This is a genomic window from Parabacteroides leei, from assembly GCF_023369805.1.
Classification (GTDB): Bacteria; Bacteroidota; Bacteroidia; order Bacteroidales; family Tannerellaceae; genus Parabacteroides; species Parabacteroides leei.
In genome coordinates, this window is sequence record NZ_JAMBQG010000002.1 from 230,687 (window position 1) to 288,357 (window position 57,671).

General features: G+C 43.0%; 42 protein-coding genes, 3 tRNA genes and 1 pseudogene (1 of these 46 cut by a window edge). 30 read left to right on the top strand and 16 right to left on the bottom strand.

Annotation, left to right across the window (positions count from 1 at the left end; translation table 11 throughout):
- Positions 1 to 21: 21 nt before the first annotated feature.
- From M1P97_RS04680 to M1P97_RS04695, 4 genes are all read left to right on the top strand, one after another.
- Positions 22 to 2,988 carry a fimbrial protein gene (locus tag M1P97_RS04680; protein ID WP_262923223.1) on the top strand — a complete coding sequence of 989 codons (2,967 nt, stop codon included), beginning with the start codon at positions 22 to 24 and terminating at the stop codon, positions 2,986 to 2,988.
- A 39-nt stretch (positions 2,989 to 3,027) separates the two neighbouring features.
- Positions 3,028 to 4,863: a DUF4906 domain-containing protein gene (locus tag M1P97_RS04685; protein WP_249388519.1), complete on the top strand. Its 1,836-nt coding sequence runs from the start codon at positions 3,028 to 3,030 to the stop codon at positions 4,861 to 4,863.
- A 103-nt stretch (positions 4,864 to 4,966) separates the two neighbouring features.
- Complete coding sequence (locus M1P97_RS04690) at positions 4,967 to 6,547, top strand: Mfa1 family fimbria major subunit (RefSeq protein WP_249388520.1); 1,581 nt, start codon at positions 4,967 to 4,969, stop codon at positions 6,545 to 6,547.
- A 129-nt stretch (positions 6,548 to 6,676) separates the two neighbouring features.
- Entirely contained in the window at positions 6,677 to 7,645 is a 969-nt protein-coding gene (locus tag M1P97_RS04695; protein WP_249388606.1) for a FimB/Mfa2 family fimbrial subunit, read from the top strand.
- 408 nt (positions 7,646 to 8,053) lie between these two features.
- On the opposite strand, the gene M1P97_RS04700 is transcribed toward M1P97_RS04695, so the two are convergent.
- Positions 8,054 to 8,326, bottom strand: coding sequence for an HU family DNA-binding protein (locus M1P97_RS04700; protein WP_195374148.1), 273 nt, complete (start codon positions 8,324 to 8,326; stop codon positions 8,054 to 8,056).
- A gap of 184 nt (positions 8,327 to 8,510) precedes the next feature.
- Between M1P97_RS04700 and M1P97_RS04705 the strand changes: the two genes are divergently transcribed.
- From M1P97_RS04705 to M1P97_RS04715, 3 genes are read left to right on the top strand one after another with little or no spacing between them, the layout of a single operon-like run.
- Entirely contained in the window at positions 8,511 to 9,221 is a 711-nt protein-coding gene (locus M1P97_RS04705) for a rhomboid family intramembrane serine protease (RefSeq protein ID WP_195374149.1), read from the top strand.
- Positions 9,202 to 10,080, top strand: coding sequence for a rhomboid family intramembrane serine protease (locus M1P97_RS04710; protein WP_249388521.1), 879 nt, complete (start codon positions 9,202 to 9,204; stop codon positions 10,078 to 10,080). The genes M1P97_RS04705 and M1P97_RS04710 overlap by 20 nt, the downstream gene beginning before the upstream one ends.
- A complete protein-coding gene (locus M1P97_RS04715) occupies positions 10,077 to 11,192 on the top strand; it encodes an endonuclease/exonuclease/phosphatase family protein (protein WP_249388522.1) in 1,116 nt (371 codons plus the stop codon). The genes M1P97_RS04710 and M1P97_RS04715 overlap by 4 nt, the downstream gene beginning before the upstream one ends.
- A 55-nt stretch (positions 11,193 to 11,247) precedes the next feature.
- On the opposite strand, the gene M1P97_RS04720 is transcribed toward M1P97_RS04715, so the two are convergent.
- Complete coding sequence (locus M1P97_RS04720; RefSeq protein ID WP_249388523.1) at positions 11,248 to 11,817, bottom strand: DUF4468 domain-containing protein; 570 nt, start codon at positions 11,815 to 11,817, stop codon at positions 11,248 to 11,250.
- Positions 11,805 to 12,824 carry a DUF4468 domain-containing protein gene (locus M1P97_RS04725; RefSeq protein ID WP_195374153.1) on the bottom strand — a complete coding sequence of 340 codons (1,020 nt, stop codon included), beginning with the start codon at positions 12,822 to 12,824 and terminating at the stop codon, positions 11,805 to 11,807. The genes M1P97_RS04720 and M1P97_RS04725 overlap by 13 nt, the downstream gene beginning before the upstream one ends.
- Before the next feature lie 171 nt (positions 12,825 to 12,995).
- On the opposite strand from M1P97_RS04725, the gene secDF reads away from it, so the two are divergent.
- From secDF to M1P97_RS04765, 8 genes are all read left to right on the top strand, one after another.
- The gene (gene secDF / locus M1P97_RS04730; protein WP_249388524.1) at positions 12,996 to 16,025 is read left to right on the top strand and encodes a protein translocase subunit SecDF; all 3,030 of its coding nucleotides are present in this window, start codon (positions 12,996 to 12,998) and stop codon (positions 16,023 to 16,025) included.
- A gap of 179 nt (positions 16,026 to 16,204) precedes the next feature.
- Positions 16,205 to 18,202 (top strand): urocanate hydratase, encoded by a 1,998-nt coding sequence (locus tag M1P97_RS04735; protein ID WP_195374155.1) that lies wholly within the window; start codon positions 16,205 to 16,207, stop codon positions 18,200 to 18,202.
- 4 nt (positions 18,203 to 18,206) lie between these two features.
- Positions 18,207 to 19,112: a glutamate formimidoyltransferase gene (ftcD, locus tag M1P97_RS04740; RefSeq protein WP_195374156.1), complete on the top strand. Its 906-nt coding sequence runs from the start codon at positions 18,207 to 18,209 to the stop codon at positions 19,110 to 19,112.
- A gap of 3 nt (positions 19,113 to 19,115) precedes the next feature.
- On the top strand, positions 19,116 to 20,366 hold the full coding sequence (gene hutI, locus M1P97_RS04745; RefSeq protein ID WP_249388525.1) for an imidazolonepropionase: 1,251 nt from the start codon (positions 19,116 to 19,118) through the stop codon (positions 20,364 to 20,366).
- A gap of 44 nt (positions 20,367 to 20,410) precedes the next feature.
- On the top strand, positions 20,411 to 21,034 hold the full coding sequence (locus tag M1P97_RS04750; protein WP_195374158.1) for a cyclodeaminase/cyclohydrolase family protein: 624 nt from the start codon (positions 20,411 to 20,413) through the stop codon (positions 21,032 to 21,034).
- Between the two features lie 2 nt (positions 21,035 to 21,036).
- Positions 21,037 to 22,527 carry a histidine ammonia-lyase gene (gene hutH, locus M1P97_RS04755; protein ID WP_195374159.1) on the top strand — a complete coding sequence of 497 codons (1,491 nt, stop codon included), beginning with the start codon at positions 21,037 to 21,039 and terminating at the stop codon, positions 22,525 to 22,527.
- Between the two features lie 1,185 nt (positions 22,528 to 23,712).
- Positions 23,713 to 24,264: an RNA polymerase sigma factor gene (locus tag M1P97_RS04760; protein ID WP_195374644.1), complete on the top strand. Its 552-nt coding sequence runs from the start codon at positions 23,713 to 23,715 to the stop codon at positions 24,262 to 24,264.
- Positions 24,261 to 25,562: an outer membrane beta-barrel protein gene (locus tag M1P97_RS04765; RefSeq protein WP_249388526.1), complete on the top strand. Its 1,302-nt coding sequence runs from the start codon at positions 24,261 to 24,263 to the stop codon at positions 25,560 to 25,562. The genes M1P97_RS04760 and M1P97_RS04765 overlap by 4 nt, the downstream gene beginning before the upstream one ends.
- A gap of 101 nt (positions 25,563 to 25,663) precedes the next feature.
- Here M1P97_RS04765 and M1P97_RS04770 read toward each other — a convergent pair whose 3' ends face one another.
- From M1P97_RS04770 to M1P97_RS04800, 7 genes are all read right to left on the bottom strand, one after another.
- Positions 25,664 to 26,773, bottom strand: coding sequence for an Mrp/NBP35 family ATP-binding protein (locus tag M1P97_RS04770; protein ID WP_195374646.1), 1,110 nt, complete (start codon positions 26,771 to 26,773; stop codon positions 25,664 to 25,666).
- Positions 26,774 to 26,798: 25 nt separating this feature from the next.
- Positions 26,799 to 27,557, bottom strand: coding sequence for a tRNA (guanosine(46)-N7)-methyltransferase TrmB (gene trmB / locus M1P97_RS04775; protein WP_075556041.1), 759 nt, complete (start codon positions 27,555 to 27,557; stop codon positions 26,799 to 26,801).
- Positions 27,544 to 28,263: a LytR/AlgR family response regulator transcription factor gene (locus M1P97_RS04780; protein WP_195374647.1), complete on the bottom strand. Its 720-nt coding sequence runs from the start codon at positions 28,261 to 28,263 to the stop codon at positions 27,544 to 27,546. The genes trmB and M1P97_RS04780 overlap by 14 nt, the downstream gene beginning before the upstream one ends.
- Entirely contained in the window at positions 28,260 to 29,324 is a 1,065-nt protein-coding gene (locus tag M1P97_RS04785; RefSeq protein WP_195374648.1) for a sensor histidine kinase, read from the bottom strand. Before M1P97_RS04785 ends, M1P97_RS04780 begins: the two co-directional genes overlap by 4 nt.
- Positions 29,314 to 30,396 carry a sensor histidine kinase gene (locus M1P97_RS04790; protein WP_195374649.1) on the bottom strand — a complete coding sequence of 361 codons (1,083 nt, stop codon included), beginning with the start codon at positions 30,394 to 30,396 and terminating at the stop codon, positions 29,314 to 29,316. The genes M1P97_RS04785 and M1P97_RS04790 overlap by 11 nt, the downstream gene beginning before the upstream one ends.
- Before the next feature lie 63 nt (positions 30,397 to 30,459).
- Positions 30,460 to 32,829, bottom strand: coding sequence for a TonB-dependent receptor (locus M1P97_RS04795; protein ID WP_249388527.1), 2,370 nt, complete (start codon positions 32,827 to 32,829; stop codon positions 30,460 to 30,462).
- Positions 32,830 to 32,859: 30 nt separating this feature from the next.
- Complete coding sequence (locus M1P97_RS04800; RefSeq protein ID WP_195374651.1) at positions 32,860 to 33,060, bottom strand: HU family DNA-binding protein; 201 nt, start codon at positions 33,058 to 33,060, stop codon at positions 32,860 to 32,862.
- A gap of 255 nt (positions 33,061 to 33,315) precedes the next feature.
- On the opposite strand from M1P97_RS04800, the gene M1P97_RS04805 reads away from it, so the two are divergent.
- From M1P97_RS04805 to M1P97_RS04830, 6 genes are all read left to right on the top strand, one after another.
- Positions 33,316 to 33,477 carry a hypothetical protein gene (locus M1P97_RS04805; protein WP_195374652.1) on the top strand — a complete coding sequence of 54 codons (162 nt, stop codon included), beginning with the start codon at positions 33,316 to 33,318 and terminating at the stop codon, positions 33,475 to 33,477.
- 69 nt (positions 33,478 to 33,546) lie between these two features.
- On the top strand, positions 33,547 to 34,179 hold the full coding sequence (locus M1P97_RS04810) for a DUF4136 domain-containing protein (RefSeq protein ID WP_249388528.1): 633 nt from the start codon (positions 33,547 to 33,549) through the stop codon (positions 34,177 to 34,179).
- A gap of 15 nt (positions 34,180 to 34,194) precedes the next feature.
- The gene (locus M1P97_RS04815) at positions 34,195 to 34,827 is read left to right on the top strand and encodes a porin family protein (protein ID WP_249388529.1); all 633 of its coding nucleotides are present in this window, start codon (positions 34,195 to 34,197) and stop codon (positions 34,825 to 34,827) included.
- Positions 34,828 to 34,939: 112 nt separating this feature from the next.
- Positions 34,940 to 35,977, top strand: a complete 1,038-nt coding sequence (locus tag M1P97_RS04820) for a sensor histidine kinase (protein ID WP_195374653.1) — start codon at positions 34,940 to 34,942, stop codon at positions 35,975 to 35,977.
- Positions 35,970 to 36,749, top strand: coding sequence for a LytR/AlgR family response regulator transcription factor (locus tag M1P97_RS04825; RefSeq protein WP_195374654.1), 780 nt, complete (start codon positions 35,970 to 35,972; stop codon positions 36,747 to 36,749). Before M1P97_RS04820 ends, M1P97_RS04825 begins: the two co-directional genes overlap by 8 nt.
- Before the next feature lie 194 nt (positions 36,750 to 36,943).
- The gene (locus tag M1P97_RS04830) at positions 36,944 to 39,586 is read left to right on the top strand and encodes a glycoside hydrolase family 78 protein (RefSeq protein ID WP_249388530.1); all 2,643 of its coding nucleotides are present in this window, start codon (positions 36,944 to 36,946) and stop codon (positions 39,584 to 39,586) included.
- Positions 39,587 to 39,837: 251 nt separating this feature from the next.
- On the opposite strand, the gene M1P97_RS04835 is transcribed toward M1P97_RS04830, so the two are convergent.
- From M1P97_RS04835 to M1P97_RS04845, 3 genes are all read right to left on the bottom strand, one after another.
- Positions 39,838 to 39,911, bottom strand: a tRNA-Asn gene (locus tag M1P97_RS04835).
- 38 nt (positions 39,912 to 39,949) lie between these two features.
- Positions 39,950 to 40,023 (bottom strand) — tRNA-Asn (locus tag M1P97_RS04840).
- Positions 40,024 to 40,056: 33 nt separating this feature from the next.
- A tRNA-Asn gene (locus M1P97_RS04845) sits at positions 40,057 to 40,130 on the bottom strand.
- A 117-nt stretch (positions 40,131 to 40,247) separates the two neighbouring features.
- On the opposite strand from M1P97_RS04845, the gene M1P97_RS04850 reads away from it, so the two are divergent.
- The 9 genes and pseudogenes from M1P97_RS04850 (at position 40,248) to M1P97_RS04890 (ending at position 54,729) form a co-directional block, all read left to right on the top strand.
- Positions 40,248 to 41,225 (top strand): adenosine kinase, encoded by a 978-nt coding sequence (locus M1P97_RS04850; protein ID WP_249388531.1) that lies wholly within the window; start codon positions 40,248 to 40,250, stop codon positions 41,223 to 41,225.
- 47 nt (positions 41,226 to 41,272) lie between these two features.
- Positions 41,273 to 43,030, top strand: coding sequence for a S41 family peptidase (locus M1P97_RS04855; RefSeq protein WP_249388532.1), 1,758 nt, complete (start codon positions 41,273 to 41,275; stop codon positions 43,028 to 43,030).
- Between the two features lie 205 nt (positions 43,031 to 43,235).
- A complete protein-coding gene (locus M1P97_RS04860; protein WP_195374658.1) occupies positions 43,236 to 43,808 on the top strand; it encodes an RNA polymerase sigma-70 factor in 573 nt (190 codons plus the stop codon).
- A 67-nt stretch (positions 43,809 to 43,875) separates the two neighbouring features.
- Positions 43,876 to 44,802, top strand: coding sequence for a FecR family protein (locus tag M1P97_RS04865; RefSeq protein ID WP_195374659.1), 927 nt, complete (start codon positions 43,876 to 43,878; stop codon positions 44,800 to 44,802).
- 103 nt (positions 44,803 to 44,905) lie between these two features.
- Positions 44,906 to 48,292 (top strand): TonB-dependent receptor, encoded by a 3,387-nt coding sequence (locus M1P97_RS04870; protein WP_249388533.1) that lies wholly within the window; start codon positions 44,906 to 44,908, stop codon positions 48,290 to 48,292.
- 12 nt (positions 48,293 to 48,304) lie between these two features.
- A complete protein-coding gene (locus tag M1P97_RS04875) occupies positions 48,305 to 50,152 on the top strand; it encodes a RagB/SusD family nutrient uptake outer membrane protein (RefSeq protein ID WP_249388534.1) in 1,848 nt (615 codons plus the stop codon).
- Positions 50,153 to 50,174: 22 nt separating this feature from the next.
- Positions 50,175 to 50,870 (top strand): DUF3823 domain-containing protein, encoded by a 696-nt coding sequence (locus tag M1P97_RS04880; RefSeq protein ID WP_229058643.1) that lies wholly within the window; start codon positions 50,175 to 50,177, stop codon positions 50,868 to 50,870.
- 61 nt (positions 50,871 to 50,931) lie between these two features.
- Positions 50,932 to 52,065, top strand: a pseudogene (locus M1P97_RS04885) (glycoside hydrolase family 130 protein); the annotation flags it as partial.
- Positions 52,060 to 54,729 carry a glycoside hydrolase family 2 protein gene (locus M1P97_RS04890; RefSeq protein ID WP_249388607.1) on the top strand — a complete coding sequence of 890 codons (2,670 nt, stop codon included), beginning with the start codon at positions 52,060 to 52,062 and terminating at the stop codon, positions 54,727 to 54,729. The pseudogene M1P97_RS04885 and the gene M1P97_RS04890, both read left to right, overlap by 6 nt.
- A 366-nt stretch (positions 54,730 to 55,095) precedes the next feature.
- Here the strand turns inward: M1P97_RS04890 and M1P97_RS04895 are convergent, their stop codons facing one another.
- The 3 genes in view from M1P97_RS04895 to M1P97_RS04905 are tightly spaced (at most 36 nt apart) and all read right to left on the bottom strand, a layout consistent with a single transcriptional unit that may run on beyond the window.
- A complete protein-coding gene (locus M1P97_RS04895) occupies positions 55,096 to 56,220 on the bottom strand; it encodes a metallophosphoesterase (protein ID WP_249388535.1) in 1,125 nt (374 codons plus the stop codon).
- A gap of 12 nt (positions 56,221 to 56,232) precedes the next feature.
- Positions 56,233 to 57,324, bottom strand: coding sequence for a metallophosphoesterase (locus tag M1P97_RS04900; protein WP_249388536.1), 1,092 nt, complete (start codon positions 57,322 to 57,324; stop codon positions 56,233 to 56,235).
- A gap of 36 nt (positions 57,325 to 57,360) precedes the next feature.
- Positions 57,361 to 57,671, bottom strand: partial view of a SagB/ThcOx family dehydrogenase gene (locus M1P97_RS04905; protein WP_249388537.1) — the end only. 322 nt of this gene lie beyond the right edge of the window; 311 of the gene's 633 nt are visible here — the last part of the coding sequence; the start codon falls outside the window, past its right edge — the gene reads right to left on this strand; it ends in the stop codon at positions 57,361 to 57,363.

The following is a 57,671-nucleotide window of genomic DNA, read 5'->3' on the forward strand; positions in this document are numbered from 1 at the left end:
ATTTTGAAGGCATGTTATTTAATGGTTATAGGAAAATATAAAATATATAAAGGTTTAATTTTTATTTTATTGCTAGTGCTTTTTTCATCTTGTACGGATGAAAGTTTTGTTAGAGAAAATAATCAGGGAGCATTTCTGTCAATAAGTGGAATAGAGTCTGAAAGTGCTACGCATCCCGGGAGTTCTGAAGATTATCTTGTGAATACCCTGCGTGTTATGGCATTCAATAAAACGTCAGGTCTTTGTATATCCAATGTGTATTATACAAAAGATCAGTGGACGGATAATCTTGTGCAACATCCGATCGATGAAGGCACTTACACCTTTGTTTTCTTGGCGAATGAAGCAAATGATTCTTATGTATTCAATCAGTTGGATGCCGTTTCTGGATACGAGGATTTGAATAATATAGTTTATCCGGCAAAAGCTTTTTCTTCCGACCAATATATTCCTATGAAACAGGAGATAGAAGATGTTACTGTCTTATCTAAAGGACAAGGTGCAAGATTGAGCGACGGAACTACTGTCTCCCGGTTGGAACTGTCTCTGGACAGGATGGGAGTACGGGTTGACGTCGTATTGGAAGCTGATAGAAATTACAGCGAAACCTTTAGTGGAGTGACATTCAGTAATCTTGCAGATATAGTTCCTCTTACCGCGAACTATAACGGTATGATTACACGGAATACGATACGTGTGTTTACCGTGGATAAAAACAGTGGTCTGTTTGAGGATACGACTCCTTCTGCTTCCGGAACAGTCTGGGCGAAAAAAGTTATCCGGGTTATTTTACCTTCCAGTGTGCCGGAATCAAAATCAGATAAATCGAAAGCGGCAGTATTTACAGTGAATATGGGGGCGAACTATAACCCTTCATGTGAACTGAAGATCGCTTCGGCTCCGGTCGATTATAGTTTGCCGGGGAATACCAAGCTGGATTTGACCGGCATTATCAGGGAGTCGCTTGAAGTGAATATAGAAGCATCCAAATGGAATGAAAATGATGATGCCTGGAATATCCCAGGTCTTAAAGTGTTGAATATATCCCATACCGAGGTAAGTATAACTGATTTCAACGGGGCACGTATTTCCTTTAAATCGAATATGCCGGTCGTGAAAATATTACCCGAGGTATTTACCGGTCTGGGAACGGCTACCGCGGAAACTGAAAAGATATTCAATGACCTGGTATTGAAGAGTGGTGATGTGACGGATGCCGGGGCAACAAAAATATATGCAACTTCCCGTTACTCTTATACTTACGACGAGGTGGCAAAGGTCGGAACCGGTTATATGGATATTTTGTTGGACGAACTGAATGAGGTGACTTCCGGCAGGCTGTTCCGACTTGTTTTATCGGGAGAAGATGAGTTCGGGGGGAAATTGCAAAGAGAGATCAAGGTAAGTGTCAGCCAATACGGCCAACGCTTCCTGTTCAATTCTTACGGAACAGGATATGTCGGTGCTTTTTTTCGGAATGATGAAATGGGGGAACGGATTATTTCCGGACAACAAAGCAGGAAAGACAATGCAAGTGAGTTACCTGCAGAGTTTGGAAATATCAAGCCATGGAGAGCTCGTGTCATAAGTGGTGATTTTATTACGTTGAGTTCAACCCCGAGTTTTGACCCGCAGATAGGTACGGATTCACCGGGAAACCCGGAAAAGTTTAATGTACGTCCAAACGATCTGAAAGGAGAAGACGGAAGATTAGTCGAAGGGAGGGGACGTATCTATTTTCGAATGGCAACGAACGGAAAACATAGTGGTGAAGCTCCCAGGTATGCCAAAGTTGTAGTTGAACGTTATGGAGGAATGTGGGGGGATGAAGGTACAGGCGGCATTTGGTATGCCAGGGATACAATGTATATCCGGCAGGGAGAAGAGGATGATTATGTCATGAGGCCGGGCACAATCGACCCTATAACGACAGGGCCCTTACAGGGAAAAGCGCGTGATTATGCCAGAAAGGTCTCACCTTATAATCTGACTGCAGCAGCTTTCAAGGCGGGGGGGAACAGTGAACATCCTCAGGTTGCTTATAAAAACGGTGCGTTTGTTGAGTATCCCACGCAGGCTGGTGCTTTTTTCCAGTGGGGATTACCTAAGAATGATGATGAAGGATATTTCCGCCTGGCTTATCATCCAACGCAGCCTGCAGGAGGTTCATCTTACTGGAGTGGCCGTATTCAATATTTAAATGAAACTTATGCACTCAGTATTCCTGTTTGGGGAAGCGCAGCAGGGATACCGGAGACACAGTATGATTATGAGTTCAAGAATCTTTTTGAAGTTTGTCCGGAAGGATATCATCGTCCATCGGATGGGTATATCGACAGGATTTCCCGTAATGGATTGTTCCCCAGTTATTTTGACCGGAATAACAATGACCGGACTGTGATCATTACTCCGACTAATCCGATAGAAGTCATTCCTACGGCAGTGGTAGACCACAGTGGAGACATTGCTTATTCCGAATGGAGACAGTCTGTGTTTAAAACACCCCGGGGAGGAGATGCCGGAACTGTGACTAATATAGCAGATATGAATGTGGATAGAACTCCGAATTTCTGGAGTGGGGTAAATACGACTGATTTGTCAGAGGTCACAGAATATATTCCGATTGCTATGGGATTTTATGCAGATGGTTTTTTCGATCGTCGCCCAATAAAACAAGGAACAGGAGGTAGCTATGCTTATGGGGTTTCTATCGATAATGCTAAAGTGGCTTATCGTGGAGTCTTGGTCTATAATAAAAACTATGGTGACGCTTCGGTTTTCTTTCCGATGGCAGGGCGAAGAAATGCTAATTCATTGCAGTATGCAGGAGAGTCAGGTTATTATCATTCTGCCAGTACCGGACCGTCATCGGCTGAGACGCCGCATTCCGTGTGGAGTATGGAGTTCAGTAGATGGCCGCCTCCGTCATTAGTGTATCAGCTACCCACTTTTGCTCAATCCGTTCGTTGTGTCAGGGATAAGGAGTAAATACTAATGTTAGTGTAAGAAGTTTGTAGAGTAAAAAAGATGAGTAAAATTAAAATATATATCAATTTACTGCTTGGTCTGGCCTTTCTGTTTTTTACGATAGGCTGCGAGCATGAAATATTGCTGTCCGAATTGCCGGAAGTAGTGCCGGAGGATAAGGTGAAGATTGAAATTTTTACTCGTGCTAATTCGTATCAGTTACCTGAAACCAGAGCGGTCGGCGATGAAAGTGAAGTCGGTAAAACTCCGTGGGTACTTGTGTTCAAAGGGAATAATGCATCATCAGCCCTTTTTGTGGAGGCCGTACAAGCTTTTGAGTTTGTGGGGAAGAGATATGTGTTGTTGACAAGGCAGGAAGCTGGTTCTAAGTATCATTTATTGATATTGGCCAATCCACAGGAAAATTTTTATTATGGCGATATGCATACGGGATATGAGTTCAATGTGGCAAATTTCATGACAAAACTAACAGTTGGTGGAACTACTTTATCGGAAGCGACTGCGAATTTGTTGAGTGAGCCGTTGACTGTTCCCTCCCTGTCTGTTATTCCGTATAGTGGCGACAGCGAGGTGATACCTATGAGTTATTTGCTGCAAGTTGATAAAATAGATCAGACGACGAAAATCGCGAATGAGGATGGAACTTCATTACAACTTATCCGTGAAGTGGCAAAGGTTGTGATCGTTAATCAGGCATCCTCTTTTAAATTTAAAGGGATTACCGCCGTAGTGAACGTACCGGGGCAAGGGCGGTTGCATAATCTGGATGGATCTGTTATGGACAACAGATCAAATCTGACGGAGTATAGATACGATGATGCTTATTCATCGCTTTTAGTTGCGGCGAATGATGTAACCGGTGGAGAAAGCACGGAAGATAATCCGGTGTATTTGTATGAATCCGATATTCTTAACGACACCTATTTCATTATTCAGGGGACTTATGAGGGGCAGGACTATTATTATAAAGTAGGGATTATAAATGACGGATTACAACCGATGGATCTGTTACGTAATAATGTATACACATTCACTGTTGTTAAAGCGAATGGTCCCGGTTATGATACGGTAGAAGATGCCAAAGTATCCAAAGCCTCTAATACCGGTTTGAGTTATAGTGTCTTGGTGGATGACGGCAATATTTATGACGTTGTAGCCAATAATGATTACTATTTAGGGGTGAGTAACTCCGTCTTTTTTGCTTATTCGGATTTAACGGTTGATTATGATGCATTTAAAGTGATAACCAATAATGGTACGGTTTTTCCCGGTTCCAATAGAATTAGCGACAATAGGGTGGAGGTTGATTACGCGTTTGAACTTGTATCTCCTATCGATGGGAAAATATCTATAGTAAATAGTGGGACAACGGATCCTAATTTTACAACGGTAGTAGTTAAAGTTAAACCTTATTTGCAATATTATGATGATTGTCAGACCGATCCGACAGGAACGATACAAAGAAAAAATGCGAATGTAACACTTCAACTGGGGAATCTGATACAACAGGTTCATATCAATCGAAGAAGTGCGATTTCTGCCGGGGGGGAAACGATAAAATATATGCCTACGATCAATACATATCCAACAATCAGGGAAGTGAACTATTATTGTCTTTCAGGTACGGTTGATGAAACTGCAAGAAGCTGGATAAAATTGCGTCCTTCAAGTGGGGAAGACCGGAATGATACGGATAAGATTACGGTGGATGACGGGAGGATTTTTATCGAGGTATTACCTAATACCGGTATCGAAAGAAGAGGTGTCGTGTATTTGACAACTATGAATAACATAGGTTCTCCTTCCGGAAGAATGACACAGCGTATTAAAATAGATATCACTCAGTTGGCAGGAAATATTGCAGCTGATACCTGATGTCCGGTGTCAGGTGAAAAGATCAAAAGGAAATGCGAAAGCTCTGGAAATTAGAAGGAAAATATGATAAATAAATGAGTAAAAACGATTTAATTGTAGTAAAATGAAAAAGAAGAATTATTTTTTATGTGCACTTGCAACTTTGTTGTTTGCTGCGTGTAGTGAAGACAGTGCCATTACAGATGATGGCATAGTTACAAACCCTAAAGGCGATGCATGGGTTGCCCTAAACATTTCAACTCCGTCGGCAGTTAGATTTCGTGGGTTGAATTCTGATGATAAACAAGATGGTACGGAAGAGGAATCGGGTATCACTACTGTTCGGGCAATTTTCTTCGATGCCGCTGATAATGTGACAGACGATGTGCAGTTGACTGCTGCTGAGGCTGGTAATCCGGGACAACCCAATGGAGGTGTAAGCGATCCTTTTCAGGTGTCTGCAAGTTCGACACGTATTCTAATTGTGGCGAATCCTGGCGCAGATTTCCCTATTCATCCGATTAATAGTGGAACTAATTATAGCATAGTTAATGCTGCACTTTCTGTTACAGATGGAGATGTCAGCACAAACGTTGCTAAAAATGGAAGTTTTATGATGTCGAACGCTAAAGGAAGCCTGGAACCATCCAATTCGGATGGAACCGATGCTACTCTGAAACTGTATAAGACGAAAGAGTTGGCTAGTGGTAGTCCGCTTGCTGTCAATATTGATCGTGTAGTATCTAAGGTTCGCGTATATATTGAAACGATCAGTGATATAGCAACAGTATCTAACCCGTTCTGGGTATTGAACGTTACGAATAAAAAGTTTTTCCCGGCATCCGAAAGAACCTTGACCTGGAATGAAGATAGTAGTAATCCGGATGCACGTGGTACATGTATTACTCCTTTTGATCAATATAAGATCGGTTCATACAGAAAAGATCCGAACTATGACAGTAGTAATCAAAATACAACAGACTATGTAGTTGTAAGCGATGACTCGAAAATCACGAATGCACCGGGAGCCAGCCAGTATTGTCTTGAAAATACCCAGACGGCAGATTATAACGAACAGCAATATACAACACAGGTATTGCTGAAAGCAAATTTTGTACCGAAGAAATATGCACAACCTAATAGTACGGACTCACTAGATGCTGAAGTTGGTGGCGATTGGATCAAAATTAATAGCGGATTTTACACCTTTACCAGTTTAAAGAAATGGATCGAAGCTGAGTTGAGGTATAAATACGATAATGACGGAAATGCAAAACCTTCGGTAACAACTATTCTTACTGATGCCTTGAATGCTTATCTGGATGCTAAGGTAGAGGGGGCAGTGCCTCTTCAAGATACTGGTGTCGATGTAGATGATTTAGTTCTTGCATTCAATGCCAAGATCGATGCTATCAAGGGGAAAGGTGCCGGATCGGTAGGAGCCTTCAATTATTATGCCGGAGGTCTTAATTATTATAAAATCATTATTAAGCATGATGATACGGATAAAGCATCTAACGAATTAGGTGAATTTGGTGTAACCCGTAACTCTGTCTATGATATCAAAGTAACCAAGTTTAAGAATCCCGGATATCCGGAAATTCCGACACCAGGTACAGATCCGGATGAAGAAGACGGTTCATACCTGGCTATCCAGATCAATGTTAATCCTTGGACCTGGTATACTCAGACTGAGGAATTATAATCCCAGACTTATCGGTTCGATCTGTTTGTATGACCCACCGTTAACACCGGTGGGTACTTATCTATAATTTCACCCCGATGAAACTAATTATTCCTCTTCAATAAATATTAATTGGAAAAGAAAGAAAACATGAAGCTAAAGAGCCTTATACGTTACATTGCATTAAGTCTTTTTTTAGTGGGTTCACTGATAATGACCTCTTGTGGTGTGTTTGACGAAGATTTGCCGGAGTGCCGTTTATTCGTTAAATTCAAGTATGACTATAACATGCTTTTTACAGATGCATTCCATACACAGGTAGATAAAGTAGAACTTTATGTATTTGATAAGTATGGAAAGTTTCTGTTCAAACAAGCAGAAGAAGGTTCTGTGTTGGCAACCGGCGATTATCTGATGCCTGTGGTACTACCTGTCGGAGAGTATCGGTTCATGGCATGGGCTGGCGCGCATGACTCGTATGATATTGCTCCATTGCAAACGGGGGTCTCCGATGTTTCAGATTTGAAGTTGCGTTTGAAGCGGGAAGAGTCTCTTATTATAGATGAGGAGCTTGAACCGTTGTGGTATGGAGAGATCACCCAGGTTGATTTTACCGGAACGATCCACCAGACGGAAGTGATCGATCTGATAAAGGATACTAACAAAGTCCGGTTTGTTTTCCAGGGGGCGACTGAAGATGCCTGGGGAGTGAATATGAATGACTATGATTATGAAATTGTAGAATCGAACGGTTATCTGGCGCACGACAATTCTTTGTTGGAGGATGATATACTCAGTTTTCGTCCTTATCATATGGAACAGAAGAACCTGGCGGCAGCCACGATCGAATTGAATACAATGCGTTTTGTTGAAGATCGGGATGTCCGTTTTGTTGTCACAGATAAAACAACCGGGCAGAAAGTGTTCGATATAAACTTGACGGATTTTTTGGCAATGACCAAAATAGAAGGATACAATATGAGTGTTCAGGAGTATCTAGACCGCGAAAGTGAATATAAAATCATCTTTTTCTTTACCGAGAGAGATCCGTGGCTGGCAATGCAGATCAATATCAATGGATGGACGTGGTACTTCCAAACGGAAGGAGGTTTACAGTAAACTTGGCGGATATCGGCCTGGATCTTAGACGCGTTGCTGTAAATGACATGTATTGTACCGGTCGGTTTGAATTGTTTCGGAAAAAGCAAATTTGTTTGGCTTTGTTCTTTTTTAAGTCGTTATTTTTAAGTCTGATGTGTGGTATCAGAACCGGATTTCTCAGGTTAATTGATTGAAAAGCAAGATCTTTGTATAGGATAAATGATACGGGACATATGCCCCGTAATCATGTTTTGTTTGTAATGAAGATACTCACCTGTAAAATCAGGTAAGTTTAATATTAATACTAGTGTGGATTCCAGGGGGCAGTGATGTTCTCTGGAATTATTATTTGTATGAATTTGTAGTCATAATAAAAAGGGCTGTTCCGGCAGAAAAAGCCCTTTTATCAATTTTATTTATAGCTGTTTACTTAACTTGGTCGGCTAATTCTGCACCAGCCTTGAATTTAACCGATTTGCGTGCAGCAATTTCGATTGGTTGTTTTGTCTTCGGGTTGACTCCTTTGCGAGCTGCTTTTTCTGCAACAGAAAAAGATCCAAAACCTAAAAGGGCTACTTTGCCACCTGCCTTTAATTCCTGAGATACTGTTTCAACGAAAGCTTCGACAGCTTTTTTCGCATCAGTTTTGCTTAGACCGGATTTTTCCGATACAGCTGAGATAAATTCTGTTTTGTTCATGATGGTTTGATAATTAATATGTTAAACAATTCTTGCGATAGCCTAAAAGTCGGTTCAAATGTAGTTTTAATTTAATATTCTGCAAAGGAAAAATCTGTTTTTTTTATTGATTTACTATGTTTTAGTACTATTTGGCGGAAAAACAATCAAAATATATTTACCTTTGCCGCAAATTGATATGTATATGATGAATCAAAATGGCTCGGGGTTCTTGAATAGTATACCGCCGGTTACAAAAAACCTTATCATTATTAACCTCCTTTTTTGGGTAGCCAGCCTGGCGTTGCCGAAGATGGGGATCGATCTGGTGCAGATTTTAGGTTTGCACTTTCCGGGTGTAAAGGATTTTTATCCGTTTCAGTTTGTTTCTTACATGTTTATGCATGATACGCGTTCCTTCGGACATGTTTTCTTTAATATGTTCGGGGTATATATGTTCGGACGTGTCCTTGAAAATGTCTGGGGGCCGAAGCGTTTCCTTACTTTTTATTTGGTGACAGGTATTGGAGCCGGTATTGTGCAGGAGTTGGTTTGGGCTTATTCGATCCAGTCTTTTGCCAGTGCCAACGGCCTGACGCTTTTCGAGCTGGTGAAGATGGATCCGTCGCTGAATATGATGATTACGATCGGAGCTTCAGGGTCTGTGTTCGGTATTTTGTTGGCATTTGCCATGCTATTCCCGAATGTGCCGTTATTTCTGATGTTCATACCGATACCTATAAAGGCTAAGTATTTTGTTGTATTTTACGGGTTGGCAGAACTGTTTATGGGTGTTTCCAGTTTTGGGGGAGACACGGTGGCACATTTCGCCCATTTAGGCGGTATGTTGTTCGGTTATTTTATGGTTCGCTACTGGAAAAAGAAAGACGCAGGCAATGGAAAGTATTTTTACTAATCTGAAGAATACGTTCCGGGCAGGGAATATACTGGCAAAGCTTATATATATTAATGTAGGGCTTTTTATCCTGATCCGGTTGACGGGGGTGATCTTTCTTCTTTTCAATATTCCCGGAATCTCTTTTCTGCAATATCTGCAGATGCCTTCATCCCCTGAGCTGTTATTATACCGGCCTTGGACGGTTATCACATATATGTTCACCCATTTCGATTTCCTGCATATTTTATTTAATATGTTGTGGTTATATTGGTTTGGCGGATTATTCTTGAATTTCTTCAGCGAACGGCAATTGGGAGGATTGTATCTGTTGGGGGGTATTGCGGGTGCGGTTCTGTTTATGCTGGCCTATAATATTTTTCCATATTTCCAGACGGTGGCATCTTCCAGTTATCTGATGGGGGCTTCCGCTTCGGTCATGGCTATTGTTTTTGCCGTTTCATTTTACCGGAAAGACCTGGAGATTAATTTATTCCTGATAGGACGTATCAAACTGATTTATTTGCCCCTGTTTACCTTTGTGATTGATTTGTTGGCTATTACTTCCGATAATGCCGGTGGCCATATCGCTCATATTGGAGGAGCTTTGTTCGGGATCTGGTTTGCAATGCGTATTAAGGAAGGAAAGGATCTGACTGCTCCGATGAATCGTTTGTTGGACTGGGTAGTGAATCTGGGGAAGAGAAAGCCGAAGATGAAAGTGACATATAAACGTGCTGAAACGGATTACGAGTATAATGCTCGTAAGAACCGGGAGTCGGCCGATCTCGACGCTATTCTGGATAAATTGAAACGTTCCGGATATGAAAGTCTTTCTGCCGATGAAAAAAGACAATTATTTGATGCAAGCAAAAAATGAGTGAAGGCCTGAAAACACTAAGACTATTGTTCAAATCATTGTTCGTACTGGCCAATGTATTGGTTGTTGTGCTGTTTGTCACTTCAGCTTACTCGGATCGTGTGTCTCCGGATACAGCTCTTGTTTTTTCTTATCTGGGGTTGGTCTTTCCCATTTTATGCGTCTTGAATCTCTGTTTTGTTCTCTATTGGTTGTTCCTGTGGGAGTGGCGCTTCCTATTGATCGGGCTAAGTGCTTTCCTTATTTGTTGGGGACCGGTAAAGAAGTATTTTCCTTATCACACCCATGTTAAAGACATTCCGAAGGAGAATACGTTGAAAGTGCTGACTTATAATGTGATGGGGTTTGCTTATAAGGACCATACCAAAGAATCGCCTAATAAGATTGTGCAATATATAGCCGATTCAGGAGCGGATATTGTTTGTTTGCAGGAATATGCAGTCAGCAGATCAGATAAGTTTCTGACTTCTCAAAAATTATATAAAGCGCTTGATATGTATCCCTACCGTTCGATAATTCCTATCAGTTCGTCGGGTTATATGAATTTTGGCATTGCGGTATTCTCTAAGTATCCGATTTCAAACTCACGCAGGATAAAATACGAGAGCGAATCTAATGGATCGTCTGTTCATGAGCTGAATGTGAATGGAAAAAAGTTGACATTGATTAATAATCACCTCGAATCATTTAAGTTGACGATGGAAGATCGAAGCCGTTATACAGCATTTATCAAGAACATTGGGGCAGATACTTTCGACGGTATAAAAGGAGCTTTGGAACAGAAGCTAGGACCGGCTTTCAAAATACGGGCCAGACAGGCAGATGCGGTAGGTTCTGAAGTCGAAAAGGCTAAAGGCGATTATATCCTGATTTGTGGTGACTTCAACGATACGCCGATTTCTTATGCTCACCGGACTATCCAGGGGCCATTAGTCGATTCTTTTGCTGAATCCGGTCGGGGGATGGGGGTGACGTATAACCAGAATATGTTCTTGTTTCGTATAGATAATATTCTGCATTCTCCGAATATGAAGTCTGTGAATTGTACTGTCGATAAGATTCGTTATTCAGACCACTATCCTTTGTGGTGTTATCTGACAATGGAAGACTAAAAAAGGAGACACCTTTACAGGTATCCCCTTACATATATTATATAGCATAATATTCTTAATCCTCTTGTGTTGCATCAAATACCTCTCCGAACAGATTTTCAGCAAAAAAGAAAGTGGCGTTACAGAATAACAGAGGGTCTTTAATAACGGAAATAGTGTTTGACTTTCCGTTGTTGGCTATAACATTCTCTGCAGGATAGGTTTTGAACTTCTTCTCATTTTTCGGATCGTACTGATAAGAGATATCCGTCAATTCGATGTTATACTTTTCATCATAACAGTATATTCTCATTTTATACTTGACGATCGTTTTGTCTGTGTCGTTCAGAAGTAACTCCACCTTTGAATTTACATTGATTGTTCCTTTCGACTTGCTGGACGTTACGCTCGACAGGAAAACATCCTTGCCGTAATTTTTTCTGGCCCACTTGTCGATGGCATTGAACAATTCGCCTTTTTTCATTCCCTCAGCATCGACTTCATCACTATAGCATACTTTCCCTTCTTTCATGGGGGCGCATGATTCTACAGAACCTTTGTGTCCCTGGGCTATCGCTAGCAAGGGACACATCAGTATCAACAGAAACAGTATATTTTTTGTTGTTTTCATGATTATCTGATCCATACGTTAATGATTTCACCGATAATGATTTTTTGTGTTCCTTCGGTTGATTCCCCTTGTTTGACACACTGAATCATAAACCAGGTTTCCGGTTCATCCTGTTTGGTGAAAGAAATTGTATAGAAATCGTTGTCTTTAATTGCTTTATATACTTCGCTGTCCGGGCTGATAGAGATAGATGCAATATTCTTTCCGAACATTTTACCCATCTCTTTCCAGGTGGCATAATGTTCTACCAGACTTTCATTATCGCCGGGAGTTACCTGCATCTTGCTTTCCGGCAACATGTTCAGCAGTGTCGACGGGATCTTGTCCGGTTCGAATGCGCTCAGTCCCTGACATACTTCGATGTTGTTAACAGGCGCTTTAGTTATTTGTTGTGCGGGAACTGTGGCTGGAACTGTTTGTTGTTGTACAGGAGCTGCCGCATAAGCCGGAGTGATAACACCAGCCGGTTGGATACCAAAGGCTGCATCTGCACTCTTGAACATTTCGTCTGCTAAATCGATCGTTTTGCGGCGGAATTTGCCGTTACCACGGTTCAGTTTATCTTTTTTCTTGTTCAATGCAAATTTGTCAGTGATCCACTCTTCTGCAGTATATTTTTCCGGCTCACGCTGATAGGATACATTGTATTCATAACGGATACCGGTCATTTTGATTTTTGCTGTATTATTTTCGCATTCGATCGTTACGCGATAATTTATTAATGAACGGTCCAGCGACAGTGCTGTGCTCTGGAATACCAGGTATTCTTCGCCTACAGCTGCGATATCGCCTTTGTCTTTATCTGAATAAACCAGGCGGCGTCCGTCTTCACTGAAATATTTCTGTGCCCACGAATACATAATATCGTAAATCTGATCCTTCGAAAGGGAGGGCATACTTATCTCTTTGGAAAATACAACTTTGCCGTCATCTTCAGTTACAGCACCGGCTAAATACTTCTGGTCCTCCTGGGCTATCAGCAGGGAAGGAATGAATAAAAAGAATAATAAAAGCTGTTTCATGGTGAATTCTGTGTTTTTTTATGGGCAAAGATATATAATTGTACTTGAAATTAACTATGAGAGTGACAAATAATTAATCATATTGCTATATGACAAAGAAAAAAAAGCCTATATTTGCACCCTGTGAAAAAACGAAAATAAATAATGTAATAACATAAACTCAAGATTCAAATGCAAAACAAGGGATTTGTAAAGGTCTTCGCAGTGTTACTTACGCTTGTATGTTTGTTCTATCTATCGTTCTCATTTGTAACAAGATATTACAACAATAAAGCCGCTGAGTATGCAGGAGGGGATCCGTCGAAAGAGAGTCTTTATTTGGACTCATTATCTACTCAGAAGGTATGGTTGGGCTATACGCTCAAGCAGTGCCGTGAAATGGAAATTAGTTTAGGACTTGACCTGAAAGGCGGTATGAACGTCGTTCTGGAGTTGAATGTGGCCGATGTAATCCGTTCGCTGTCAAACAACAACCAGGATGAAAACTTCAATAAGGCTTTAACTTCAGCTTATGCTCGCCAGGCAACCAGTCAGAGAGACTTTATTGACTTGTTTGCAGAAGAGTACAAGAACCTGGACAGTGGAGCACGTTTGTCTGCCATTTTCAGTACGTTTGAGTTGAAAGACAAGATTACTCCTCAGAGCACGGATGCTCAGGTTGTTTCTGTATTGAAAGAAGAGTTGAAAAGTGCTATCGATAACTCGTTTAACGTATTACGTACCCGTATCGACCGTTTCGGTGTAGTTTCTCCGAACATTCAACGTCTGGAAACAGCTGGTCGTATCCTGGTGGAACTTCCGGGTGTGAAAGAACCGGAACGTGTTCGTAAATTGTTGCAGGGTAGTGCTAATCTGGAATTCTGGGAAACTTATCAGTTACCGGAAGTGTATCAGCAGCTGGTTGCTGCCGATAATATTCTGGCAACAGTATTGAAAGAACACAATGACGAAGCTTCTGCTACTGAAACAGAAACTGTTTCTACTGACGGTGCTGAAACGACTGTAACGGAAACTGCAACTGTTGATGAAAGTGCAAATACTAACGAAGCCGATTCTCTGTTGGCTCAGATCGCTCAGGATAAACCGGAAGCTCAGGCTAACCAGTCGATGGAAGAGTTTGCAAAACAGCATCCGTTGTTTGCATTGCTGCAGATCAACCAGTACAACGGTCAGTTAGGTCGTGGCGCTTCTGTGGGTGTGGCTAATGTGAGAGACATTCCTAAGATCAACGAATACCTGGCAATGAAGCAGGTAAAAGACGTATTGCCCCGTAACCTCTCTTTGAAATGGGGTGTTAAGGCAATCGATGAGAAAGAACAATATTTCGAATTATATGCTATCAAGGTTACTAACCGTGACGGTTCACCTGCCTTGGGTGGCGATGTGGTGACTGACGCTAACGCTGACTTCGTTCAGCAGGTAGGTCGCTCAGAACAGCAGGTTAGCATGAGCATGAACGCAGAAGGAGCTAAAGCATGGGCTCGTCTGACAAAAGAAAATATAGGTAAATCTATCGCTATCGTTTTGGATGATATGGTTTATTCAGCTCCGAACGTAAACGATGAAATTACCGGAGGACGTTCTTCTATCACAGGTCATTTCACTCCGGAAGAAGCGAAGGACTTGGCAAACGTATTGAAATCAGGTAAGATGGCAGCTTCGGTACATATCGTACAGGAAGACGTTGTCGGTCCGTCACTGGGTCAGGAAGCTATCAGCTCCGGTGTTATCTCGTTTGCTCTGGCTTTGATCCTGTTGATGGTTTATATGTGTGCATTCTACGGAATCATTCCGGGTCTGATTGCAGACGGTGCGCTGGTTTTGAACATCTTCTTCACAATGGGTATCCTTGCCTCTTTCCAGGCAGTACTTACTTTGCCGGGTATCGCCGGTATGGTGTTGACGCTGGGTATGGCGGTCGATGCGAACGTGTTGATCTACGAACGTACAAAAGAAGAACTTCGTGCTGGTAAATCGTTAGGCAAGGCTATTGCCGATGGTTATAGCAACGCGTTCTCTGCTATCTTCGACTCCAACTTAACATCTATCATTACCGGTGTCGTATTGTTCTACTTCGGTACAGGTCCTATCCGTGGTTTCGCAACTACCATGATCATCGGTCTGTTCGCTTCTTTCCTTACAGCAGTCTTCTTGACTCGTATCGTTTATGAAGCATTACTGGCTAAGGATAAACTGAAGAATGTAACATTCGTAACTTCAATTACAAAAGACCTGTTGACTAATCCGAAAGTCAACTTCTTGGGTGCCCGTAAAGTAGGTTATATTATTCCTGCTGTTATCATCCTGCTGGGAGCTATCTCTATGTCAACAATCGGTTTGAACAATGGTATCGACTTCACCGGTGGACGTAACTATATCGTTCGTTTTGACCAGGATGTGAAGACAGACGAAGTTCGTAATATGTTGGATGAAAAATTGGACGGCGCTGTAAGTGTTATCACTATCGGTACTCCGGATCAGGTTCGTATCTCTACCAACTATAAGATTGATGATGCAGACCCGGCAGTAGACCAGGAAATCGAATCTCTGTTGTTCGAAGGCGTTAAAACATTGCTTCCTGCAGATGCAACACTGGAGCAGTTCACGACTACTTATATCCAGAGTTCACAGAAGGTAGGACCGAGTATGGCCGACGACATCAAGAACAGTGCCATTATGGCCGTTATCTTTGCTATGTTCTGTATGGCTGCTTATATCCTGCTTCGTTTCCGCGACTGGTCATTCTCTGTAGGAGCATTTGCTTCAGTTGCAGTAACAACATTGTGTATCATTTCTTTCTATACATTATTATGGAAGTTGTTACCGTTCTCTATGGAAGTCGACCAGACGTTTATTGCGGCTATCCTGACGATTATCGGTTACTCGATCAATGATACCGTGGTTGTATTCGACCGTATCCGTGAAACGATCGGTCTGTATCCGAAACGCGACCGTTACCAGGTGATCAATGATGCTTTGAACTCTACATTGTCTCGTACATTCAATACATCATTAACTACATTGGTTGTTGTACTTTGTATCTTTATCCTCGGTGGTAGCACAATCCGTAGCTTTACGTTCGCTATCCTGCTGGGTATCGTAGTCGGAACATATTCAACATTGTTTATCGCGACTCCGATTGCATACGAAATACAGAAAAGAAAGATCAATAAGAAAGCAGCTGCCGAATTAGCGAAATAAGAAGCAGTTACGATAAGATAAGGAAGAGGCTGTCTAGTTTTAGGCAGTCTCTTTTTGTTTTTATTATGCTTCTAAACATATATGTGAAATTGCTCAAACGTAAGGAAATAATTACCTTGTAGGCCACTTATAGGATGTTTTTCTGACAGATTGTAAGTAATAGATAAATGTCATCAGTTATGCAAATACATCTTGGTCGCCAATTACCGGAATATCCTTCTTTTGTTGCCGGTATCCGCCGCGCTCCTGATCGCGGCTATACGCTTACGCCTACACAAACCGAAACAGCATTGAAAAATGCTTTAAGGTATGTACCTAATGAACTTCATGCAACGTTGGCTCCCGAATTTATGGAGGAACTTCTTACCCGTGGAAGGATATACGGATATCGTTATCGTCCCGAGGGAGACTTGAAAGCACGTCCGATTGAAGATTATAAGGGGAATTGTCTGGAAGGGAAAGCTTTTCAGGTGATGATAGATAACAATCTCTGTTTCGATATTGCCTTGTATCCGTACGAATTGGTTACTTATGGCGAAACCGGGCAAGTTTGTCAGAACTGGATGCAATACCGGCTTATCAAGCAGTATCTGGAAGTAATGACACAGGAACAGACATTAGTTATCGAGTCAGGTCATCCTTTGGGATTGTTCCGGTCGAAGCCGGAAGCTCCCCGGGTTATCATCACGAATTCGATGATGGTCGGTTTGTTCGACAACCAGAAAGACTGGCATATTGCTGCCCAGATGGGAGTGGCTAATTATGGACAGATGACAGCCGGAGGATGGATGTACATAGGTCCGCAAGGAATCGTTCATGGTACGTTCAATACGCTATTGAATGCCGGGCGCCTGAAATTGGGCATCCCGCAAGATAAAGACCTTAGAGGCCATCTTTTTGTCTCTTCCGGATTGGGCGGTATGAGCGGGGCACAACCGAAAGCAGCGGTTATAGCCGGAGCAGCCTGCATTGTTGCCGAAGTCGACTTTTCACGTATCGAGACACGGCGTTCACAAGGTTGGGTACAGCTGGTTACAGCCGATAAAGCGGAGGCCTTCCGTTTGGCGAAGAAAGCGCAGGCTGCGAAAGAGCCTCTTTCGATAGCCTTTCATGGCAACATTGTCGACCTGCTGGAATATGCCGGAGCGGAATCTGTTCATATCGACTTGTTGAGTGACCAGACATCCTGCCATGCCGTCTACGAAGGTGGTTATTGTCCGGCAGGAATCAGTTTTGAAGAGCGGACACGGCTGTTGTCGGATGATCATGATAGGTTTTGTACTTTAGTCGATCAGTCGTTATGCAGGCATTATGAGATAATAAAGAAGCTGGTGGCCTCAGGTACCTATTTCTTCGATTACGGCAATTCATTTATGAAAGCGATTTACGATGCCGGAGTGAAAGAAATATCCAGGAACGGAATAGATGAAAAAGACGGTTTTATCTGGCCTTCTTATGTGGAAGATATCATGGGGCCTGAACTGTTCGATTATGGTTATGGACCTTTCCGCTGGGTATGCCTGAGCGGTAAACATGAAGATTTGATAAAAACAGACCATGCGGCAATGGATTGTATCGATCCGGAACGCAGGGGGCAAGACCGGGATAATTACAACTGGATACGCGATGCCGAAAAGAACCGGCTGGTAGTCGGTACGCAAGCCCGTATCCTGTATCAGGATGCCGAAGGGCGGTTGAAGATCGCTCTCCGCTTTAACCGGATGGTACGTGATGGTGAGATAGGCCCTGTTATGTTAGGCCGCGACCACCACGACGTAAGTGGAACAGATTCGCCTTTTCGTGAAACTGCGAATATTTATGACGGTAGTAACGTAATGGCCGATATGGCCGTACAATGTTTTGCCGGAAATGCCGCGCGTGGAATGAGTCTGGTTGCTCTTCATAACGGTGGAGGAGTAGGAATCGGTAAGGCTATAAACGGCGGTTTCGGTATGTTGCTTGACGGAAGCGAGCGGGTGGACGAAATATTACGTTCTGCCATGCTGTGGGATGTCATGGGAGGTGTGGCACGCCGGTCATGGGCCCGTAACCCGCATGCAATCGAGACCTGTGAAGTATTTAATAAGAAAAATGAAGATCAGTATCATATAACGATTCCTTATATTCCACAGGAAACGTTGATACACCAAATAGTAGAGACCTCTTTAAATACCTGAAGTTATGAGTAGTTGGAGTAAGATAATGGAATGTGTTCCCAATTTTAGTGAAGGAAGAGATTTGGGAAAGATAGAAAAAATAGTAGAGCCATTCAGAGCCAGACAGGGAGTAAAATTGTTAGATTATAGTAATGATGAAGATCATAACCGTTTGGTGGTAACCGTGGTCGGTGAACCCGGGGCATTGAAAGCTGCTTTGCTGGAAGCTGTGGGACAGGCTGTAGCATTGATAGATCTGACTTGTCACACCGGACAGCATCCGAGGATGGGAGCTGTCGATGTCGTACCGTTTATTCCTATAAAAGGATGTACGATGGAGGAAGCAGTCGGTTTATCGAAGGAGGTAGGCGAACAGATCGCAACTTTGTATGATGTGCCTGTATTCCTTTATGAAAAGTCGGCTTCGGCCCCTTACCGTGAAAACCTGGCAGCTGTCAGGAAAGGTGAGTTTGAAGGAATGGCGGATAAGATTAAATTGCCGGAATGGCAACCGGACTTTGGTCCGGCCGAACGCCACCCGACAGCTGGAGCCGTTGCTGTAGGCGCACGCATGCCACTGGTAGCTTATAATGTGAATCTCGGTACGGCAAATCTGGAAATAGCCAGCGATATCGCGAAGAAGATCCGTTTTATAGGCGGTGGCCTGCGTTATTGCAAAGCTATGGGAGTAGAGCTGAAAGAGCGCGGAATCACACAGGTATCCATAAACATGACCGATTATACACGTACGGCCCTGTACCGTGCATTCGAACTGGTCAAGGTGGAAGCACGGCGTTATGGAGTGCCGGTGGTTGGAAGTGAGATAATCGGATTGGTTCCGATGGAAGCATTGATCGATACGGCATCTTTTTACCTGGGGTTGGAGAACTTTTCGATGAACCAGGTGTTAGAAGCCAGAATAATGGAATAAAACATGAAAGGAGATAAATTACTGATAAGAAATGCATCGCAGGTCGTTACCTGCTCCGGTTTTCAAGCAAAGAAAGGTTCGGAAATGTCCGACCTGCATGTGATTGAAGATGGAGCGGTAGTCGTATCCGGCGGTATAATCACACATGTCGGACCAACCAAAGATATTTTACGACAGGTCGATGTGGAGGAATACCTTGAGATTGATGCCAGTGGCCGGGCACTTCTTCCCGGCTTCGTGGATAGTCATACTCATTTTATTTTCGGAGGTTACCGGGAAGAAGAGTTTTCCTGGCGGTTGAAAGGGGATAGTTATATGTCGATCATGGAACGGGGCGGCGGTATAGCCAATACGGTCAATGCTACCCGCGATTGCGACTTCGAGCAATTGTGGAGCATCGGTTACGAGCGGCTCGACGAGATGCTTGATATGGGGGTTACGACAGTTGAAGGAAAAAGCGGATACGGTCTTGATTTCGAAACGGAATTAAGGCAACTGCGCGTTATGGCCGACCTGAACGAAGAACATCCGGTAGACGTGGTTTCCACCTATTTGGGTGCTCATGCCACTCCTCCCGAGTATACCCACCAGACAGACGACTATATCACCTATATGATCGAGCAGGTATTGCCGGAGCTTCGTCTGGAAAGAACTGTTACCTTTTGTGATGTCTTTTGCGAACAAGGAGTCTTTTCCCTGAAGCAAAGCGAACGCCTGTTGCGTGCAGCAAGAAGCCAGCGTTTCAAGCTAAAGATGCATGCCGACGAGATCGTATCCCTGGGAGGTGCCGAACTGGCTGCCCGTTTGAAAGTGGTCAGTGCCGACCATCTTCTACATGTCTCGGACGAAGGTATCAAACGGATGGCACGTAGTGGGGTGATCGCTACCTTGCTTCCGCTTACCGCTTTCTCGCTGAACGAACCGTTTGCCCGCGGACGAGAGATGATAGATGCCGGTTGTGCCGTGGCTCTGGCATCCGATTATAATCCCGGCAGCAGTTTCTCCTGCTCTATCCCCATGCTGTTTGCTTTGGCCTGTATTCAGATGAAACTGACGGTGGAAGAAGCGGTTACAGCACTGACTATTAATGGAGCGGCCGCTCTGGGACGTGCAAATAAGATTGGTAGTATTGACGTAGGAAAGAAAGCCGACCTGGTTTTATTGAAATATCCTTCTTATAAGTTCCTGCCTTACAATGTAGGAATGAATATTGTGGATACAGTTATCAAGGACGGTATTATTTATATGATCTGAGAAGTATGTTATTCATTGTTTAACACCTTAAATATTATTATACTATGCTGGTAGACTTGACAATTAAAGACTTTTTGGCCGAAACCGCCGGTAACGCACCAGTTCCTGGCGGTGGAAGTATCTCTGCCCTGAACGGAGCTATTGCTACTGCCTTGACGGAAATGGTCGCGAACCTGACTATCGGGAAAAAGAAATATGCCGATGTAGAAGGACAGATGAAAACGATAGCTACGGAAGCGGCTCTTATCCGTGAACGTCTGATACGCGACATCGACCGTGACAGTGAGGCTTACGACCGTGTATTTGCAGCTTTCAAACTTCCGAAAGAAACGGAAGAACAGATTGCTGAACGTAGCCGTACAATTCAGGATGCAACAAAAGAAGCGGCAATGGTTCCCATGCAAGTCGCCGAAGAGGTGGCATCCGTGATGGAAACAATTATCTACGTAGCACATAAAGGTAACCGAAATGCTGTTACTGATGCCTGTGTTGCTATGATGACGGCCCGTACCTGTGTGCTGGGGGCTTTACTGAATGTCCGTATTAACTTGGGTTCGATTAAGGATGAAGTTTTTGTGGAACGAATGAAAGTAAAAGCCGACTATCTGGAGTCTGAAGCAATCCGTATCGAGACTAAGCTGCTTAACTGGGTTAAAACAATCTTATAACTATGAGCAATGTCTATTATGTAGGTTCTGAACCTCTTACTTTCGAAAGTATAGAGCAGATACTTACGCAGAATATGAAACTGGAACTGACACCGGAGGTGCGTGACCGTATCCGGAATTGCCGCGATTACCTGGATCGGAAGATCGAGCAGCAGGACGGCCCGCTCTACGGCATTACTACCGGCTTTGGTTCGTTGTGCAACAAAAATATCTCGCCCGACGAGCTCAGTACCCTGCAGGAGAATCTGGTAAAGAGTCATGCTTGTAGTGTAGGCGACGAAGTAAGCCCGGTTATCGTCCGGTTGATGATGCTCCTGAAGGCGCATGCTTTGTCGTTGGGACATAGCGGGGTGCAGGTCATTACGGTGCAGCGTATTCTCGACTTCTTCAATAACGATGTCCTGCCGATCGTTTACGACCGTGGTTCACTGGGTGCTTCCGGCGATCTGGCCCCGTTGGCCAATCTCTTCCTTCCGCTTATCGGCGTGGGGGATGTGTATTATAAAGGAAAGAAGCGGGAAGCCATCAGTGTACTGGATGAGTTTGCCTGGAAACCTGTTCGCTTGAAAAGCAAAGAAGGACTAGCCTTACTGAATGGCACGCAATTTATGAGTGCCAACGGTGTCTTTGCCCTGATGCGTGCTTTCCGACTCTCGCGGAGGGCCGATATGATTGCCGCTTTGTCTTTGGAGGCTTTTGACGGACGTATCGATCCTTTCATGGATTGTATCCAGCAGATACGCCCTCACCCGGGACAGATAGAGACAGGTAAAGCTTTCCGGGAGTTTCTGGAAGGAAGCGAACTGATAAACCGCAAAAAGGAACATGTGCAAGACCCGTATTCTTTCCGCTGTATCCCACAGGTACACGGTGCGACAAAGGATGCCATCAACTATGTGTCCGGCGTACTGCTTACCGAGATCAATTCGGTAACGGACAACCCGACTATTTTCCCTGACGAAGATAAGATTATCTCCGGTGGTAACTTCCACGGGCAACCCCTGGCGATCTCTTATGACTTCCTGGCTATTGCCCTTGCCGAGTTGGGTAATATCTCCGAACGGCGTGTGGCACAGCTTATCATGGGACTTCGTGGTTTGCCTGAATTCCTCGTAGCCAACCCCGGACTGAACTCCGGTTTTATGATTCCCCAGTATGCTGCCGCCAGCATGGTTAGCCAGAACAAAATGTATTGCTATGCCGCCAGCAGCGACTCGATCGTATCCAGCAACGGACAGGAAGATCATGTCAGTATGGGAGCGAATGCCGCCACCAAACTCTTCAAGATCATGGATAACCTCGATCTGATCCTGGCCATCGAGTTAATGAATGCCGCCCAGGGGATAGAGTTCCGTCGTCCGGCTAAAACGTCTCCCATCCTCGAAAAGTTCCTGAAAGACTTCCGCAAAGAAGTCCCTTTTATTGAGGATGACATCGTTATGTACACCGAAATCCACCGTACGGTCGCTTTCCTGCGAAGGCATCCGATGTAATAAGGATTGAATCTGTTTTCTGGTTCCACTTTACATAGTGAAAATGGCATTCAAACCCTTCACCTTTCACTCGCTGCTTGTAATTAGTTGTAAAACAGAGTGTAATTGTTTATAGAACGGGTGAATGGTTGATTGTAAAGGTGAATGGTTGGCTTTAACCCTTCACCTTTGTTTTTTCAGATTACTTGTTATTACTACTTATACAACCGGGTACTAAGTTATAAGTCCTGAGTGATTAAGTCTTACATTATCTCCTATTCCCTTAACGACCATCGTCGCAAAGCTTAATGACGAAGACGGTTTGGTTTATAAGTAATAACAAAAGGTTTAGTTAGTAGTAGGTTCGGTATTAATGGGTAATAAGGAAAATGATACTTATTACTGATACCTGGGGGACATTTATTATTAAAAGGTGAATGGTTTTTCTATAAAAACTACATGGGGTATAGAAAAAGGTGAAACCTTTTCAATTAATAATTGGGCTTCGCGCTCGGATGTAGAAATAACTGAGTCAATAATATAGGAAAATGCCCCTGTCTGTCCATCAGCTATCAGTCATAAATAAGACAAACCCAGTTACAGGTTTATTTGCCGTCAGTTTTAACTGACGGATCAGTAAATGATCTATTTCTCTGGACTTTAGTTCCATTTTAAACAGTCTCTTTATTTACAGAGAAATGTGGCTAAAGCCAAAGAAGGAGAAACAACTTGTAATCCGTCAGCTAAAGCAGACGGCAAATGAACCTGTAATGGCGGAGTCTCTTTGATAAGGGGATAGCTTCAATGATAGCTCATATCTGTCAAAAGGTGAGCTATCTCGACTCAATAAAAGGTAATTCAAATAATTTTGGATTATTCATATCGAACACATATTAAAAAAGGGTAATCAACATAAGTCGATGACCCTTTTTATCTTGTAAATATACGGATACAATACTGCGTGTGAAATATATAACAAGGAAAGGAATTGATGGGCCCTCCGATGAAGGAATGAACCTTTTTCAGTGAGAACTTTTGTTTTGAGATTAGAAGGTACGGAGACTGAAAAGATGTCTCTGTACCTTTTTTTCTTTCTGTATCAGAGGAAATGTCCACTTTATTTCGGTTCTTTGCAAAAAAAAAATTGAAGTCGCATGCAGTATTCCCGCAGTCATTACATTTATATAATAAACACGCGCGGCGTTGATGGGTGAAGAAGAACTGATAAGGCAGTGTATGCGGGGTGCAAATGCAGCCCGTAAAGAACTCTACGATACTTATGCCAAACAAATGTTAAACATTTGTTACCGGTATACAGGAGGTATGGACGTGGCGTATGATCTGTTGCATGACGGATTTCTGAAAGTCTTCTCCTCCTTCTCAAGTTTTACGTATCGTGGGGAAGGGAGTCTGAAAGCGTGGATGAGCCGTATTTTTGTGAATACAGCACTGGAGTATCTTCGAAAGAAGGATGTACTCAAACAAATAGTCCCCCTTGATATGATTGCTGAAACAGAGGAGGAGCCTCCGGAGGAGATCGAACAGATCCCGACGTCGGTTCTGATGCAATTCGTCCAGGAGTTACCGACAGGGTACCGCACCGTGTTTAACTTATATACATTTGAAGAACGAAGTCATAAAGAGATTGCCGAGCTCTTACATATCAACGAACGATCATCGTCGTCGCAACTGTGTCGGGCAAAAGCAATGCTGGTAAAGAAAGTAAACGATTACATTCAGAAAGAAGCCGGAAAATGAAAATGGAAGATAAATTAATACAGGAATACCGGATACGGGAAGTTGATTTTCAGCTGCCGTTGCCGGAGGATGGCTGGGAAAAGCTCGAAGCAGCGTTTTCTGCTACTCCACATGTCCGTCGCTTCCCTTATCGTTGGTTGGCGGCAGCAGTGTCTTTTTTGGCAGTTTTAGGTTCGGCTCTTTACTTTATGGGGATAGATAAAGAGATAGAACCGGTCTTGTCGGATATCGTTCTTCCTGCTGAGCAGGGAAGTGGCATGCCTACTCCGGCTTTTGTGCCGGTGGAGGAAGTGAAACCGCAACCGGCAGCAAAACAACTGGTGGCTACCGTGCAAAAGAAAGAACCGGTATTACCGGGACTGACAGAAACGGTATCTGAAATTTATATGTCTATCTCTGCTTATTTCCAAGCAGAGGTGGAAGAAGGGGATGTCGTGGTGAATAATTCGAACAGCCGTTCGGTTGTGGAACGTAGCGGTCAGTACGACTATGTTCCTGAGAAGAGTTATGAGACTTTGCCGAAGAAGGAATCTGCATCGGGCAAAGGATGGACATTCGGTTTATATGCCGGAAATATGTTTGATCGTCATTCTTCTGCTACGGGAGGATTACAGATGTTGAATGGTTCGGCAACGCGTTCTGATGTAAGTGTGAATAATAACCCGGGTTCGGGAACTTTTGAAGATTATATGAAGAATGTGGCTTCGAATGCATCGAACTTCCGGGATCCGGGTGACTATTCCATGTTTGAACAGATAGCTGCAGCCAACTACCAGAAGCCCGCAGGGACGAAGGTAAAACACAAGTTCCCGCTTTCGGCAGGACTTTCGGTGAAGAAGAAGATTAATGACAAGTTTTCGGTGGAAAGCGGGTTGGTTTATACCTTCCTTTCGTCGGAACTGTCGGCCGGTGAAGTAGACTTCTTTTCGCAGGAGCAGCGCCTGCATTATCTGGGGATTCCTTTGAAGGTGAATTACACCTTGTGGAAGAAAGACCGTTTGTCGGTTTACGCTTCTGCCGGAGGAATGGCGGAGATGTGTGTGGACGGTAGTCTGAATACGAATTATTACCTGAATAACGTTCGTGAACGTAAGAGTAAAACTGACCTTGATATAAACAAGATACAGTTGTCCGCTTTAGCTTCATTGGGTGTACAATATGACATATCTAAACCCGTTAGTATCTATGCCGAACCCGGTATCGCCTATTATTTCGATGATAAGAGTGTGGTTGAGACGATCCGGAAAGAGCAGCCACTCTGTGCATCGGTACAATTCGGAGTTAGACTTTCATTTTGATGAGATGTGATGATGATTTCCTGTACAGGGAAAAAGATGAGCAGGGTTTCCGACGGGGAGCCCTGCTCTTTCTTTTTCAGTTGACTGTCATCTGTCCACTGTCAACTTTTACTGACATTAACTCGTTGTGTAGGAGCCATGTTTGCATTGCGGTAATTGATCTGTTCGACTACGTTTTCTGCCAGGTCGCGGAAAGCGGCTCCGGTGATCGTATCGGGGTTTAGGGCAACAGGTGTACCGTTGTCGCCTCCTTCACAGATACTTTGTACAATAGGTATTTGTCCTAACAGGGGAATATTCAGTTCTTCTGCCAGGCGTTTGGCTCCTTCTTTACCGAACAGGTAATATTTGTTTTCCGGGAGTTCGGCGGGGGTGAACCAGGCCATGTTTTCAACCAATCCCAAGACAGGAACATTTATCTTTTCGCCGGTAAACATGCTGATACCTTTACGGGCATCCGCCAGGGCAACTTCCTGCGGTGTGCTGACAACGATAGCACCGGTGATAGCCAGTGTCTGCACCATTGTCAGGTGAATATCACTTGTTCCCGGTGGCAGGTCGATCAGGAAATAATCGAGGTCGCCCCAGTTGGCATCGCCGATCAGCTGCTTCAAAGCGTTGCTTGCCATAGCACCGCGCCATAGAACGGCATCTTCTTTATTCACGAAGAAACCGATCGACAGCAGTTTGACTCCGTAGTTCTCTGCCGGCTGGATCAAATCGCGTCCGTCAACCTCTTCCATATAAGGACGGGCATCCTCTACATTGAACATCTTAGGCTGTGAAGGGCCGAAAATATCGGCATCCAGCAAACCTACCTTATAACCGAGACCGGCCAGCGCCACAGCCAGGTTGGCGGCAACCGTACTTTTACCTACACCTCCCTTTCCGGAAGATACGGCAATGATATTTTTTACCTGCGGAAGCAGTTTGTCCGGTTCGGGACGCGCTGCCTGACGTGCCAGCACTTCGATGTTTCCTTTGATGTCGACCTCTTCACCCACATAGGTAAGGATAGCTGTTTCGGCAGCCTTTACGACTGATTTGATAAACGGATCGTTAGGTTTCTCGAAAAGGAGTGAGAAGCTTACCTTATTGCCGTCGATCCGTATGTTGTCTTCTACCATGCCCATTTCGACAAGGTCTTTCCCTGTCCCCGGGTAACGCACTTTAGCTAGTGCGTCCATGATTAGCTTAGGATATATTGCCATAATATAGATTGTATAATTGGTTGTCTTATTTGCCGGAAGCCAGTGCGCTGCGCTTGCTCCGGTTGAAACTGCGGTAGGGATCGAGTTCGATCTCAACATCCGGTTCGATCAGTTCATCTCTTTCCTCACAAACAAACTTGATGTATTTGATGTTCAGTCCGCGATCGAGCCATTGCTGTTCATAATAGGTTTTGATAGACAGGATATCGTCTACCAGATCCGAATGATACAGATCGTTGTGACTGAACAATACGGGATATTTGTTGGCTTTCACCATTTCGCAGGTGTACGTATACATGAAATTGCTGTCGGTCTTGAGGTGGATAATGCCGTCGCCGGACAGTATTTCGCGGTACATTTTCATGAAGCGGGTGGATGTCAGGCGCTTGTTTACTTTTTTCATCTGCGGATCGGGGAAGGTAAGCCATATTTCGGCAACCTCACCGGCTGCGAAGAAATGGGAGATCAGTTCGATGCTGGTCCGGAGGAAAGCAACATTGGTCATTCCCGATTCGTAAGAGTCTTTGGCTCCGGTCCACATGCGTGCACCTTTGATGTCTACGCCGATAAAGTTCTTATCGGGAAACAACCGTGCCAGTCCCACTGTATATTCACCTTTACCGCAACCCAATTCAAGCACGATCGGATTGTCATTCTTGAAAAACTCCTTGTGCCAGTGTCCTTTCAACTCGAATCCTTTCTCTTGCAGAACGGCAAACGGATACTGGAAAACATGCGGATATTCCGCCATATCGTCAAACTTTGCTAACTTATTTTTTCCCATGGTGCAAAGATAATACAAATTCATCAAAGAAGATATCGCGGTAATTGTTGCCGATGGCTATTTCGTATTTGTCGATGTAGATATCGTTATTGTCGAAAGAGGCTATTTGTTGGGTGTTGACGATGTAAGAACGGTTTACCCGCAGGAATACTTTGGGAAGTAGTTCGTGTATCGCTTTCATGCTGGTTTTGGTGATGATGCGCTGGTCGGGAAGTTGAATGATTACATAATCTTTTAACCCCTCGATGAACAATATATCCTTAAAATTGACTTTGAAGAAACGACGTTCGGACTTGACAAACATGAACTCGCTTTGGACGTTCTCTATGTTTTCCTTTTCTTCCGTAAGTAGAAGCGCATGATATGATTTGGCTTTCTCTACCGCTTTCTGGAACCTATCGAAGATAATCGGTTTTACCAGGTAATCGACGGCATCCACTTCGTAACTGTCGATTGCATACTCAGCATAAGCGGTTGTGAATATAACAAGTGTGCTTTTAGGAATGGTACGGGCGAAGTCCAGTCCGGTCACTTTGGGCATGCGGATATCCAGAAATATCAGGTCGATCGGGTGTTCTTTGATAAACCGGGCAGCCGAAGTGGCATTATTGAAACTACCGGCCAGTGTCAGTCCTCCGGTTTCATTTATCAGCATCTCTACCGCTTCACGGGCCAGAGGTTCGTCGTCTACGATGATACAGTTCATAAGTCCAGGTGTAAATTAACGGTGTAACTTTGTTTATCTTCTATGATTTCTAGCGAATGGCGGTCGGGATACAGTAAATCCAATCGTCGCCTGATGTTTTTCAGTCCCAGTCCGCCGATACGGTTGTCTTTTTCTTCCTCTTCGGCAGGCTTCGAGTTTTCACACCGGAAGGTCAACCGGTTATCCTGCACATTGAAAGAAAGATATACAAACGAAGCATTCTCCCCGTCCGTATTATGTTTGACTGCATTTTCTACAAAAGGGATAAACAACAGAGGTGGTAGCCATACACCGTTGATATCGCCCTCTTTGGCGATGGTATAATTGAACTTATCCCGGCGAATCTTCTCCAGGTTCAGGAAATCACTCATAAAACGAATGTCAGAACTGAGTTGTATCCTGTCTTGGGCACTGTCGTTGAACTGGTAACGCAACAGGTCTTCCAATTTGAACAACACATCTGCAGCTTCGTCACGTCCTTTCCTGATCAATACATATACATTGTTCAGCATATTGAACAGGAAGTGCGGATTGATCTGGCTTTTCAGGAATTTCAGTTCCGATTGCAGGGTGGCGGCTTCCAGTTCACCGACACGCTGGTTGTTGCTGATCCAATGTTTAAAGAGCATCATAGCAGAAGAACCGGCAACCAACAAACCACTGGATATCGTTGATGACAGGATATTTAACCAGATTACCGACTGGCTGGTAGGCAGATTCTCGAACCGTGTATCTTCGAAAAGTGTTTGGAGAGACCCTAATATCACAATCGATACAAGAATCAGAGTAAGTGCCGTGGTCAGGTAGAGAAGTAGATGCCCTTTGAGTAGAAACCGTGGCACCAATACATAAGCATTTGCATAAATGAGCATATTAATGATCAGGAAATAACAGATCCATGAACGGATACGTGCCGGAGTAATGATCAGCTTGTCCGGCGTATCCCAGAATACATTGATCGTGATAAGAAAAACAACCAGTTGCAACAGGAGATGCCTGTAAATTCTTTTCCGTGGACTTAACAGGAAATCAGATACTATATAATCTATATTATTTGCCATGCGTATTCAATTTTAATAGAATAGTACTTGTTCCCATCTCTTTGTCCTGCGTAACGGATAATGAATAATTGTCCGGATAAAGAAGGTCGAGGTGTGTTGTGAAGCCATCCAATTCTTTGATTGCCGGTGTATCGGTATCATCGAACCGGCAGGTGATAGAAATCAGCTGGTTTTCCCGGCTTACCTGCAAGAGTACAGATGGACGGCTTGTTTGTTTCCCGGTTCTTTTCAAGGCGTACTGAATAATCGGCACAAGCAGGAGGGGAGGAATAAGCACTCCCCTCAGTTCCGTTTCCGATACAATCCGGTAATCGAACGAATCGGAATAAAACTTCTCCAATGCCAGGTAATTATTAAGAAAAGAGATTTCAGAATTTAATAATACCTTATCGCGTGCCCCGTCATACAGCTGGTAACGTAGTAACTGGCTTAACCGTAACACCATATCCGCCGCTTTCTCCGGTTCGCTTTTCGATAACACGGCAGTCCGGTTTAATGTATTGAATAGTAACGATGGATTCACCTGTTCTTTCAGGTTATCCACTTCTGACTGTATCTGTTTCTTTTCCAGTAGGTTTACCCGCTGGTTTTCTGTCATCCAATGTCTTAGTAACACGGTCATGGAGATACCGGTGATACAGATCATGTTCAGCATGAAGTCCGACAAACTATCCAGAATACTGACTATATTGAAGTAAGAACTTCTGATCGGAGGAATACCGGATGAAGTGAATATCCAGTATTCCTGCACATACCGTATCGATATAAGCAGTAAGATGGAACTGGCGGAATAAATGATATAAGTCAGGTACCTCTTTTTTAGCAATAATCCGGGTACAAGCAGATAGAGATGGAGATAACCGACTATAACATAGGAAATCAGTGTACTGAAACCTGCCAGGTAAACATAATTATCCAATAACTCAACTCTTGTTCCGTATGTATAGATGTTCTGGTTGAGTGATACTGCCGCTACTGCCACGAGCAACAGGATATGACGCGCTATTCTGTATCTGGAACTGACCAGAAACCGATACAGGAAAGTTTGTTTATTAATAGGGTTGTCTGTCATATAGCGGTATCCTCTTTAAGTGTCCGAAATTACTATTTTATTTGTTACCAGTCTGCAAAACGGTTAAAATTCTAGTTTATAACTGATATTACTGATAGGAATACTTTGCCCGTTCCGCTCCATCACACCGGATTTTAGGTTGTAATGATAGCCGTAATATTCTTTTGTACCCGTTACATTCAGTGCTTTGATTGCAAATTCATGCGCGACTTTCTTTTTATTTATTTTATAGCTGACGGTGAAGTTGGCGATGAACATGACCGGATATTGTTGTGAATAGGCGCGTGTCTCGTCATATTGCGCTTCCTTATCCGGATGAGCCAGACTGGCTTCCGTATCGAGGGGAGAATAACGTTCTCCTCCCTGCAGGGTGAATTTTGCATTGGCACTCAGGATATTTTGTTTGTTTTTTCCTAGCATCCACTCCTTTCCGATCAAGGTATTGAGTATATACCGGCGGTTGAACCGGGTATTGTGCCAGGCACCGTCTCCACCTTTGTATTTGGAATCAAAAACAGATGCCGTTATCAGATAATATAATCCTTTGCTCAGATACTTCTCCAGTGTGATGTCTACTCCGATGTTCCGTCCTTTTCCCTTGTTGACCAGGGCTTCTTCCACATAAAACTCTCTCCGGTTGAGGACGGAATAGGAACTATCGGCAATAACCGGAACATCGTACAGGAACTGGGCATACGGTTCGACTTTAAAAAGCAAGTTGTCGGATAACTTATAACCGAATGTCAGCATCAGATGATGGGCTTTCGTGAAATCGAGGTCTTTATTGACCAATTCCTCACCGGAACTTTTGGAATTGACAAAATAGACATCCATCTTTTCCATACGGCTATGCAGGCCGTAAGCCAGTGCGAATGAGGTACGGCTGGTCGGCGTCCATTTCATTCCCAGGCGTGGTTCAAGTGTCCAGCTATTGTTCAGCGTCAGCACCTGGCTGCTCAGACCTGCGTTCATAGATAGTTGGTTGGTTATCCCGAAAGAAGAACTGGTATAAGCGGAGATCAGGTCGGTTTGCCCTTTCCCTTTGGACAGGGTGTTTAACGGAGCTGCTTCAAACGGGGCCAGGTTCAATCTCATATCGTAGAACATCCGGGTATAGGTGAAACCTGTCTGGTTGGTATGCCGTGCACTGAATTTCCTGCTGTAAGAGGAGGTCAGGATCAGGTTTGTATTGTTGTACTTTTGATAAATGAAGGGTTTGAATGTATGATCTGCTGTATAGGAGTCTTCTGTAGCGTTCATGCCGGAATAGGTCGCTGCCAGAGTTGTTTTCAGCATTGCGTCATTCGGAAAGAAATAACGGTGCCCGACTCCCCCCGCTGCCATATATTGTTTGGCTGCCGACTTGAAGTTATCGCGGGTATGTTCCCATTCCTGCGGGTTATCTTCGAAATCTCCTTCATATTTGTCGATCAGGCTGGTTCCCCAAACGGAGAAGGTACCGGCTTTGCGTGTCGGAAAGTTGAATTTAAAATTCAGGTCCTGGTAATCGAGCTTACCGCCCATATCTAATCCGGGATAGATACGGTTTAGTAATCCGGTCGTGGAATAACGGTAATTGAAAATGTAGGAGGCCTGGTGCTTTTTGCTTAAGGGACCTTCCGAAGCAACATCAAAACCTAATATACCTGCCTGGATCGTGTTTTCCATTTTCCGGTTATTTCCGTTCCGCAGCTTCATGTCGAATACTCCGGATACAGCATTCCCGTATTCGGCTGGAAACGCACCGGTGAAAAAGTCGGAATTGCCCAATACTTGGCTACTGAGCGAAGAGAGTATTCCGCCACCCAATATCGAAATATCGGCAAAATGGTTCGGATTGGGTATTTCCACATCTTCCATCCTCCATTGAAGCAGGTGAGGGGCATTCCCGTGGATGGATATCCCATTGCTTGATAGGTTGGCGGCCACTCCGGCAAACGAACTCACCAGGCGTGCCGGATCATCCAGCCCACCGGCATAACGGCTGGCTTCTTCCACACTGAGCATACGGGCTCCGGTGACAGCCATCTTATTGAGCGGCTGTTCTTTGTTTATCTGCGGGCGGATAACGACTTCGCTTAGCTCCTGGGCGTTCTCTTTCAGTGAGATATCCAGATAGACCTCCTTGGCGGAAGTGACAAGGACTTCCTTGAATATACCAGGTTCGTAACCTAAATAAGTAGCCTGTACATTGTGTCTTCCTATTGGAATGCCGGATAATACAAACTGCCCTTTTTCATCTGTGGTGGTTCCTGTCCCGGGCATATCCGGAAGCATAATTGTCACATCCGGCATCGGGTGACCGGAGGCTTTGTCGATGACGGTTCCGCGTAGAGTTTGTGCGGGTTGGTTGTCTACGGTTTGTTGGGCATAGCCACCGGTTACGGATACAGACCAGATAAGCAGGAATAAAAAAGTGATTGTACGATGCATATTAATTATTGAATTGGGTGATACTGAGGATTACGAAATACTTCCGCTGTTTTTCTTGTTTTTGATACGTGTCAGGATATCGTAGACGTATTCGAATACCGTGCCTTTCCATTTGCTTCGGGTTATTTCTTCACTGAAAACATCTTCGAACGTATCGAATACTTTGATGCAATCTTCCGGATCTACTCCCGAACGACTTGCTACTGCTGAAATGACTTCTCTTTTGTTCATAACTCTTTTGTCTTATGATTATGCTGCGAAGATAATCTGGTAAGGAAAGTGCTTTTTAGTTTGTAGACGGAAGTGCTTTTTTCGTATATAGAATTCTTATTGCTGTCGACAAGGTCTTGCTTCGTTTCAGTAGCGGAAAAATACGTTTCGGAAAATTCCTGTTTCGTTTCAGCAAAATAAAATAAGTTTACAATACATCTAAATAATAAGTTTACATCAAAATGAATGATTGGATGATTAAAATTGTTGAGAAAAATGGCAAACACATTATTGTTGGGGCTATTAGCTTCATTTAAGTGTGCCGACTATAAGTCGGTGCCGGCAGAAAATAAAGCAGTCGCGGAAGAAGAAAAAGTAAATCCGGAGGTTTTGGATAAGCCTATGTTTGAAGAGAACGGACTGGTTGTTAATAGATGATCGAATGAACTTCAAAGACATTCGTTGTGTGTTTAGATTTAATTCTGTTACTTAAAAATTTAAAGACGTATGAAGAAGTTGTTTTTATTTGCTTTGGCCGTAACAGCTTTATTTTCTTCCTGCGAGAAAGACCCGGATCTGAATAAGCTGTCCAGTGATTATGCTGTCTATACGAATTATGATAGCAATGTTCAGTTCAACAAATTCAATTCTTATTATCTTCCTGATAGCATTCTGGTAGCCGGCAGTGGTTTGAAGGCCCAATACTGGAAAGACGAGAATGCCCAAAAGATCATTAATGAGGTAGTGACTGAGATGGATGCACGTGGATATACCCGGGTCGACGATAAGGAAAAAGCCGATATAGGCTTACAATTATCTTATGCCCAAAGTACTACACAGATCATCTCTCCCGGATATGGCTATGGTTACGGCTGGTGGGGAGCCGGTTTCTGGGGGCCGTTCTGGAATGACTGGTATTATCCGTATCCTGTTTCCTATAGTTATGACACCGGCACATTTGTTGCAGAAATGGTCGACTTAACGGATAAGCCGACCGATGGGAATAAGAAGGTCGATCTGCCGGTTATCTGGCATGCTTATGCTTCGGGTCTGATGTATAATAATTCGCGCATCGACATGCAACTGACACTGCGTGCCGTCAAACAGGCCTTTGCCCAATCCTCTTATATCAATAAATAATAAAACCGGAAGATTATGAAAACGATGAGATACATTTTTAAGAACCAATTCATATTATTGATGATATTGTCTGTTTTCTGCTTGAAAGGACAGGCACAGATAGAAGATAAGCTGCATTTTAATGTAGACTGGCAGATGAATGCTCCGATCCATACGGATTTTGCAGATAAGTTCAGCGGTTGGGGAATGAATTTTGAAGCAGGATACTATGTGACGCCTTCCTGGTCATTGGGAGCCTTCCTTAGTTTTCATACGAATCATAAATATGTAGACCGGCAGACCTTGCAATTATCACCGACCGAATCGTTGACGACCGACCAGCAGTTATCGGCTTTTCAATTGCCTTTCGGTTTGACGACTTCTTACCGTTTCGGGCAGAATGATTATCTGAAACCGTATGTGGGTGTGAAACTGGGTGCCATGTATGCGGAAAATTCCAGTTATATGACGACAGTCCGTTATTATTCGAATCCGTGGGGTTTCTATGTATCACCTGAACTGGGAATGAATATTTATCCGGTACCGGACAAGCGTTTCGGTTTTCATGTGGCCTTGTATTACAGTTACGCCACAAACCAGACGGATTTACTGACTTACTCGATGAAGGGGCAAAACAATCTGGGCTTCCGTGTCGGTATTTGCTTCTGATAGGTTCATGATATATGTTTTCTTATAAAGGGGGTATCTGAAAATTGATATCAGATAGCCTCTTTATTTCTTTGAAAGCCTTACATTTGTGCTTACAATAGATCATCAAATTATGCAGAACAAATACAATCATTATTTTAATTTCTTCCTTTTTTCAGGGTTAGCCTGCTTCTCTTACTTTTTCATGGTGCTTTATTCGGATATCTCTCCGCAGCATCAGAATCTTTTGATCTCTTTCTGGGCTTTCCTGTTAGTCGTATTTGTTTTTAATGCGTTAGGGTTCAGTATTATGCTGATCAATGAATGGCAGAAGAGAAGCTATCAATTTCTGGTAAGGGGGAAACATCAATTGTTGATTAATTGTATTTTGATGGCCGGGCTTTTGTTTCTGCTGAATTATCTGTTGTTTTCTATTGTCAAGGTTTTATTGGAGATTCCTTCGCCGTTTGCGTTGAGGGGAGCAGGTGTACGGATGATCTTTGTGGTGTGGCTGGTGGAGATGGTGATTGTCAGCCTGACGATGGTTGCTAATTTTTACAGACAGCTGATCGTTCTTCATGAAAAGGCGAACAAATTGGAGGAGAGTGCGATAAAAGCACAGTATGTTGCTTTGCAAAACCAGGTAAATCCGCATTTTCTCTTTAATAACCTGAATACGCTGATCTCGGAAATAGAATATAATCCGGAGAATGCCGTGGTATTTACCCGGCGGTTGTCGGATGTTTACCGGTATATTTTACAAAGCCAGCAGGAGGGACTGGTTACTTTACGTTCGGAGATAACCTTTTTGAAATCGTTCATATTCCTTCATCAGGTACGGTTAGGGGATTGTCTTTTCGTGGATAACAGGATCGATCCTGCTCTGCTGGAAAAGAAAATACCGTCTTTCACTTTACAGTTATTGACCGAGAATGTGATCAAGCATAATATAATTAATTCGGATAAGCCGATGACCATTCATCTGAGTACTACGGAAGACGGGAAGATGCTGGTGGTAAGTAATCAGATCCGGATTAAGCAGAACGTCATTAAATCGGGAACCGGGCTCAGGAATCTGTCTTCCCGGTATAAACTGATGAATAATCAGGATATTATCGTGGAAAATGATTCGAATTGTTTTACCGTTAAAATACCATTGTTGAATGAATAAAATAAGAGCTGCAATTATTGAAGATGAAATTCCGGCAGCCCGTCTGTTGAATAAGATGCTGACGGAGTTGCGTCCCGAATGGGAGATACTGTTATTGCCGGGAAATGTGGAAGGTGCTGTGAAATGGTTTAACAACAATCCGCATCCGGATATTCTGTTCCTGGATATTCAGTTGACAGACGGTGTTTCTTTTTCTTTTATCGAACAGGCAAATCCCGAATGTATGATCGTATTTACAACGGCTTACGATGAATATGCGATCCGTGCCTTCAAAGTGAACAGCATAGATTATTTGTTGAAGCCTATCGATAAGGAACGGTTGAACGAGGCATTGGAGAAGTTTGAAAAACTAGTCTCTAAATATTACAGGGACTTCGGCAAACAGGGGGATATTTTACAGATACTTCAAAATATAACCGGCCCGGCAAAGAAATACAGGACGCGATTCCTTATTTCGGGAGAAGACAAGTTGTTTACTTTGCAAGTGGATGACATCGCTTATTTCTACACGGAGAATAAGATCACTTTTGCCGTTACCCATCAGAATAAAGAATACATTATAGATATGTCTTTGGATAAACTGTGCGAACAACTTGACCCCGACCGCTTTTTCCGGACTAACCGGCAAACGGTGGTAAGCGTGCAGTCTATCCAGAAAATAGAAAGTTATTTCCTTGGTAAAGTGGTTGTAAAGGTAATCCCTCCTTTTAAAGATAAGATCATTGTAAGCCGCGAGAAGATCAGTACGTTCAAATCATGGCTGAATTATTAACCTATAACTATCGGCTCTTTTAAGACCTGCGTTTCAGTTTCGGAGGGCACGGATTAATGCAGATACTATCAAATATATAAAATCAAAAATCATTTTTATAACTGATATTTTCCCTGAAATATAGAGCTTTGGAGCGGCAAATGTGCTGAATCAGATAATTCGTATTAATGATTTTACAATAAAATAACGAGCGAATGAAAAAGCTTATACTATTATTTATTACTGTTACTACTTTCTTTAGTTACACCGGGGCTAACGGGCAGTCCGTCCGTTTGACCGGATTACAGAGTGATCATCTTGAAACTCCGGTAGGAATCGATAATCCGACCCCTCGTCTTTCGTGGAAAATGGAAGACAGCCGACAAGGGGCAAAACAAACATCTTATCGTGTGTTGGTGGATAAAGACTCGATGAAAGTTGTAAACGGAAATGCCGATATATGGGATAGCGGAAAAATAAATTCCGGGGATATGTTGATAACTTATGCGGGTAGACAGCTTGAACCTTTTATTAAATATTACTGGAAAGTGATAGGTGGCGATCTGGAAAAGAAAGAAATAGCTTCACCTGTCAGCTCTTTTGAAATGGGGATGATGCATATAAGGAACTGGCAGGGAGCCTGGATAGGTGATGGGAAAGATATGGACTATCAACCAACTCCTTATTTCCGTAAGAAGTTTGCAGCAGGTAAAACAATAAAATCGGCACGAGCCTATATTGCCGCTGCCGGATTATATGAGTTATATATCAATGGGGAGAAAATAGGAGATCACCGCCTTGATCCGCTGTATACCCGTTTCGACCGGCGTAACTTGTATGTAACTTACGATGTGACCGGTCAGCTTCAGAAAGGGGATAATGCCATAGGTGTACTTCTGGGTAATGGATGGTATAATCATCAATCGAAAGCTGTATGGGATTTCGATCGGGCCCCCTGGCGTAACAGACCTGCTTTCTGTATGGATCTTCGTATCACTTATAATGATGGTAGTATTGAAACAATTCCTACCGATCTTAGTTGGAAAACATCTTCGGGAGCATTAGTTTTCAACAGTATCTATACCGGAGAACATTACGATGCACGTCTCGAACAGACTGGTTGGAATACTCCGGACTTCGATGACTCTAAATGGAATGGAGTAGGATATAGAGGCGTCCCTTCCCAAAATGTTACGGCACAACAAGCCCGGCCGATCCGGAATGTATTGACTCTCCCGGCGAAATCTGTCAACAAAATAGATGAAAAGACGTATGTTTTTGATTTTGGTCAGAATATGTCAGGCGTTACCCGGATAAAAGTATCGGGAGAAAGAGGTACGGAAGTGAGGATTAAGCATGGAGAGCGGCTTTTTGATAATGGGCGTATCGATATGTCCAACATTGATGTTTATTATCGGGGAGATAAGGAAAAAGATCCTTTCCAGACAGATATCTTGATCCTTAGCGGTGGTAATGATGAATTTATGGCGAAGTTCAACTACAAAGGCTTCCGTTATGTGGAAGTCTCCAGCGATAAGCCGTTGGCACTTGATCAAAACAGCCTGACAGCTTACTTTATGCATAGTGATGTTCCTCCGGTGGGGCAAATCAATACTTCGAGCGAGCTAGTCAATAAGTTGTGGTGGGCAACCAATAACGCTTACCTGTCGAATTTGATGGGCTATCCGACCGACTGTCCGCAGCGTGAAAAGAACGGATGGACCGGAGACGGGCATTTTGCCATTGAAACGGCTTTGTATAATTTTGATGGAATTACCGTCTATGAGAAATGGTTGGCCGACCATCGCGACGAACAGCAACCCAACGGAGTACTCCCGGATATTATCCCGACAGGAGGATGGGGATACGGTACCGACAACGGGTTGGACTGGACAAGTACAATAGCCATTATCCCCTGGAACTTATATATGTTTTATGGCGACAGCAAACCACTGTCTGATTGTTATGAGAGCATTAAACGATATGTCGATTATGTGGATCGTACAAGCCCTAACCATCTGACTACCTGGGGACGTGGAGATTGGGTACCAGTCAAATCCCAGTCCAATAAGGAACTTACCTCTTCTATCTATTTTTACGTGGATGCCAGGATACTGGCGAATGCCGCTAAATTGTTTGATAAAAAGGATGATTATGTCTATTATACAGCATTAGCCGGGAAAATCAAAAACGCGGTAAATGATAAATACCTGAATAAGGAGACTGGCATCTATGCGAATGGTAGCCAGACGGAATTAAGCGTTCCTTTGCAATGGAAAATAGTTCCCGACAATATGATAGCTAAAGTTGCACAAAATCTGGCAAAGAAAGTGGAAGAGGCAGGATTTCATCTGGATGTCGGTGTATTGGGAGCAAAAGCGATCCTGAATGCGTTGAGTGAAAACGGATATCCGGAAGTTGCCTATAAAGTTGCGGCACAAGATACTTATCCGTCGTGGGGTTGGTGGATTGTCAACGGAGCAACAACCTTATTGGAGAACTGGGATTTGAAAGCCGAACGCGATATTTCGGATAATCATATGATGTTCGGGGAGATCGGCGGATGGTTCTATAAGGGGTTAGGAGGTATTTTCCCCGATCCGGAACAGCCGGGTTTCAAACATATATTATTACGTCCCAATTTTGTAAAAGAGTTGAAACATTTTGAGGCACAACATAATTCTCCTTACGGACGGATTATTTCGAAGTGGGAGTGGAACAAGAAAAAGATCAAATATGAAGTAACTGTTCCTGCTAACAGCACGGCAACTCTTTATCTGCCGGATTATATAAAAGGAGAGAAAGTCATCGAACTGGAGTCGGGAAGGCATAATCTGGTTTTAACAGTATCGAAATGACCTATAAAGTAAGAGCTTTTAGGAAAGTATTATTCCTATATCTTGTTTTATGGCTTACCGTCTAACTTACAGATTATTACAGTTTCCTCGTAGTTCCTTGCTTTGGAAACTCTAGTTCCCTCGGCAGGGAACTGCAATTTCCTCGGCAGGGAACTGGCGTTTCCTTAGGAGGGAACTGTAGTTTCCTGCTCGGGAAACAGAAAGGATACTACATAAAAAAAGAGATACCTCAATGAGATATCTCTTTTTTGCTCTTCCTCTTGGACTTGAACCAAGGACCCTCTGATTAACAGTCAGATGCTCTAACCAACTGAGCTAAGGAAGAAAATATGTCTTTTCAGTCTTTCCCGATGTCTTTTTCTGCTCTTCCTCTTGGACTTGAACCAAGGACCCTCTGATTAACAGTCAGATGCTCTAACCAACTGAGCTAAGGAAGAATATGTTTTTCAGTCTTTCCCGATGTCTTTTTGCTCTTCCTCTTGGACTTGAACCAAGGACCCTCTGATTAACAGTCAGATGCTCTAACCAACTGAGCTAAGGAAGAATTTTCAATCTTTAAAGAGTTTTCCGAACGCTTTCGTATGTCCCTTTCTGAAATTGCACTGCAAAAGTAGAGGTTCTTTTTGAAATATGCAATATCTTTGCAGAAAAAAATGAAAAAATGAATACAATAGGCTTAGGAAATGCTTTGGTTGATGTTTTATTGCGGTTGGATAGCGATGATGTACTGACGAAAGTAGGAATAAAGAAGGGAGCAATGGATATGATCAACCAGGAACAGATGGTTGCAATCCGTAAAACACAGGAACGTTTGGAAAGAAGCCAGGCTCCGGGTGGTTCAGTCTGTAACACCATGCGTGCTATGGCATGCCTTGGGGCAAATGCCGGTTTTATAGGTAAGATAGGAACCGATTCGGTTGGTGAATTTTATGAACAAGCGCTTAAAGATGCCAATGTTGCTCCTTACTTTATTAAAACACCCGGTATTTCCGGTAGCTGTACGGTGTTGATCTCGAAAGATGGAGAACGCTCTATGGGGACATTCCTCGGACCGGCTCCTACAATCACACCGGATGAGATAAAAGAAGATATCTTGAGCAGGTACAATTGCATTTATATAGAAGGTTATCTTTTAGTGAATGAAGAACTGGTTCGTTCAACGATGCAGAAAGCCAAAAAGTTAGGCTTGAAAGTAGCTCTCGATTTATCTAATTTTAATATTGTCAATGCTTTCAAAGGATTATTGGATGATATAATCCCCAACTATGTCGATATTCTTTTTTCAAACGAAAGTGAAGCCGAAGCTTTTACAGGACTGAATGCTCACGAAGCCGTCAAAAAACTTTCCGGTATGGTGAAAGTTTCTTTGGTTACATTGGGCAAGGAAGGTGCATTGGTCGGTAGCAACGGCCAGATTATATCTGTTCCCGCAGAAGGAGGTAAGCCTATCGATACAACCGGTGCAGGCGATCATTTTGCAGCCGGCTTCCTTTATGGCCAGTCTGTCGGTGCCACTTTGGAGCAATCAGCCCGTATCGGTTCGCTTCTGGCAGGATATATTATAGACGTGATCGGAGCCCGGATTCCGGATGATAAATGGGAACAAATAAAGTTAAAAGTAGATACGATATTATCCTGAAATGTGTTTTATGCATACATTTACATCCTTAATTAACTAAATATTCTATGTATAAGCAGATACGACGAGAAAGATTGATAGGTTTGTTTTGTTTATTACTCCTCTTCGGGAGTATTATGCCGGGACAGGCTCAAAAAGATAACCGCTTTGAGGTGAGTAAGAACCTCGATATTTTCAATGCGCTGGTAAAAGAAGTTGAAATGTTTTATGTAGACTCCGTTGATGTGGAGAAGACAGTGCGTAGAGGGATCAACAGCATGTTGGGTAGTCTCGACCCTTACACCGAGTACTATCCGGAGCAGGAAATGGACAAGCTGAAAATGATGACTACCGGCGAATACGGTGGAATAGGATCTTATATCCGTGGACGCCAGGAAGGTGGCGTATATATTATCGAACCGTTTGAAGGGATGCCTGCAGCATTGGCCGGACTTCAGGCCGGTGACCGGATCCTGGCTATCGATACAGTGGATGTGACAGAAAAATCATCTGATGAAGTAAGTAACCTTTTGAAAGGAGTACCTAATACAAAGATGGTATTGAAGATACAACGTCCCAATGAAAAGAAGCCGCGTGAAGTGGAACTTTTACGTAAGCAAATCCTGGTAGATCAGGTTACTTACTACGGTGTGCGTGGTGATGGTGTCGGTTATATCTATCTAAAAGGATTTACCGATAAAAGTGCTCAGGAAGTAAAGAATGCTTTTGAAGACCTGAAGAAAAATCATCAGATTAAATCGTTGATCCTCGACTTACGTAATAATGGAGGCGGTTTGCTGGAAAGCGCGACACAGATTGTCAGTATGTTTGTTCCGAAAGGGAAAGAAGTGGTTTCGACCAAAGGGAAGATCAGCCAGTGGGACCGTACCTATCGTACGGCTAACGAACCGTTGGATACGGTTATGCCGATGGCAGTCCTGATTAACGGCAACTCCGCTTCTGCCGCTGAAATCGTTTCAGGTTCATTACAGGATATGGACCGTGCCGTATTGGTGGGACAGCGGTCTTTTGGAAAAGGATTGGTTCAGTCTACACGTGAACTGCCTTATAATGGTAGCGTGAAGATCACGATGAGTAAATATTATATACCCAGCGGCCGTTGTATACAGCAAATGGACTATACGCATCGGAAAGCTGACGGCAGTGTAGCTGCTATTCCGGATAGCCTGACATCGGTATTTTATACATCTAAAGGACGTCCGGTACGTGACGGTGGCGGTGTTCGTCCCGAGTTCGAAATAGAAGAGGAAGAAATGCCGACTATGATGTATTATCTGGCTACCGATTTTGTGTTGCTTGACTTTGTAACGAATTGGGCGCAGAAACATAAGACGATCCCTCCCGTAGATGAGTTTACTGTTTCGGATGAGGATTTTGAAGCTTTCAAAAACTATGCAAAGGAAAAGAATTTCACTTACGATCGTCAGAGCGAGAAAGTTCTGAAGAATCTGAAGGAGATTGCCAAGTTTGAAGGGTATATGAATAGCGACTCGACAATCTTTAATGAACTGGAAGCCCGCTTGACTCCGAACCTGGACAGAGATTTCGAGCTTTATAAAGACCAGATCAAGAAACTGATGGCCTCAGAAATAATAAAACGTTACTATTTCCAGAAAGGGGAGTTGCTGGAAAGCCTGAAGGATGACAAAGTACTTGAAAAGGCCATCGAGGTTTTAGGTAATCAGGAATTATATAATAAAACATTAAGTACCCCGGAAGAAGGTGATGCGAAACCTGTTGAAGACAAATCCAAACCTTCCGCCGGAGGAAATATAGCTTATGTCTTTGATCAGACAATAGGATAATCCTCTACTTATAATTAAGTATATCGGGAACTGACAGGCTGAATTTTGATACCTGTATTTGTTTCCTGATATACTTTTTTGTTTTAATACCTTCCGTTTTACTGCTTAAAAACAGTCCGGTAGTTACATCGTTCAAATAACATCTGTTGTAATATACAAGGATTTTTTTCAAATATGTTTATCTTTGCCCGCATAGAAGCGCATCATGAATGAGAAGGCATACATAAAACTATTCAATTATATTTTCGCGAATCATCGTGAACGGTACATTCGGTTTGCATATTCATATACCTATAATCGTGAAGTAGCAGAAGATCTGGTTGCAGAGAGCCTGATGTACTATTGGGAGAACCGTAACAAACTGGATGATGTGAGAGATATTCCTTTATATATATTGATCATCATTAAAAATCGATGCCTGGATTATTTACAGAGGGAGCATACGTGGAATAATATCGCAGAAAATCTGTTATCTAATAAAGAGTGGGAACTTCAAATGCGCATATCCAGCCTGGAAGCCTGCGAGCCGGAAGCGTTATTCAGTAAGGAAGTGCAAGATCTTATTCAAAAAACACTGGATAAATTGCCTGAAAAATCAAGCCGTATCTTTATCATGAGCCGTTATGAAGGGAAAAGTTATCAAACGATAGCCAAGGAAACGAATCTGTCTGTAAAAAGCGTTGAGTTTCATGTCAGTAAAGCATTGGCAGCCCTGCGAAAAGAATTAAAAGATTATCTGCCGGCCCTTCTGTTTGTCTTTGACTTCTTCTATAAATAAAAAAAAATCATTTTTTCTTTTAGGGTATTTGTTCCTTTATTCGCCCTTATTATAGAAACAGGAAAAAATGGAGCAAAAGTTATTACATAAGATGTTCAGTGGGCAGGCTACGGATGACGAGCTGACACAAATTCGTCAATGGGTAAATGAATGCAAAGAGAATAGAGATTCATTCTATCATGAGCGTGCTTTTTTTGATGCGCTTCAATTTAACGATGTTAATATAGATGTGCGTGTACGCAAACGCTCGGTAACTTTCTGGAAATGGGCTGGGAGTGTCGCTGCTGCCGTCATTGCTTTACTTCTGTTTTTTAATGTACCAACCCATTTCGAAAACAATTCTCCACGGGAGATTGCCTTTAATACGATTAAAGTACCTGCCGGACAGCGGGTAGAAGTAACCCTGGCTGATGGAACCCATCTTTGGTTGAATGCCCGGTCTGAGTTTTCTTATCCGGTATCTTTTAATGGAGACAAACGTGAGGTACATTTAAAAGGAGAAGCTTTTTTCGACGTGGCCAGAGACGAAAATAAAAAGTTTATTGTGAATACCGGACGTTGTGAAGTCGAAGTTTTAGGTACTCAGTTTAATGTGGATGCTTATGGCGAAGATGATTTCTCAACGGCCCTCTTAAGAGGAAGCGTAAAAGTTACCGACAAATCTCAATCAAATGAATCAGTTGTGTTAGAACCAAATAATGCAGTCAGACTTGATAATGGAAAACTGACTGTTACTCCCATCACCGATTTCAGTCCTTACAGTTGGAAAGACGGAGTCATCGCATTTAAGGATATCAACTTTGAAGTTTTGATGAAGAAACTGGAGAAGAATTATGGTATCCGTATAACGGTTGAAAATTCCGGTCTGGATAATTATGCATGTAGTGGAAAGTTCCGTATTTCAGATGGAATTGAAGAGGTGTTGAGAGCATTGCAGCAAGACGCCCGTTTTACTTTTGAATGGGATAGTGGAGAAGAAATTCGTATTCAATAACATTAAATTATACAGCCTATGAGATGATTTAAAAATCGAAATGAGGGATAGCTATGCCCCAATGTGAAAATTAATCTAATATCATTCTTAAACTATCACAAACATGAAGAAAAGAAAAGTATGTGTATCTCGTATTTTAAAGATGGCCTTTTTGTTCTTCTTTTCCAGCTCTATCTGTTTACAGGCAGAAATGGTAAAGTCACAGAACGTACGGATTACACTTAGTAAAAACAATGTCAGGTTGGAAAATATATTAAACGATATTGAGAGCCAGACGAATTTGTTATTCATTTATAATAAAAACGTGAATGTTAACCGTAAAGTATCAATTGAGGCTAATAATATATCTTTGGAGGAAGTCTTGAAGAACTTATTCGATAACAACGTTATTTACAAAATCGAAGGATCTTATATCGTTCTTTCCCCATCCGCGATAACAGAAGTCAAACAACAGGCCAAAATAATTACGGGAAACATTGTCGATCAGAATGGCGATCCTGTCATTGGAGCTAACGTTGTAGAAAAAGGTACTACCAATGGGACTATTTCGGATGTAAACGGTCAATTTACATTGAACGTCCAGCAAAAGAATCCGATATTGGTTGTCTCTTATATCGGTTTTACGACAAAAGAAATTCCTGTCGGGAATGCCTCTGCTTTGAATATTAAATTATCAGAAGACTCTGAGACACTGGATGAAGTAGTAGTTGTTGGATATGGTGTTCAGAAGCGCGCTTCGGTAACAGGCTCGGTAGCCTCTCTCCTGTCTAAAGATATTGCAACAGTTAAAACGCCTAATGTAAGTAACGCACTGGCTGGTAAACTCCCTGGATTGCGTGCCGTACAAAGAAGCGGTGCACCGGGCGATGATGATGCCAGTATCGATATCCGTGGTTATGGTAATGCACTGGTTATTGTAGATGGTGTAGAGCGTGATTTTAAGCAAATCGATGCCAACGATATCGAATCTATCAGTATTTTGAAGGATGCTTCGGCTGCCGTTTATGGATTCAAAGGGGCGAACGGCGTTATTCTTGTTACAACTAAAAAAGGGGAAGTAGGAAAGCCGAAGATCAATTACAATGGTTACGTCGGCATACAGAATATAACCCGTTATCCTGAGTACTATAACGGATATGAGTATGCAACCCTGTATAATGAAGCCCAACAGAATATAGGAATAGCAGCTCCTTATTCAGCAGAAGACCTGGAACGTTTCCGGCAAGGGATTGGCACGACAGACTGGTATGACGAGGTCATTCGTAAAACGGCTCCAACTACTTATCATAACCTGAGTGTTTCCGGAGGTGCGGAGAAGGTGAAATATTTCTTCTCTTTAGGATTAACAGATCAGGAAGGAATTTATCGGTCAAAAGCATTTAATTATAAAAAATACAATGTACGTTCCAATATTAGTGCTGAAATTGTAAAAGGGTTTACTGTCGACCTGCAATTAAGCGGACGGTTGGACACACGAATGAAACCATATGAAGCGGAGCCTTTGAGTCGTAGTATTCAGATGGCAAAACCGGTGTTTCCTGTTTATGCAAATGATAATCCTGATTATTGGTCTAATCCTGGAGATAAAGGAAATCCGGTTCATCTGTCTGATATTGATAATGTCGGGTATGACAGGAGAGATCGCCGTGAGTTTAATGGATCGATTGGCTTGAACTGGGAAATACCTTGGGTGAAAGGGCTGTCCGCTAAAGCTTTATTATCTTATGATTATAACAATAAATATAGTAGGAAATGGTATAAAGAATATTATGAATATGCTTATGATGCAACTGCTGATGTCTATAATGCTTCCGGCAGTCATACCATTTCTGAGTTGACGACTCAGAACGATAATTATTTCAGGCCGAATGGGCAACTGTCTATGAACTATAAGAATACATTCGGCAAACACGATTTAGGAGCATTGATATTGTGGGAATTTAATAATGATCGTACTGATATTTTGAAAGCATACCGTCAATTTACGGTTGGAGCGATCGATCAGATGGATGCAGGAGATAAAACAAATATGAACAATGGTGGAACGGCACGCGTTTCTGCCCATGCCGGTTTGGTTGGTCGTATCAACTATGCATACGATAATCGATATCTGGCAGAAATAAGTTTTCGTTACGATGGTTCCTATAAATTTGCACCGGATAACCGTTGGGGATTTTTCCCGGCTGTATCTTTAGGATGGCGTGTTTCGGAAGAAGCATTCTTCAAAGAAGCATTGCCGGTGGTTGATAACTTCAAAATCAGAGGATCATATGGTAAAGTCGGTGATGAGGGTGTCACCGGATATACAGATGATGATGAGAATAATGGTAAATACAGAGCCTACCAATATTTAACAGGTTATCTGTATCCGTCAGGAAGTTATGTGTTGGGATCAGGAGGTGTAACGAATGGAGCCAAAGACAGAGGTATGCCTAATCTGGCTTTAACCTGGTACGAATCCAAGACAGCTAATATTGGGTTTGAAGCATCTGTATTATCCGGTTTGGTAAATGTGGAGTTTGATTATTTTATTCGCAAACGAACCGGACTTTTAACAAAACGTCAATTGACGTTACCTACGACATTCGGCCAAGAACTACCGGTAGAAAATTTGAACTCAGATAAAAATCAGGGGTTTGAAATCGTTTTAGGACACCGTCATAAGATCGGAGATTTTACTTATGATGTAAAGGCAAACTTTTCAACGACCCGTATTTATAATGAACATGTTGAGCGTGCAGCTTCTGCTAATATGTATGACGATTGGAGAAACAATAGTAATAATCGTTATAAAGATATCCAGTGGGGCAAAGTTTGCATCGGACAGTTTGAAAGCTGGGAAGAAATTCTAAACTCTCCGATCCAGGATAATAACGGAAATAAATCACTGATGCCGGGTGATCTGAAATTTCAGGATTGGAATAATGATGGGATCATTGATGGGAAAGACGATCAACCTATCGGACATGGAAATACTCCCCGGATGTATTATGGTCTGAATCTTTCCGGAGAATATAAAGGCTTTGATCTGACTCTGTTTTTTCAGGGAGCAGCAGGACATGAAGTATTTACAAGTGGTGATTTTATGTCTCCGTTTATCCAGCAAGGTCTCGGTAGCGGTATAACACTTTGGTTAGACCGCTGGCATAGGGAAGATCCGTCCGATATGTCAAGTGAATGGATTCCGGGGTATATGCCTGCACTTCGTCCGACCGGATTTTCAGCAAATGCCGGTAATAATACCTGGACAAAACAAAAAGCAAACTATTTGCGACTGAAAACTATTGAATTAGGTTATACTTTCCCGAAAAAATGGATGCAAAGGGCAGGTATTGAGAACTTGCGTATATATGTAAATAGTTTCAATACGGCAACGATAACCAGCCGCACCGGAATAATGAAGTATATGGACCCTGAAAATAGCGACGGTATGTTCCGTTATTATCCGCAAATGAAAACATTTAACTTCGGTGTTAACCTAACATTCTAAAAATAAGAAACGATGAAGACAACAATTATAAAGAATATTGGATGTGGACTGCTTTTATTGAGTGTGACGGCTTGTACTGATTATCTTGAAAAAGAGTCCTTCGACATCATTACTCCTGAACAAGTATGGCAAGATCCGAAATTGATTAATGGCGTAATGGTTAATTTGTATGATGGTTTGAATTTAGAAGATTTTAATTATTGGTATCGTGATGCATGGCGTTTGCAAAATGCATCTTCCATGTCTGATGACGCTCAGGGATCCTTTCAAAAAGATCCTCTTTTCGATAATGGAAATGCAACCTATACGTATGAAGATGCATTATTTGAGCAGAAATTCTCTGATCGCTATAAGAATATAAGAAATTGTAATGACTTTATAAGCCAATTGGAGGATGCGACGGCATTGTCGGATACTGAGAAGAAATTGCTTTTGGCAGAATCCCGTTTCTTGCGTGCAATGCATTATTTTACCTTAGTGAAACGGTATGGAGGTGTGCCTCTTATCAGCGAACCGCAAGTCTATGACCCTGATAATCTGGAATCATTGATGGTTCCCCGCAATAAAGAAGTCGAGGTCTACGATTTTATTATAAAGGAGTGTCAGGAAGCTTCACTGGATCTTCCGGATACAAGAAACGCGGATGTCAAGTACCGGGCCAATAAATATGTAGCGTTAGCATTATGCTCCCGTGCTGCATTATATGCCGGTTCGATTGCGCGTTATGGTAAGGTACAGCTGGATGGTCTTGTCGGTGTCCCATCTTCCGAAGCAAATCGTTTTTTTCAGGCCTCTTATGATGCATCTAAGGCTATTATAGAATCCGGTTTTTATGATTTATATAATAAAAAACCGGATAATAAAGCTCAGAACTATTGCGACATGTTCCTGAATGGGAACGGAGATAACGGGGAATATATTTTCCAAAAGCAGTATAATGTAGCCGGAGGAAAAGGACATGACTGGGACAAACGTAACGCTCCATTCTCTTATCGTGCCGGTGGCTGGGGGTGTGGTATCGCTCCAACTCTGGAAATGGTAGAAGCTTATGAGTATGTGGATGGTTCCGAAGGTACATTGAAATTGGAAGAAAATGGCAAACCTCTTCGTTTTGATAACCCTTATGATGTTTTCTCCAATAAGGATCCACGTCTTTTCGCTTCGGTTTATTTACCGGGTTCTCCTTGTCAGGGTAGTAATATAGACTGGAGAAGAGGGATTATCGCTTCGGATAATGAAAGGTATCAGGCAACAAGCCAACCGGACGGAGGAAATACTGTAGAAATTAACGGCATAACCTATAATACTTCAGGTAAAGACGGAGGGGCTGATGCCGGAGATGCATCTAAGACCGGTTTCTATCAGAAGAAGTTCTGGGACGAGACGTTGACCGATATGAATATGGGCAAGTCCGAAACTCCATGGCCTGTATTTCGTTTAGGAGAAATTTATCTAAATTTGGCGGAAGCAGCGATGGAGTTGAATAAATCTTCAGAAGCGTTGGAGGCTGTCAATGAAATTCGTGAGCGTGCCGGAATAGCCTTATTGTCAAATATCAATATGGAAAAGATACGTCACGAACGTAGAGTTGAGCTCGCATTTGAAGGACATCGCTTCTGGGATATGAAACGTTGGAGGATCGCTCATTTGGATGTAGCACAAGGTGGTTTGAACGGATTCAGAGGGACAGCCTTGTATCCCTGGTATGATATTCGTGATGGCAAATATGTGTTTGAAAGAGGATATAACTCTCCGAAGCAATTACGTATTTTCCTTGAAAAGAATTATTATACGAAGATCAATCAGGACGATATGAATTCGAATCCGAATCTTGTTCAGAATCCGGGCTTTACAAATTAATCATCTAACTAAGAAATTCGATATGAAAAAGATAAGTTTATTACTGCTGACTGTTTGCTCATTATGCTTTACGAGCTGTTTGAGTGACCTGGATAATTACGACTCTCCTAACGGAGGTATCAAGGGACAAATACTGGATGCCGGAACGAATGAACCGATCCCTTTACCCGTACAGGGATCTACCGGAGTTATAATCAACATGTTCGAACAGAATACGGAGGCAACGCAATCGGTCGATTTTTATGCTAAAATGGATGGATCGTACGAGAATGCAAAGCTGTTCAATTGTGATTATAAAATCGTGGTAAATGGTCCGTTTGTTTCCCCCTGCGAAGAATTTGTAACAGTGAAAGGACAAACAACCTTAGACCTGAAAGCGACTCCTTATGCAAGGATTGAAGCTTCTGTTCAGGTAAACGGAAAGAAGATTGCCATTACATACAAAGTTATTCCGACAAGTTCCAACTTTAATGTCTCCGAAGTATATGGTTATTGGAATTTTGCTCCGGGAGTGGATAATGGAAGTGCTAATCAGGCAGGAAAGCAAACTGTCAGGGAGTTGGAAGGAACTATCGTTTTTGACTTGGAAAACGATAAAAACTATCAGGACAATTTGTACAAAATACAGGGTAATGGCAACAAAATATATGTGCGCGTCGGTGCTAAGACCGAAGGTGCAATTAATTATAGTACCATCGTAGAAACTGTAGTACAATAAATAACCCCGGGCACAGGTGTCCAACGAAACGGATACCTGTGCCCTCCTTATTCTTTAGAACATGAAAAAAAGTATCTTACTCATCAGTCTGGCTCTTTTACCGTTTACGGGATATAGCCAAAATGTTTTACCGGACTGGGCTTTAGGTGGGTTTGTCAGGCCGGAGAAGGCAAATCCGATCATTACCCCTAATCCTTCCAGCCAGTTCGACTGTCCTATGCAAGGCAAAAAGATAGGATGGGAGGAAAGCGATGTATTTAATCCGGCAGCAACAGTCAGAGACGGTAAAATCTGTATTCTGTATCGCGCAGAAGATAATTCGGCGACAGGCATTGGAAAACGCACTTCACGTATCGGGCTGGCAGAGTCGGAAGACGGTATTCATGTACAACGTCGAAGTACGCCTGTCTTGTATCCGGACAAGGATAATATGAAGGAATATGAGTGGCCGGGAGGATGTGAAGATCCCCGGGTGGCCATGACGGAAGAGGGTGTATATGTAATGGCTTATACGTCATGGAACCGGAAAGTACCACGTCTCTGTATTGCAACTTCCCGTGATTTGATCAAATGGGAAAAACATGGTCCCGCTTTTGCAAAAGCTTATAACGGACGTTTCAAAGATATGGCATGTAAATCCGGTTCAATGGTGACGAAAATAGAACATGGCAAACAGGTTCTGGCCAAAATAGATGGAAAGTATTTCATGTATTGGGGTGAACATATGGTGGGTGCTGCAACTTCGGATGATTTGGTAAACTGGACTCCGGTATTGGATGACAAAAATGAATTGGCTGTCGTTATCAAACCGCGCGACCAGTACTTTGATAGTGCATTGACAGAATGTGGCCCTCCTGCTGTAATGACCGATAAAGGTATCGTATTGCTTTACAACGGTAAGAACCAGACAAACGATCACAGACGCGACAAGCGTTTCACTGCTGGTGCTTACTGTGCCGGCCAGATCCTGACGGACGCAAAAGATCCGATGAAGGTTCTGCAGCGTCTCGATGTGCCTTTCTTCCGTCCGATGGCATCCTTTGAAAAGAGCGGACAGTATGTGGATGGAACGGTTTTTATCGAAGGGTTGGTCTTTTTCAAGAACAAATGGTATCTCTACTACGGATGTGCAGATTCACAGGTGGGTGTAGCTGTTTATGATCCGGAAAAGAAAACACCGGGAGATCAGATTCCAGGCTCCCTGACCCAGGCGCAGACTCAAAATTATTATCGGAATCCGGATAAAATATATCTGGATTCCAAGTCCGGACACAACGGCGATTTTTCCTGGCAAATGTATAAAGCCGATGAAATAAAAGATCCTGCAGAGAAAATTTCACGTCCCGGTTATCAGTCCGGAGAATGGATGCCGGCAATTGTTCCGGGTACGGTCTTGAACTCACTCGTTCATAACAAAGTTTATCCCGAGCCCTATTATGGCTTGAATAATAAACTGGATAAGGATATTATCCCGGATCTGGCAAAGGTGGGGCGTGAATTTTATACCTATTGGTTTCGTACCGAATTTAATATACCGGAGAGTTATAAAGATAAAATAGTTTGGCTCCAGGTGGATGGAATCAATTATCGCGCAGAGATCTGGGTGAATGGTCAGTTGTTGAGTTGTATGTCGGGTATGTTCAGACAGGACTATATCAACATAACGGACTATGCACAGGTCGGTAAGGCGAATGCTCTGGCCATTAAAGTTTATCCGGTAGATGTGCCGGGAACGATTAAGCCTAAACGCTGGGGAGCTGTCGGTGAATTTCATAATGGAGGTGATGGTAATATCGGATTGAATACGACCATGCTGATGAGTGTCGGCTGGGACTTTACGTTTAATGATGGTATCCGCGACCGCAATACCGGTATTTGGAAGAATATCAGTTTGTATGCCACAGACAAAGCCGTTCTACGAAATCCTTTCATCAAATCGGATTTGGCCAAGCCCGGTTATGATTTATCCAGGCAGACTGTTAGTGTGGAAGTCACAAACCCGACTCAGCAGAAGGTTAAATGTCTTGTTAAAGGTGAAATTGTCGGTGAGAACATCTCTTTCAGTAAAGAGATTGAAATGTTCAGAGGGGAAAGGAAAGAAGTCACTTTTACTGCAGATGAATTTCCCCAGTTGATAATTAAAAATCCACGTTTGTGGTGGCCTTTATTTAAAGGAAAACCTGAACTTTATGAATTGAAAATGACAGCTCTTGTAGACGGGAAGATATCCGATGAGGTTAAAACTCGTTTTGGTATCCGGGAAATCACATCCGATCAAAATACACCGGATCAATCACGTCAGTTCTATGTCAATGGAAAGAAAGTTTTTATTCGTGGAACCAACTGGATACCGGAAGGTATGCTTCGTACGTCAGACGAACGCACGTATGCCGAACTTCGTTATACCAAGCAATCGGGTATAAATCTGATCCGTATGTGGGGAGGTGGCATAGCCGAGTCCGATTACTTTTTTCAGTTGTGTGATGAAATGGGGTTTCTGGTCTGGCAGGAGTTCTGGATGACAGGAGATACGAAGCACCCTCACGATGCTGATCTCTATCTTAGTAATGTTGAGGCGACCGTCAAGCGTCTGCGCAACCATCCGTCGTTGGCTTATTATGTTTCTTCGAATGAAAGTACCGAGATGCCGGGAGCCAAAGATTTGATTATGAAATTGGATGGAACCAGAGGATATCAGATGCAATCGGAATGTGACGGAGTACACGATGGCAGTCCTTATAAACAGGTCAATCCAATGCAACATTATGAAAATACAGCCTCAGAACGTGGTAGTCGTGTAGACGGCTTCAATCCGGAATACGGTGCTCCGACAATCCCGACTATTGAAACTTTGCGGGAAGTGATGGATGAGAAGGATTTATGGCCGATCAACAAAGAGGTATGGGATTATCATGATGGTGGCGGTTTCCATCTGATGACGTCCATGTATACGGATCTGACAAACAACTATGGAACGTCTTCTTCCATTGAAGAGTTCGTAGCCAAAGGACAATTGGTAGGGGCAATGAATTCCAAATCGATATGGGAAGTGTGGAACTATAACAAGTTTGATTATGGCGATCGTTATGCTTCCGGCCTGTTATTCTGGTATCATAATTGTCCGGTACGCCAGGTGTGTGCCCGTATGTGGGATTATTCCCTGGAACCGACTGCATCGCTTTATCATACGCAAAATGCCCTGGCGCCGTTGCATCCCCAGTTTGATTACCTGAAGAATACGGTTTCTGTGTACAATGATTATTATCGTTCGTTTAAAGGGTATAAGGTAACGGCCGAGGTGTATGATATAAAAAGTAAGAAGGTCTGGGCGAAGAGCCAGACGGTAGACTTACCGGAGGATGGTGTTGCCAATGACGTTTTTGTCATCGACTTTCCTGCGAATATTTCCCAGGTACATTTCATAAAACTTTATTTGTATGATGATAGGGGTAAATTGGTGTCGGATAATTTTTATTGGCGTTCCAATGATAAATATGAAGGTTCAAAAACGTTGACGGGGCCGACTTCTTCCGGGTTTGAGAGTCTGGCCGATTTGAAGGAAGTGGCACTTAAGGTAAAGTCCGGTGTCTCTAAAAAGGAAGATTGGCAGGTAATGGAACTGAGTATTCAAAATCCATCTTCTTCAATCGCATTCTTCGTTCAGTTGCAATATATAGATCAAAACGGAAAACCGGTGAGACCTAGTTTCTACAGCGATAATTTCTTTTCTCTATTACCGGGAGAGTCTAAAAAAGTAGTTGTAGAAACAGCTCTAAAAAATCTTCCGGAGAAGGGACGGTTTATTGTGAAGGGATGGAATGTGAAATCTCAAGATGTCAAGGTCGTTTTTGCACGATAACAGGGAGTGTTATGCCCATGCCCTTCACCTGTCACAATCAATATATATTATTGTAAAACAGTAGGTTATTGTGAAGGCAGACGTTTCACAAGGGGGATGTTGCTTTAACAAAAAAGTCTTGTCTTTTGAATATAAAAGTCCTGTCTTAACATTTCAAAAGTCAGGACTTTTCCAACGGGTAGTTACCGGAGAAAAAGCGGTGACTACCCGTTGGTTGTCGGGTGCTTACCGGTTTCCGATAGGGCAGGTATTTGATGCTGTCGCAAGGACGTGTCACAGGAAAAAGCATATATACAGCTAGTTGCAAGGTGTGACGGGTGAGACGTGTCCGGGCGGACTCGGTGGATAACGCGTGTTTCTGTTTATTTATTTGAACTTGATATGTAAAACAACCAACTCAGATACTGTTCCGACCCGGTAAGGCGGCCCGGCTATGCCGATCCCCGATGAAACATAAAACTGGGTCGGACCTTTTTTATAATATCCGTAAGGACATTCGTAAATAAGCTTCATCAGTAGTGGATAAGGCCATAATTGTCCGTTGTGGGTATGGCCGTGGAGTCCCAGATCTACACCATTCATTGTCATCTCGGCGAACGACCAGGGTTGATGATCCATTACGATAATCGGTTTGGTCGTATCGATATCGGCCATCAGGGTATGTAATGCATTACGTTTTTTATTGACATAATCGTCTCTGCCGATCAGATAGAAAGAAGAGTCGGGCTGCACTACCGAGTCGATCAGTAATGTTGCTCCCGTCTTTTTCAGCCAACGGTATTTGGCAAAGCGGTTGGCGCGGTATTCATGGTTACCGTTAACCACATAAACACCTAGGGGGGTCTTTAACTGTTGCAGGTCGTCTTCTATGTGTTCGTTTTCAGCAAACCGCGATTCGTAGTCCATGATATCTCCTACCAGGAGCACCATGTCCGGATGTTGTGCATTACTCATTGCCACATATCGTTGAACCATTTTTTTTCCTATCACTTCCCCGATATGCAGGTCGCTCATCATCACGATGGTCAGGCTGTCGCGCTGGCTGGAACCTTTGGGTAGCGTAACATACACTTCTTTGACAATCGGATGGGCTACAGTCAGACAAGCTTTGATCATCAAACCGGTGACTCCGATGATAATGAGAAAGAATAAAGTCTGCTTTGTTTCTTTCCAATGAGTAGTTATCCATTGGGGGAACCAGTGGAAAAAACGGTTTGACAACCGGATCACTTCCAGTGTCAGGAGCGAAAGTGTGATGTATATGGAGGCAATATACCAACTGTTGCAGATATATTGTATGGTAGTCATTATGTTATCCGGCAACTCGTTGCGGAAAATAAAGCCAAAGAAATAGAGAGACAGTTCAAGAATGAAGAACAATGCATAAGGAATACGCCAGCTTTTCTTTGCCGGTATTGCCTGGTATCCCCGCCAGAAAATATAGGGATTCAGCAACAATTGTGCTACAATCGATTGAATAAAGACTTTCATACCTTGTTTCTCTTACTTGAACGTGATATTGAATACCACCATTTCACTGTTTGTCCCGATACGGAAAGGGGGACCCCATAACGATAACCCTGAAGATACATAAACGTGGCTGTTACCCCATTGTTTGTATCCGTAGCTTTGTTCGAACAAATGGTCTGTCACCAGACTCATCGGCCAGATCTGTCCGCGGTGCGTATGTCCGCTGAATTGCAGGTCGATACCTGTCTTTGCTGTTTCCTGCAGGTCATACGGTTGATGATCTAAAAGGATAACAGGCTTGGAGGGATCAATGTTTTGTGCCAGTGCCTGAAGGGATAACCGGGAAGGGTTATGGCGGTCGTCACGGCCGGCCAGTTGAAGCCCGTTGGGCAGTGTAACAACCGTATCACGTAACAACCGGATAGGAGTAGACTGGATAAAGTCGACACTTTTCTTTATTCCACTGATATATTCGTGGTTACCGGGTACCATGTAAATGCCTTGCGGCGCCTTCAGTCGCGATAGCTCTTCCTGCATATTTTCAGCATAAAGAGGTGTGACACTGTTATCGATCAGGTCCCCTCCGATAAGGATCAGGTCCGGCTGCTGGGCATTGATCATATTCACATATTTCTTCAACTGTGTCTTGTTTGTTCCATAACCCAGGTGAACATCACTGATAGCGACCACCTTCACCGCCTGTTGATTACTGTTGGCAGACTTGTTGATAACTATGTTGATAACTTCTGTATTAGGGTGTTGATAATGATAATATCCGTAACTTAACAGACAGAGTGTCAGTAGAAAAGATATGTAAAATCCATATTTAAAACTCCCGTTGAAAAGTTTGAATAGATCAAACGCTATCAACGAGAGTACCATATACAATGTGAAGACAAGCCATCCCGTCCCGATCTCATGGATCGTATGAGCCAATACATCCGGATATTTAATATTCCTTGTCAGCATGCTGACAACAAATGAAAGCGCACAACTCCAGAATAAGACTGTCAGGAGCATCTTTACTCCGAAAGGCTGAGCAACAAGTGCTTGCGCTCCTCTAGTAAATATATAGATATTTCCGGCAAAATAAGCGCAGAAGATGGCAATGAAAATTATAGGCATTTTGTCAAATTTTCGGCAAAGATAATGCAAATAGTCTTATTTCGGATATCCTACCGGATTATTCATCATTAACACCTGGCTGTCAGAGAGCTTGAGTATCTTCTTCAGTGCGTTCTGATCCATCGATGCCCGAGGTACGGTTGAAAGGCCTATGCCGGCACAACAGAGATTAATGTTCTGTGACACAATGCCTGCGTCCATCGCTGCCATTAATTTTGTCTGGTCGGAAACATTTCCGAAGCGCGACAGGTCGGATACGAGAACAAGGCAAATCGGAGCATCCTTCACGAAATCCTGTCCTCCTCCAACGGCGGCGCGATGGTCGCCTTTAGCTATGGGATTCAATG

What these genes read in the sequence shown, in the direction of transcription:
- M1P97_RS04830 (WP_249388530.1), top strand. Translation starts at nt 36,944, where the DNA reads ATGAAAAAGCTTATACTATTATTTATTACTGTTACTACTTTCTTTAGT.
- M1P97_RS04680 (WP_262923223.1), top strand. Translation starts at nt 22, where the DNA reads ATGGTTATAGGAAAATATAAAATATATAAAGGTTTAATTTTTATTTTA.
- M1P97_RS04710 (WP_249388521.1), top strand. Translation starts at nt 9,202, where the DNA reads ATGGAAAGTATTTTTACTAATCTGAAGAATACGTTCCGGGCAGGGAAT.
- M1P97_RS04805 (WP_195374652.1), top strand. Translation starts at nt 33,316, where the DNA reads ATGGCAAACACATTATTGTTGGGGCTATTAGCTTCATTTAAGTGTGCC.
- M1P97_RS04735 (WP_195374155.1), top strand. Translation starts at nt 16,205, where the DNA reads ATGCAAATACATCTTGGTCGCCAATTACCGGAATATCCTTCTTTTGTT.
- hutH (WP_195374159.1), top strand. Translation starts at nt 21,037, where the DNA reads ATGAGCAATGTCTATTATGTAGGTTCTGAACCTCTTACTTTCGAAAGT.
- M1P97_RS04785 (WP_195374648.1), bottom strand. Translation starts at nt 29,324, where the DNA reads ATGGCAAATAATATAGATTATATAGTATCTGATTTCCTGTTAAGTCCA.
- trmB (WP_075556041.1), bottom strand. Translation starts at nt 27,557, where the DNA reads ATGGGAAAAAATAAGTTAGCAAAGTTTGACGATATGGCGGAATATCCG.
- M1P97_RS04750 (WP_195374158.1), top strand. Translation starts at nt 20,411, where the DNA reads ATGCTGGTAGACTTGACAATTAAAGACTTTTTGGCCGAAACCGCCGGT.
- M1P97_RS04800 (WP_195374651.1), bottom strand. Translation starts at nt 33,060, where the DNA reads ATGAACAAAAGAGAAGTCATTTCAGCAGTAGCAAGTCGTTCGGGAGTA.
- M1P97_RS04780 (WP_195374647.1), bottom strand. Translation starts at nt 28,263, where the DNA reads ATGAACTGTATCATCGTAGACGACGAACCTCTGGCCCGTGAAGCGGTA.
- M1P97_RS04720 (WP_249388523.1), bottom strand. Translation starts at nt 11,817, where the DNA reads ATGGATCAGATAATCATGAAAACAACAAAAAATATACTGTTTCTGTTG.
- M1P97_RS04795 (WP_249388527.1), bottom strand. Translation starts at nt 32,829, where the DNA reads ATGCATCGTACAATCACTTTTTTATTCCTGCTTATCTGGTCTGTATCC.
- M1P97_RS04810 (WP_249388528.1), top strand. Translation starts at nt 33,547, where the DNA reads ATGAAGAAGTTGTTTTTATTTGCTTTGGCCGTAACAGCTTTATTTTCT.
- hutI (WP_249388525.1), top strand. Translation starts at nt 19,116, where the DNA reads ATGAAAGGAGATAAATTACTGATAAGAAATGCATCGCAGGTCGTTACC.
- M1P97_RS04870 (WP_249388533.1), top strand. Translation starts at nt 44,906, where the DNA reads ATGAAGAAAAGAAAAGTATGTGTATCTCGTATTTTAAAGATGGCCTTT.
- M1P97_RS04705 (WP_195374149.1), top strand. Translation starts at nt 8,511, where the DNA reads ATGATGAATCAAAATGGCTCGGGGTTCTTGAATAGTATACCGCCGGTT.
- M1P97_RS04695 (WP_249388606.1), top strand. Translation starts at nt 6,677, where the DNA reads ATGAAGCTAAAGAGCCTTATACGTTACATTGCATTAAGTCTTTTTTTA.
- M1P97_RS04900 (WP_249388536.1), bottom strand. Translation starts at nt 57,324, where the DNA reads ATGCCTATAATTTTCATTGCCATCTTCTGCGCTTATTTTGCCGGAAAT.
- M1P97_RS04770 (WP_195374646.1), bottom strand. Translation starts at nt 26,773, where the DNA reads ATGGCAATATATCCTAAGCTAATCATGGACGCACTAGCTAAAGTGCGT.
- M1P97_RS04690 (WP_249388520.1), top strand. Translation starts at nt 4,967, where the DNA reads ATGAAAAAGAAGAATTATTTTTTATGTGCACTTGCAACTTTGTTGTTT.
- M1P97_RS04855 (WP_249388532.1), top strand. Translation starts at nt 41,273, where the DNA reads ATGTATAAGCAGATACGACGAGAAAGATTGATAGGTTTGTTTTGTTTA.
- M1P97_RS04765 (WP_249388526.1), top strand. Translation starts at nt 24,261, where the DNA reads ATGAAAATGGAAGATAAATTAATACAGGAATACCGGATACGGGAAGTT.
- M1P97_RS04820 (WP_195374653.1), top strand. Translation starts at nt 34,940, where the DNA reads ATGCAGAACAAATACAATCATTATTTTAATTTCTTCCTTTTTTCAGGG.
- secDF (WP_249388524.1), top strand. Translation starts at nt 12,996, where the DNA reads ATGCAAAACAAGGGATTTGTAAAGGTCTTCGCAGTGTTACTTACGCTT.
- ftcD (WP_195374156.1), top strand. Translation starts at nt 18,207, where the DNA reads ATGAGTAGTTGGAGTAAGATAATGGAATGTGTTCCCAATTTTAGTGAA.
- M1P97_RS04850 (WP_249388531.1), top strand. Translation starts at nt 40,248, where the DNA reads ATGAATACAATAGGCTTAGGAAATGCTTTGGTTGATGTTTTATTGCGG.
- M1P97_RS04895 (WP_249388535.1), bottom strand. Translation starts at nt 56,220, where the DNA reads ATGAAAGTCTTTATTCAATCGATTGTAGCACAATTGTTGCTGAATCCC.
- M1P97_RS04715 (WP_249388522.1), top strand. Translation starts at nt 10,077, where the DNA reads ATGAGTGAAGGCCTGAAAACACTAAGACTATTGTTCAAATCATTGTTC.
- M1P97_RS04700 (WP_195374148.1), bottom strand. Translation starts at nt 8,326, where the DNA reads ATGAACAAAACAGAATTTATCTCAGCTGTATCGGAAAAATCCGGTCTA.
- M1P97_RS04860 (WP_195374658.1), top strand. Translation starts at nt 43,236, where the DNA reads ATGAATGAGAAGGCATACATAAAACTATTCAATTATATTTTCGCGAAT.
- M1P97_RS04865 (WP_195374659.1), top strand. Translation starts at nt 43,876, where the DNA reads ATGGAGCAAAAGTTATTACATAAGATGTTCAGTGGGCAGGCTACGGAT.
- M1P97_RS04760 (WP_195374644.1), top strand. Translation starts at nt 23,713, where the DNA reads ATGGGTGAAGAAGAACTGATAAGGCAGTGTATGCGGGGTGCAAATGCA.
- M1P97_RS04875 (WP_249388534.1), top strand. Translation starts at nt 48,305, where the DNA reads ATGAAGACAACAATTATAAAGAATATTGGATGTGGACTGCTTTTATTG.
- M1P97_RS04880 (WP_229058643.1), top strand. Translation starts at nt 50,175, where the DNA reads ATGAAAAAGATAAGTTTATTACTGCTGACTGTTTGCTCATTATGCTTT.
- M1P97_RS04725 (WP_195374153.1), bottom strand. Translation starts at nt 12,824, where the DNA reads ATGAAACAGCTTTTATTATTCTTTTTATTCATTCCTTCCCTGCTGATA.
- M1P97_RS04815 (WP_249388529.1), top strand. Translation starts at nt 34,195, where the DNA reads ATGAAAACGATGAGATACATTTTTAAGAACCAATTCATATTATTGATG.
- M1P97_RS04685 (WP_249388519.1), top strand. Translation starts at nt 3,028, where the DNA reads ATGAGTAAAATTAAAATATATATCAATTTACTGCTTGGTCTGGCCTTT.
- M1P97_RS04825 (WP_195374654.1), top strand. Translation starts at nt 35,970, where the DNA reads ATGAATAAAATAAGAGCTGCAATTATTGAAGATGAAATTCCGGCAGCC.
- M1P97_RS04790 (WP_195374649.1), bottom strand. Translation starts at nt 30,396, where the DNA reads ATGACAGACAACCCTATTAATAAACAAACTTTCCTGTATCGGTTTCTG.